53 protein-coding genes (2 of these 53 running past the window's edge) are annotated in these 56,452 nt (G+C 62.2%); 36 read left to right on the top strand and 17 right to left on the bottom strand.

What is annotated here, in order from left to right; all coding sequences use genetic code 11:
• The 6 genes from ACEN8U_RS10655 to ACEN8U_RS10630 all read left to right on the top strand — a co-directional run.
• Positions 1–336: the 3' portion of a DUF4142 domain-containing protein gene (locus ACEN8U_RS10655; protein ID WP_310109055.1), read on the top strand. It extends 207 nt beyond the left edge of the window; 336 of the gene's 543 nt are visible here — the last part of the coding sequence; its start codon lies beyond the left edge, outside the window; it ends in the stop codon at positions 334–336.
• 170 nt (positions 337–506) lie between these two features.
• Positions 507–659, top strand: coding sequence for a DUF6496 domain-containing protein (locus ACEN8U_RS10650; protein ID WP_013591863.1), 153 nt, complete (start codon positions 507–509; stop codon positions 657–659).
• A gap of 51 nt (positions 660–710) precedes the next feature.
• Positions 711–1,139, top strand: a complete 429-nt coding sequence (locus ACEN8U_RS10645; RefSeq protein WP_310109052.1) for a GFA family protein — start codon at positions 711–713, stop codon at positions 1,137–1,139.
• 58 nt (positions 1,140–1,197) lie between these two features.
• Positions 1,198–1,323, top strand: coding sequence for a hypothetical protein (locus tag ACEN8U_RS10640; RefSeq protein WP_013591865.1), 126 nt, complete (start codon positions 1,198–1,200; stop codon positions 1,321–1,323).
• A 168-nt stretch (positions 1,324–1,491) separates the two neighbouring features.
• Positions 1,492–1,785, top strand: a complete 294-nt coding sequence (locus ACEN8U_RS10635) for a DUF6723 family protein (RefSeq protein ID WP_013591866.1) — start codon at positions 1,492–1,494, stop codon at positions 1,783–1,785.
• Positions 1,786–1,846: 61 nt separating this feature from the next.
• Positions 1,847–2,470 (top strand): ParB/Srx family N-terminal domain-containing protein, encoded by a 624-nt coding sequence (locus tag ACEN8U_RS10630; RefSeq protein ID WP_310109049.1) that lies wholly within the window; start codon positions 1,847–1,849, stop codon positions 2,468–2,470.
• A 35-nt stretch (positions 2,471–2,505) separates the two neighbouring features.
• On the opposite strand, the gene ACEN8U_RS10625 is transcribed toward ACEN8U_RS10630, so the two are convergent.
• The 3 genes from ACEN8U_RS10625 to ACEN8U_RS10615 form a co-directional block, all read right to left on the bottom strand.
• Positions 2,506–3,045 (bottom strand): low affinity iron permease family protein, encoded by a 540-nt coding sequence (locus tag ACEN8U_RS10625; protein ID WP_310109048.1) that lies wholly within the window; start codon positions 3,043–3,045, stop codon positions 2,506–2,508.
• 89 nt (positions 3,046–3,134) lie between these two features.
• Entirely contained in the window at positions 3,135–3,350 is a 216-nt protein-coding gene (locus ACEN8U_RS10620) for an FmdB family zinc ribbon protein (protein ID WP_013591869.1), read from the bottom strand.
• A gap of 58 nt (positions 3,351–3,408) precedes the next feature.
• Positions 3,409–5,574: an ATP-binding protein gene (locus ACEN8U_RS10615; protein ID WP_310109046.1), complete on the bottom strand. Its 2,166-nt coding sequence runs from the start codon at positions 5,572–5,574 to the stop codon at positions 3,409–3,411.
• A 203-nt stretch (positions 5,575–5,777) separates the two neighbouring features.
• Here ACEN8U_RS10615 and ACEN8U_RS10610 point away from each other — a divergent pair, with 203 nt between their 5' ends.
• Entirely contained in the window at positions 5,778–5,996 is a 219-nt protein-coding gene (locus ACEN8U_RS10610) for a DUF2795 domain-containing protein (RefSeq protein WP_013341490.1), read from the top strand.
• A gap of 151 nt (positions 5,997–6,147) precedes the next feature.
• On the opposite strand, the gene ACEN8U_RS10605 is transcribed toward ACEN8U_RS10610, so the two are convergent.
• Entirely contained in the window at positions 6,148–6,576 is a 429-nt protein-coding gene (locus tag ACEN8U_RS10605) for a hypothetical protein (RefSeq protein WP_310109044.1), read from the bottom strand.
• Between the two features lie 168 nt (positions 6,577–6,744).
• Here ACEN8U_RS10605 and ACEN8U_RS10600 point away from each other — a divergent pair, with 168 nt between their 5' ends.
• A complete protein-coding gene (locus ACEN8U_RS10600) occupies positions 6,745–7,005 on the top strand; it encodes a hypothetical protein (RefSeq protein WP_310109041.1) in 261 nt (86 codons plus the stop codon).
• A 49-nt stretch (positions 7,006–7,054) separates the two neighbouring features.
• The gene (locus ACEN8U_RS10595) at positions 7,055–7,582 is read left to right on the top strand and encodes a GNAT family N-acetyltransferase (RefSeq protein ID WP_310109037.1); all 528 of its coding nucleotides are present in this window, start codon (positions 7,055–7,057) and stop codon (positions 7,580–7,582) included.
• Positions 7,583–7,697: 115 nt separating this feature from the next.
• On the opposite strand, the gene ACEN8U_RS10590 is transcribed toward ACEN8U_RS10595, so the two are convergent.
• Both ACEN8U_RS10590 and ACEN8U_RS10585 read right to left on the bottom strand, forming a co-directional pair.
• Complete coding sequence (locus tag ACEN8U_RS10590; RefSeq protein WP_013591874.1) at positions 7,698–8,759, bottom strand: alkene reductase; 1,062 nt, start codon at positions 8,757–8,759, stop codon at positions 7,698–7,700.
• 91 nt (positions 8,760–8,850) lie between these two features.
• On the bottom strand, positions 8,851–9,168 hold the full coding sequence (locus ACEN8U_RS10585) for an ArsR/SmtB family transcription factor (RefSeq protein WP_013591875.1): 318 nt from the start codon (positions 9,166–9,168) through the stop codon (positions 8,851–8,853).
• 312 nt (positions 9,169–9,480) lie between these two features.
• Between ACEN8U_RS10585 and ACEN8U_RS10580 the strand changes: the two genes are divergently transcribed.
• Positions 9,481–10,767 carry an MFS transporter gene (locus ACEN8U_RS10580; protein ID WP_310109035.1) on the top strand — a complete coding sequence of 429 codons (1,287 nt, stop codon included), beginning with the start codon at positions 9,481–9,483 and terminating at the stop codon, positions 10,765–10,767.
• A gap of 3 nt (positions 10,768–10,770) precedes the next feature.
• Here ACEN8U_RS10580 and ACEN8U_RS10575 read toward each other — a convergent pair whose 3' ends face one another.
• Both ACEN8U_RS10575 and ald read right to left on the bottom strand, forming a co-directional pair.
• On the bottom strand, positions 10,771–11,187 hold the full coding sequence (locus tag ACEN8U_RS10575) for a PAS domain S-box protein (protein WP_013591877.1): 417 nt from the start codon (positions 11,185–11,187) through the stop codon (positions 10,771–10,773).
• A 144-nt stretch (positions 11,188–11,331) separates the two neighbouring features.
• Complete coding sequence (gene ald, locus ACEN8U_RS10570) at positions 11,332–12,450, bottom strand: alanine dehydrogenase (protein ID WP_310109033.1); 1,119 nt, start codon at positions 12,448–12,450, stop codon at positions 11,332–11,334.
• Between the two features lie 336 nt (positions 12,451–12,786).
• On the opposite strand from ald, the gene ACEN8U_RS10565 reads away from it, so the two are divergent.
• From ACEN8U_RS10565 to ACEN8U_RS10530, 8 genes are all read left to right on the top strand, one after another.
• On the top strand, positions 12,787–13,107 hold the full coding sequence (locus tag ACEN8U_RS10565) for a hypothetical protein (RefSeq protein ID WP_310109031.1): 321 nt from the start codon (positions 12,787–12,789) through the stop codon (positions 13,105–13,107).
• Positions 13,108–13,352: 245 nt separating this feature from the next.
• Positions 13,353–13,913 (top strand): RNA polymerase sigma factor, encoded by a 561-nt coding sequence (locus ACEN8U_RS10560; RefSeq protein WP_413657022.1) that lies wholly within the window; start codon positions 13,353–13,355, stop codon positions 13,911–13,913.
• Entirely contained in the window at positions 13,910–14,326 is a 417-nt protein-coding gene (locus ACEN8U_RS10555) for a hypothetical protein (protein ID WP_310109027.1), read from the top strand. The genes ACEN8U_RS10560 and ACEN8U_RS10555 overlap by 4 nt, the downstream gene beginning before the upstream one ends.
• Complete coding sequence (locus ACEN8U_RS10550; protein ID WP_013591883.1) at positions 14,323–14,844, top strand: periplasmic heavy metal sensor; 522 nt, start codon at positions 14,323–14,325, stop codon at positions 14,842–14,844. Before ACEN8U_RS10555 ends, ACEN8U_RS10550 begins: the two co-directional genes overlap by 4 nt.
• 75 nt (positions 14,845–14,919) lie before the next feature.
• Positions 14,920–16,482: a DUF1800 domain-containing protein gene (locus ACEN8U_RS10545; RefSeq protein ID WP_310109023.1), complete on the top strand. Its 1,563-nt coding sequence runs from the start codon at positions 14,920–14,922 to the stop codon at positions 16,480–16,482.
• A gap of 5 nt (positions 16,483–16,487) precedes the next feature.
• Positions 16,488–17,636: a DUF1501 domain-containing protein gene (locus ACEN8U_RS10540; protein ID WP_310109022.1), complete on the top strand. Its 1,149-nt coding sequence runs from the start codon at positions 16,488–16,490 to the stop codon at positions 17,634–17,636.
• Positions 17,637–18,008: 372 nt separating this feature from the next.
• A complete protein-coding gene (locus ACEN8U_RS10535; RefSeq protein WP_310109020.1) occupies positions 18,009–19,706 on the top strand; it encodes a hypothetical protein in 1,698 nt (565 codons plus the stop codon).
• Positions 19,707–19,846: 140 nt separating this feature from the next.
• Positions 19,847–20,875: a MerR family transcriptional regulator gene (locus ACEN8U_RS10530; RefSeq protein WP_310109018.1), complete on the top strand. Its 1,029-nt coding sequence runs from the start codon at positions 19,847–19,849 to the stop codon at positions 20,873–20,875.
• 39 nt (positions 20,876–20,914) lie between these two features.
• On the opposite strand, the gene ACEN8U_RS10525 is transcribed toward ACEN8U_RS10530, so the two are convergent.
• The 5 genes from ACEN8U_RS10525 to ACEN8U_RS10505 all read right to left on the bottom strand — a co-directional run bounded on the left by ACEN8U_RS10525 (position 20,915) and on the right by ACEN8U_RS10505 (position 27,427).
• On the bottom strand, positions 20,915–22,096 hold the full coding sequence (locus ACEN8U_RS10525) for a porin (protein WP_310109015.1): 1,182 nt from the start codon (positions 22,094–22,096) through the stop codon (positions 20,915–20,917).
• Positions 22,097–22,225: 129 nt separating this feature from the next.
• Complete coding sequence (locus ACEN8U_RS10520) at positions 22,226–23,350, bottom strand: cupin domain-containing protein (RefSeq protein WP_310109012.1); 1,125 nt, start codon at positions 23,348–23,350, stop codon at positions 22,226–22,228.
• A 123-nt stretch (positions 23,351–23,473) separates the two neighbouring features.
• Complete coding sequence (locus ACEN8U_RS10515; RefSeq protein WP_310109010.1) at positions 23,474–24,643, bottom strand: aminotransferase class V-fold PLP-dependent enzyme; 1,170 nt, start codon at positions 24,641–24,643, stop codon at positions 23,474–23,476.
• Positions 24,644–24,652: 9 nt separating this feature from the next.
• Positions 24,653–25,945, bottom strand: a complete 1,293-nt coding sequence (locus tag ACEN8U_RS10510) for an MFS transporter (protein WP_310109007.1) — start codon at positions 25,943–25,945, stop codon at positions 24,653–24,655.
• A 93-nt stretch (positions 25,946–26,038) separates the two neighbouring features.
• Positions 26,039–27,427 (bottom strand): M20 family metallopeptidase, encoded by a 1,389-nt coding sequence (locus ACEN8U_RS10505; protein ID WP_310109005.1) that lies wholly within the window; start codon positions 27,425–27,427, stop codon positions 26,039–26,041.
• A gap of 82 nt (positions 27,428–27,509) precedes the next feature.
• Between ACEN8U_RS10505 and ACEN8U_RS10500 the strand changes: the two genes are divergently transcribed.
• From ACEN8U_RS10500 to ACEN8U_RS10455, 10 genes are all read left to right on the top strand, one after another.
• The gene (locus ACEN8U_RS10500) at positions 27,510–28,490 is read left to right on the top strand and encodes a LysR family transcriptional regulator (protein ID WP_310109003.1); all 981 of its coding nucleotides are present in this window, start codon (positions 27,510–27,512) and stop codon (positions 28,488–28,490) included.
• 208 nt (positions 28,491–28,698) lie between these two features.
• Positions 28,699–30,477, top strand: coding sequence for an L-arabinonate dehydratase (gene araD, locus ACEN8U_RS10495; protein ID WP_310109001.1), 1,779 nt, complete (start codon positions 28,699–28,701; stop codon positions 30,475–30,477).
• 16 nt (positions 30,478–30,493) lie between these two features.
• Positions 30,494–31,228, top strand: coding sequence for a ribonuclease activity regulator RraA (locus ACEN8U_RS10490; RefSeq protein ID WP_310108998.1), 735 nt, complete (start codon positions 30,494–30,496; stop codon positions 31,226–31,228).
• A gap of 90 nt (positions 31,229–31,318) precedes the next feature.
• The gene (locus ACEN8U_RS10485) at positions 31,319–32,647 is read left to right on the top strand and encodes an MFS transporter (protein WP_310108996.1); all 1,329 of its coding nucleotides are present in this window, start codon (positions 31,319–31,321) and stop codon (positions 32,645–32,647) included.
• A gap of 119 nt (positions 32,648–32,766) precedes the next feature.
• Entirely contained in the window at positions 32,767–33,834 is a 1,068-nt protein-coding gene (locus tag ACEN8U_RS10480) for a LacI family DNA-binding transcriptional regulator (RefSeq protein WP_310108994.1), read from the top strand.
• A gap of 287 nt (positions 33,835–34,121) precedes the next feature.
• Entirely contained in the window at positions 34,122–35,012 is an 891-nt protein-coding gene (gene cyoA, locus ACEN8U_RS10475; protein ID WP_310108992.1) for a ubiquinol oxidase subunit II, read from the top strand.
• 3 nt (positions 35,013–35,015) lie between these two features.
• Positions 35,016–37,022: a cytochrome o ubiquinol oxidase subunit I gene (cyoB, locus tag ACEN8U_RS10470; protein ID WP_310108988.1), complete on the top strand. Its 2,007-nt coding sequence runs from the start codon at positions 35,016–35,018 to the stop codon at positions 37,020–37,022.
• 3 nt (positions 37,023–37,025) lie between these two features.
• Positions 37,026–37,634 (top strand): cytochrome o ubiquinol oxidase subunit III, encoded by a 609-nt coding sequence (gene cyoC / locus ACEN8U_RS10465; protein WP_310108985.1) that lies wholly within the window; start codon positions 37,026–37,028, stop codon positions 37,632–37,634.
• Positions 37,634–37,966, top strand: a complete 333-nt coding sequence (gene cyoD / locus ACEN8U_RS10460) for a cytochrome o ubiquinol oxidase subunit IV (RefSeq protein WP_310108983.1) — start codon at positions 37,634–37,636, stop codon at positions 37,964–37,966. The genes cyoC and cyoD overlap by 1 nt, the downstream gene beginning before the upstream one ends.
• 1,180 nt (positions 37,967–39,146) lie before the next feature.
• Positions 39,147–40,475: a hypothetical protein gene (locus ACEN8U_RS10455; protein ID WP_013591902.1), complete on the top strand. Its 1,329-nt coding sequence runs from the start codon at positions 39,147–39,149 to the stop codon at positions 40,473–40,475.
• Between the two features lie 116 nt (positions 40,476–40,591).
• Here the strand turns inward: ACEN8U_RS10455 and ACEN8U_RS10450 are convergent, their stop codons facing one another.
• Positions 40,592–41,554, bottom strand: a complete 963-nt coding sequence (locus tag ACEN8U_RS10450) for an ATP-grasp fold amidoligase family protein (RefSeq protein WP_310108981.1) — start codon at positions 41,552–41,554, stop codon at positions 40,592–40,594.
• A gap of 110 nt (positions 41,555–41,664) precedes the next feature.
• Positions 41,665–42,546 (bottom strand): GlxA family transcriptional regulator, encoded by an 882-nt coding sequence (locus ACEN8U_RS10445; RefSeq protein ID WP_013591904.1) that lies wholly within the window; start codon positions 42,544–42,546, stop codon positions 41,665–41,667.
• 1,190 nt (positions 42,547–43,736) lie between these two features.
• On the opposite strand from ACEN8U_RS10445, the gene ACEN8U_RS10440 reads away from it, so the two are divergent.
• The 6 genes from ACEN8U_RS10440 to ACEN8U_RS10415 all read left to right on the top strand — a co-directional run bounded on the left by ACEN8U_RS10440 (position 43,737) and on the right by ACEN8U_RS10415 (position 52,268).
• Positions 43,737–45,983 carry a polysaccharide biosynthesis tyrosine autokinase gene (locus ACEN8U_RS10440; RefSeq protein WP_368608401.1) on the top strand — a complete coding sequence of 749 codons (2,247 nt, stop codon included), beginning with the start codon at positions 43,737–43,739 and terminating at the stop codon, positions 45,981–45,983.
• A gap of 46 nt (positions 45,984–46,029) precedes the next feature.
• Positions 46,030–47,145 (top strand): glycosyltransferase family 1 protein, encoded by a 1,116-nt coding sequence (locus ACEN8U_RS10435; RefSeq protein WP_310108977.1) that lies wholly within the window; start codon positions 46,030–46,032, stop codon positions 47,143–47,145.
• 21 nt (positions 47,146–47,166) lie between these two features.
• Positions 47,167–48,609: a hypothetical protein gene (locus ACEN8U_RS10430; RefSeq protein ID WP_310108975.1), complete on the top strand. Its 1,443-nt coding sequence runs from the start codon at positions 47,167–47,169 to the stop codon at positions 48,607–48,609.
• A gap of 41 nt (positions 48,610–48,650) precedes the next feature.
• Entirely contained in the window at positions 48,651–49,661 is a 1,011-nt protein-coding gene (locus ACEN8U_RS10425) for a glycosyltransferase family 2 protein (RefSeq protein WP_014973158.1), read from the top strand.
• A 28-nt stretch (positions 49,662–49,689) separates the two neighbouring features.
• Positions 49,690–51,006 (top strand): lipopolysaccharide biosynthesis protein, encoded by a 1,317-nt coding sequence (locus ACEN8U_RS10420; protein ID WP_310108974.1) that lies wholly within the window; start codon positions 49,690–49,692, stop codon positions 51,004–51,006.
• Between the two features lie 71 nt (positions 51,007–51,077).
• Complete coding sequence (locus tag ACEN8U_RS10415; protein ID WP_310108971.1) at positions 51,078–52,268, top strand: glycosyltransferase family 4 protein; 1,191 nt, start codon at positions 51,078–51,080, stop codon at positions 52,266–52,268.
• Here ACEN8U_RS10415 and ACEN8U_RS10410 read toward each other — a convergent pair.
• Positions 52,244–52,879 carry a phosphatase PAP2 family protein gene (locus ACEN8U_RS10410; RefSeq protein ID WP_310108970.1) on the bottom strand — a complete coding sequence of 212 codons (636 nt, stop codon included), beginning with the start codon at positions 52,877–52,879 and terminating at the stop codon, positions 52,244–52,246. The genes ACEN8U_RS10415 and ACEN8U_RS10410 overlap by 25 nt on opposite strands.
• Positions 52,880–52,953: 74 nt before the next feature.
• On the bottom strand, positions 52,954–54,201 hold the full coding sequence (locus tag ACEN8U_RS10405) for an O-antigen ligase family protein (RefSeq protein ID WP_310108968.1): 1,248 nt from the start codon (positions 54,199–54,201) through the stop codon (positions 52,954–52,956).
• A gap of 600 nt (positions 54,202–54,801) precedes the next feature.
• On the opposite strand from ACEN8U_RS10405, the gene ACEN8U_RS10400 reads away from it, so the two are divergent.
• Together ACEN8U_RS10400 and ACEN8U_RS10395 are read left to right on the top strand one after the other, a co-directional pair.
• On the top strand, positions 54,802–56,316 hold the full coding sequence (locus tag ACEN8U_RS10400; RefSeq protein WP_310108965.1) for a mannose-1-phosphate guanylyltransferase/mannose-6-phosphate isomerase: 1,515 nt from the start codon (positions 54,802–54,804) through the stop codon (positions 56,314–56,316).
• Between the two features lie 39 nt (positions 56,317–56,355).
• Positions 56,356–56,452, top strand: partial view of an undecaprenyl-phosphate glucose phosphotransferase gene (locus tag ACEN8U_RS10395; protein WP_013591914.1) — the beginning only. 1,280 nt of this gene lie beyond the right edge of the window; the window shows 97 of its 1,377 coding nt (coding positions 1–97); the start codon lies at positions 56,356–56,358; its stop codon lies off the right edge, out of view.

Here is a 56,452-nt window from a genome sequence, read left to right as displayed (position 1 = left end):
GTGAAGTCGTTCGCGCATCACATGATGATCGATCACACGAAGCTGACGCTCGAACTGAAGATGGCCGCGCCGCATGGCGTGGAAGTGCCGAAGGACAATTCGGATACGAGCGTGCTCGACGCGCTAAAGCCGTTAAAAGGCAAGGAATTCGATCAGGCCTATATCCAGAAGGTCGCCCTCGAGGGGCACAAGAAGACGATTGCCGCCTTCGAAAAGGAAATCGCCGACGGGCAGAACGCGAAACTCAAGGAAGCCGCGCAGAAGGGGCTGCCTACCATCAAGGAGCACTATCAGCGCGCGCAGCAACTCGCGTCGAAGAAGGGCGTGTCGGAATAGTCACAGGCAACGGCTGCACTCGCGCGACGGCTTGATGCGGCGGCGCCCCGGCGTGTCCGACGCCCCGGTGCGCAGCACGCCGTGTGGCACGTGGCGTGCTGCGTTTTCAATAGCAGCCGTGGCTTGCCGCGGTTGCGTCCCGATTAACGCGTCGACTGAAGGAGAGGATCATGCCGCTGAAAAGAGGAACATCCAGAGAAACCGTGTCGCGCAACATCAAGACCGAAACGAAACATGGCAAGCCGCATAAACAGGCGGTCGCCATCGCGCTGAATCAGGCCCGCAAATCGGGGGCAAAGATTCCGAAAAAGAGTGACAAGTAGCGCGCGAACCACGCTCCATTGACATCGCAACGCCGGACCGGAGGCTGCAGCATGAGCACTGAAGGCGCTCAACACAATCAGGGTGGAAAAACCGAGCAGACAGGCGGATGCGCGTGCGGCGCCGTGCGGTTTCGCGTGAGCGCCAGGCCGCGGCGCGTATCGCTGTGTCATTGCATGACGTGCCGGCGCATACATGGCAGCGCATTCGGCGCTTATGCGATGTTTGCGCGCGATGCTGTCGAGTTCTCCGGTCTGATCCATGTATGGCAAAGCTCGCCTGAAGGACGGAGGTATTTCTGTCCGACGTGCGGATCGGTGGCCTTCATGGAATATGTGGGAAGCGATGAACTCGACGTCCCGCTCGGCGCTTTCGATAACGTCGGCGTATACGAGCCGGGTTACGAACTGTGGTGCTGCCACAGGGAGCCGTGGTTGCCGAAAGGCGTACGTACGGAATATGCGGAAGACAGTCCCCGATAGTCTCGCCATGCGGCAGGGGACGCGCCGCAACAGGTACTTTTGATCAAAAGGAGTCGAGATGAGCGATCCGAAGCAGTCCAATGCACAACCTGGCAATCCGAAGAATGCCGGCAAGCAGAACGGCCAGCAACAGCAGAACCAGCAGAAGACGCCGCAGCACCAGGGCGGACAACGTCAGCCCTGACTTTTTGTTGCAAGCGGTAGCGGCGTCGCATTGCGGACGCTGATGTCCCGGCTGACGGGAAAGAGCGCGGCGCGCATTCGATGTGCGCCGCGCCCGCGTATGCGCGAGCGCCATGCGCCTTTTTTCAAGGCCCCTAACCAGTCGACGATAGCAATTGCAGGCATTGAGATGGTGAGAAGGAAGCTGCACTTTCACAATAGTTCGCTGCGGGCCCTCGCATCGCCGGACGGTATCGCCACCAGCGCAAGCGACTACAGGATCTACCCGACGTATCGCCGCACCGCGACCGGCACGTTTACCGGGGATCTGAAGGTCGTGCGGACGACGGACGACCGCCTGATCTTCCCCTACGACGGTGCGCCGATGATCGGTCCGTTCGACACCGCGCTCGAAGCGCGCGAGGCGGCGGCGCGCAAGGGCGCTGAAGTGGTCGCCGCGGATTTGCTGAACCCGGAACCGTGAGGTGCGCAAAGCGCGCAGCCACGCCCCGCACGAATAACAGGCTGCAGGCAGGGAGACAACAATGAAGACGCTGGAAATCGAGCGTATACGGCCAACTCAGGTGACGCACGGCATGCGCGAGGTGCGCGAGAAGACGCGTTCCTACCAATCGCTGAGCGGTCGCGATCTGAAGATGGCGATCGCCGAAAAGCCGGTTCCGATCGTTCTCGGGCCAGGCGGCGAAGCGTTTGCGACCGATCATCACCACGTGGCCGCGGCGCTGTGGCACGCGGACATCAAGTCGGTACCGGTCGTGCTGGTGAAAGACTTGTCCGCCTCCTCGCCGGCCGAATTCTGGCTCGCGCTCGAGGACAATCGCTGGGCGTATCCCTACGATGAGCGCGCCCAGCGAGTGCCCTTCGCGCAAATGCCATTGCATGTATGGGAACTGGTCGACGACGAGTTCCGCAGTCTGGCCGCGTCGGTGCGCGAGGCCGGCGGTTATAGGAAAACGAGCGTGCCGTTGGCGGAATTCCGTTGGGCGGATCTGTTCCGCAAGCTGCTGCCGCTTCCGGCAAACGACGAGGAGTACGAAGCACTAGTGAAGCGAGCGCTGGACCTGGCGAAGAGCGAGGCGGCGCTCGGGCTGCCGGGTTATAGCGGGCCGGACAGCGGGCCGGACGGCAACGGCCCCGACGGCACCTAGCCCACTCGCGGCGCCGGTCCTGCGGGACGCCTTGATCAGGCGCTCTCGTTTTCCTCCTTGCCGCTCTTCACCTTGTCCACGGCGGTTTTTTCCACGCACGCGTCGACGTCCACGCTTTCCCTGCCGTGCGCGCCCACGCGGCTGGCGAGCCGCAGATAGGCGGCCGCGAGGCGCCGTAGATCGTCCTCGGAAGCGTCTTCGATACCGATCAGCTGATTGTTCGCCGCGCGATGCGATGCGAGCAATTCGTTCAGCTTGAGATGCATCGCGACGCTGTCCTTGTTCTGGCTTTGCTGGATCAGAAACACCATCAGAAACGTGATGATCGTGGTGCCGGTGTTGATCACCAGTTGCCACGCGTCGGAGTAGTGAAAGAGCGGGCCGGTGATGCCCCATACGATCACGATGATGATCGCAAGGCCGAAGGCGATCGGCGATCCGGCAATGCGCGTGACGGAACTCGCGAACGTGTCGAAGGCGCGCGTGACGGGATTGCTTGCTGCATAAGCGGGGCTGGAGGTCGGCGGAATGGTCTCCATGCTGTCCGCGCTGGAGCGCACCTTTGCTGGTTCCATCTTTACTTCTCCCGGAGTGGTTCTGCTCGATGGATAGCACGCTTCGTGCCGACTGCGGGAGCCGTTGCCGGTAATCTTGACGCGGCTGGTCAGCAGCAGGAGCACCCGCCCCGGTGCCGCATGCCATAACTGCCGGTTTCCTCGCTTGCTTGCGCCGAACCGCCGCCCAGCGACGGTGCGCCGATCACCACGCGTGCGGCGGCATTTCCGCATTGCGGGCAGGGCGCGGGCTCGTCGCGCTCGGCAATGCGGCGGACTGTTTCAAAGTTGCCGCACTCGGCGCACGCGTAGTCGTAAACTGGCATGGGTGTCGATCGGTGAGAAGAATGATGAAGGGCCGTTAGCCGTCGTGAGAGCCTTAGTTTAGTCGACGTCGGTCTGCGGTTGCTCCAGCTTCGCACGCACGCGCTCCGCGAGTACTTCCGGAGAGAACGGCTTTCTGATCACGTCCATGTCGACGAGCGCGTCGCCCGGCGCGTAGCCGGTGACGAGAATGACGGGCATCCACGCATAACGCTGCCTCACGGACTCTGCGATCTGGCGTCCGTTGAGCGCGCCGGGCAGGGCCACGTCGCTGATCAGCAGATCGAAACGGGCGCCCGCATGCAGGAGCCGCAACGCCGCGGCGCCGCTGTCCGCTTCCAGCACGCGATAGCCCTGTTCCCGCAGTTGTTCGGCTGTGACTTCGCGGACAATCTCTTCGTCCTCGACCAGCATGATGGTTTTCGCCGGGTCTTGGTGGTCCTCTTCCGCATCTTCCCGTTGCACGGAGGCCGGCATGCACAGGCGCACGGTGGTCCCTTTGCCGAGCGCCGTTTCGATCTGCACGATGCCGCCGGACTGCCTCACAAAACCGTAAATCTGACTCAGGCCGAGGCCGACGCCCTGGCCTGACGGCTTCGTCGTAAAGAACGGTTCGAACGCGTGCTCCATGATTTTCGGCGACATGCCCGTGCCGGTGTCGGACACCGCGATGCAGCAGTAACGGCCGGGTTGCGCGTCTTCGAAGTCGGCGACCTCGGCTTCGCTCAGGATCACCTCGCTCGTGCTGATGGTGAGCCACCCGCCGTCCGGCATCGCATCGCGCGCGTTGACGCACAGATTGACGAGCGCGCTTTCCAGCTGGGTCGGGTCGCATTGCACGAGCCATGTGCCGTCGCCGAGTTTCAGTTCGACGTTGATGCCGGCACCGACCACCCGGCGAATCATGTCCTCCATGTCGTGCGCGATGGCATCGAGGCTGACGAGCCGCGGCTCCAGCGTCTGCTGACGGCCGAACGCAAGCAGACGGTGCGTGAGCGTCGCCGCGCGCACCGCGCCTTTTTCGGCGCGCTCCACCAGAGTGACGACGTCGGTAGGGCGGCCCTGTTGCATGCGCACGCGAATCAGGCTCAGGCAACTCATGATCGCCTGCAGCATGTTGTTGAAATCGTGCGCGATGCCGCCGGTCAGCTGGCCGATCGCCTTCAGTTTTTCGCTGTGACGCAGGCGCTCTTCCGCGCGCGACCGTTCGCGCGTTTCCTCATGAAGCGTGTCCAATGCCCGCTGCAATTCGGCGGTGCGCTCGGAGACGCGCCGCTCGAGTTCCTCGCCGCTGCGTTCGAGCGCTTCGCGTATGCGAGCCTGGTCCTCGATGTCCGTCGATGTGCCGAGCCACGTCACCGTGCGTCCTTCGGGGCGCACCGGTCTCGCGCGAGTCTGGAACCAGCGGTAAGCGCCGTCCGCGCGGCGGATGCGGTGCGCGACCGCATATTCGCCCTTCACCTCGCACGTGCTCCACGCGATCATCGTCGCGTCGCGGTCGTCGGGATGAATCGCGGCGAGCCATCCGAGCCCCCGGCTGATCTTCTCCGGCAGGCCGCTGTATTCGATCCATTGCGGACTGTCCCAGGTGCGCTCACCGGTGCTCGTGCAGGTGAACACCAGTTGCGGAATCTGCGTGGCCAGCATGCGGTAGCGTTCTTCGCTTTCGCGCAGCCACGTCGCGTGCTTGCGGGTTTCTGCGGCGATTCTGAGCCGTTCGACGGCCGCGGCGAGCAGGTTCGCATAGGAGCGCAGGAATTCGGTGTCGGCGTCGTCGAAGTTGCGCGGATGGCGGCTGTCCACCTGCAGCACGCCATACGCGGGCCGGTCCTTGCCCCCGAGAATCACCACGTTGATGAGCGCCTTCACCCCCGCATCGACGATGAACTGCGAATAGCGAAAGCGCGTTTCATTCGCGATGTCGGGCGAAATGGCGGGCTTGCCGGTTTGCAGCGCATAACCTTCGGACGAGCCGCGCTCGGCGCGCGCCTTCGCCACGCCCACGACGCCAGGCGGCCAGCCGACGCCCGCGCGCACGAGCAGCGTGATACGGTCCTTCTGCAATTCCATCACCTTCGCCATGTCCGTTTGCAACGCTTCGGCCACAAGACGACACGCTTCGGTGAGGATTTCGTCGAGGTCGTCAGAGCGCAGCGCGAGCTCGCCGAATCGCGCGAGAATCGCCTGCTGGTTCACCAGAATTGCTTCGCGGTCCGCAGTACTCACGGCAAGTTCCTTTGCTTGCTGATGGAGACGAAAGTGGGCCGCCCCGAGTGCGGCGGCCCGCTTCCGTACTACGAGCCAGATTCATTCCCGCTACCGCCATCTAACGTTTCACACTCGTGCTGCCACGCGAGGCGCGCATGCCCGCGAGGAACGCGCCATGCTGCACGTCTGCCACCCGATTAGCGAACCCCAAGGAGATGCATATGGCGTCCAATTCGAATTCGAACGGCGGCCCGATTCGCAAATTCATCGATGTCCAGAAAGCGCTCAAGGGCGCCTCGTATCCCGCCGACAAGGCGAGTCTGCTGGATACGGCGAAGGGCAACGGCGCGGACGACGAGGTGCTCGACGCGCTCGAACGCTTGCCGGAGCAGGAGTACGGCAGTCCCGCGGAAGTTTCGAAGGGCGTGGGCAACGAGTAACGTGGCGTGGACCGGCGCCGGCAACGATGTACGAGGCGCCGCGTCCGCTGTCAAATCTGCAAGCGACGGAAGTAACTACAAGTTGAAGTAAATCGCGGCAATCGCGCGTGCAACAGGGGCCGTGGCCGCGCGTTGCACAGGCGTGTGAGCATCACGTCTGCGAAAGTTCGGCGAGCATGACCGAGAGCGTGCCGGCTTCGTTCTGCACACCGGCGTCGAGATTGATCGCGCCAGGCGTTTCCGATTCGATTGCCCGCAGCAGACGCGGCGTGAACGACGCGCCGAAGCTCGCAATCATCGCTTCGCGCTTGCTGTCGTCGGCTTGCGCAAGCTGGCGCAATTCGCCGAGCGGCACGCCGACGAACAGATTGAGCGGGTAGGGCGGTGTGTCGGCATCGCGTGGGTCCGGGCGACCAGCGTCGGAAGCCGGTGCGCGAATGCGCAAGCCCGGTTGCAGATGCGCCTCGAATTCAGCCGTCACTTCGTAGTGGGGTGCGAAGTTGAGCGACGTCTTCGCTTCGCTCTCGAGAAAGGGTGCAACGCCGTCGAGGCGCGCGAGTTCTTCGTCGCTGAGCAGCATGATCGGTTTTCCTCCTGCGTGTCGAACCAAGACGAGATTAGCTTCGAAGCAAGCCGCTTGCCGGGGCGAGCGCCATGCCGCGCGCCCACGCGCGGGCACGGCCGATGCTGCGGATATCGACTAACAGAGGCCGCGCGCCGGGCGACGGCGAACCAAACGGGTGCTACCATGCATTGGAATGTGAAAAGCGCGTTGCTGGCTGTCTGGATCGCCGCACTAGCTGTGAGCGGCTCGGGCTGCAAGAAAGTGGACGACACCAGTAAGGACACCCTGAGTTCCGGGAGCAGCGGCGTAATGAGCAATTCCGCCGGTGCAAAAGGAACCAGCGGTGAGAGCGACGCCGCGAAGCGCGCGAGCGATGCCGCGGCGGCGTCCGGCCAATCCGGCAGCGCGGCGCCGGCAGCTTCGGCTGCTTCGTCGAGTCAGTAACGCGTTAAAGCACGGCGAGTTCACGATCAACCCATCAATTGCGATCTGCATGCAGCCATCCAGCGACATCGCTTTCCGTTTCGCCGCGCCTGACGATGCCGAAACCGTTCGCACCATCGAATTCGACGCGGGCCTGCGCTTTGCGAGTGTCGGCATGGCGGGCATTGCGGATGCGCCGCCCATGAGCCTTGCGCTTGTCGAGCGCAAGATTGCGGCGCGCGAGATCCTCGTCGCGGTGGATCGCGATGGGACGTGTGCCGGATTCGTGATGTTCGAACCGCAGCCCGCGCGTATCTATGTTCAGGAGCTGGACGTTCTCACTTCGCATGCAGGGCGGCGCATTGGCGCGGCGCTGATCGACGAGGTCGCGCAGCTTGCGCGTTCGCGTAGGCTCATGCAACTGATTCTGTCGACGTATCGCGAGGTGCCATGGAATGCGCCGTATTACCGGCGTCTTGGCTTTAGCGATATCGAAGAAGCCGACCTCGACGCCGCATTGATTGCGCGACGCGAAGCGCATATCGCGCGCGGTCTCGACGAATCGAAACGCGTGTTCATGCGCCGCGATCTTGCCTGACACGCCACGCCGCGCGATGCAGACGCGAGGCGTGGCGGGACGGCACAAGAAAACGCGGCGGACGCCGCCGGAGTTTTGCTCCGGCCACGCCCGCCGCTTGTTGCTTCAGTCTTGCTTACTCCACCGTTTCCAGCGCCGGATAATCGACGTAGCCGGTTTCGCCGCGTGCATAGTAAGTGGACGGATCGGGCTTGTTCAGCGGCGCGTTGGTCGCAAAGCGGCGCACCAGATCCGGGTTCGCGATGAACAACTGACCCCACGCCACCGCATCTGCCTCGCCGGCGTCGAGCACTTGCTGCGCGGTTTCCTTCGTGAACTTTTCGTTCGCGATGTACGGGCCGCCGAACGCTTTCTTCAATTGCGGACCCAGGCGGTCTTCGCCCAACGCTTCGCGCGCGGCAATGAACGCGATCTTGCGCTTGCCGAGTTCGCGCGCCACATAACCGAAGGTGGCTGCCGGGTTCGAGTCGCCCATGTCGTGCGCGTCGCGACGCGGCGCGAGATGCACCCCGACGCGGTTTGCGCCCCAGACGTCGATGCACGCGTCGGTGATTTCGAGCAGCAGACGCGCGCGGTTTTCGATCGGGCCGCCGTATGCGTCGGTACGCTGGTTGGTGCTGTCCTGCAGGAACTGGTCGAGCAGATAGCCGTTCGCGCCGTGCACTTCCACACCGTCGAAGCCTGCTGCTTTTGCGTTCTCCGCGCCCTTGCGGAATGCCTCGACAATGCCGGCGATTTCATCGAGTTCCAGCGCGCGCGGCGTCACATATGGACGCTCGGGGCGCACGAGGCTCACGTGGCCTTTCGCGGCGATGGCGCTCGGCGCGACCGGCAGTTCGCCGTTCAGGAACAGCGGATCGGAAATACGGCCCACGTGCCACAGTTGCAGGAAGATCTTGCCGCCTGCAGCGTGCACGGCCTTCGTCACGAGCTTCCAGCCTTCCACCTGTTGCTGCGACCAGATGCCCGGCGTTTCGGCATAGCCCACGCCTTGCGGCGTGACGGAGGTCGCTTCGCTGATGATGAGCCCCGCCGTGGCGCGCTCGGCGTAGTACTTTGCCATTAGCGCGTTCGGCACGCGGATTTCCTCGGCGCGCTGGCGCGTAAGCGGCGCCATGATGATGCGGTTGGACAACGTGAGGTCGCCAATTTGCAGCGGATCGAAAAGAGTCGGCATAAATGTTCACCTTTGGCGAAGGCGCGGACGCCTTGCCGAAAAATAGTTGCACGGCAACGAGAAGTGAAGGAAAGCGGCGATGCGAGACGGCTCAGAGCTTCGAGTTCATATGCTCGAGAAACGCCTGAATAACGGGCTCGTTGCGTTTGAAGAACACCCATTGCCCCACACGTTTCGACGTGACGAGTCCGGCGCGCTGCAACGCCGCGAGGTGAGCCGACACGGTGGACTGCGAGAGCCCGCAGCGCGCGTCGATCTTGCCCGCGCAAACGCCATGGTCGAGCGGGAGTTCCTGATCGGCGAAATGCGCATACGGCTCGCGCAGCCAGCCAAGAATCTCGCGACGCACCGGATTGGCGAGCGCCTTGTGGATCGCGTCGATGTCCGGCGCGATGGGGGTTCGTTTCATTCGTCAACTACCGTCATGCTGTTCAACAGTCAGGCGCGCGGCGGCGGCCTCCGCACGTCTCTATCGCTACGGAACGAAGTATATATCGGAACTTTACGATATGCACGGAGGCACTACTCGCGGTGGGGGAATGGCCTTGTCGACCCACTCCCCGCAGCCATAAGCCGCGCGCGCATCCGCCGCCAATCCGATACGCGGTGGCTTATCCCCGGTATCCGCAATTCCCGATCTCCGATGCGGAGCGCTTTTGCCGCATACAATGCGAGACGAACAAGGGTCGCCTTCGCCGATCCTTAAAAACGCACGCCATCGATGACCACCCCCGAAACGCCTCGCAACCTTCAGCAAGCACAGTCCGGCGCGCCCGCGCGCGCTGCCGCGGACACGCCGGCGCCGCACGATTCGCGCGCCCGTACGATCGCGCTGGCGGCGAGCCTTGCCTTGATCGCCTTCTCGTTACGCACGCCGATCACGAGCGTGGGTCCCATACTGCTCGAAGCGGTGCGGGCGACTCATCTGTCGCGCACCGGCGCGAGCGTGCTGACCACCTTGCCGTCGCTGTGCTTCGGCCTGTTCGGACCGCTTGCGCCGTTGCTCGCACGGCGCCTCGGCAGTGAGCGCGCATTGCTCGCGCTGCTGATACTGCTGACGCTCGGCACCGCGTTGCGGGTCGTTCCAGCATGGCAGGTGCTGTATGTCGGTCAGATCGTGGCCTGTTTTGCCATCGGCCTGATGAACGTGCTGCTGCCGGGCGTGGTGAAGCGCGACTTCCCGCATCATGTCGCGTTGATGACGGGGATCTACAGCGCCGCCATGTGCGCGGGCGCCGCCGCGGCCGCGGCGGCCACCGTGCCCGCCGCCAACGCGATCGGGCATCTGTTCGGCGGCGCGGGCGGCAACGCGTGGGCGTGGGCATTGGCACTGTGGGCCTTGCCGGTTGCGCTCGCGACGCTCGTGTGGGGCGTGCGTCTGCCCGCCAGGGCCTCGCATACCGCAAGACGCGTCCATGTGGTGAGCGGACTGTGGCGAGACCCGCTGGCGTGGAAGGTCACGCTGTTCATGGGGTCGCAATCGTCGCTGGCTTATATCGTGTTCGGCTGGCTGCCGACGGTGCTTCGCACGCGCGGCATGAGCGCTGTCGACGCCGGATTCATGCTGTCGCTGAGCGTCGTCACGCAGGCGGTCGCGTCGCTCTTGCTGCCGTTCCTGCTCGCTCGTCTGCGCGATCAGCGCGTGGTGAATGTGAGTGCGCTGTTGTTGACGGGCGTGGGTTTGATGGGCTGCTTCTTCGCACCTCTATCCACCATATGGATAGCCGCACTGCTGCTCGGCATGGCGCAGGGCGCGTCGTTCACGCTGGCGCTCACCGTCATCGGACTGCGTTCGTACGACTCGCACGTGGCCGCGCAGCTATCGAGCATGGCTCAAGGCATCGGCTATCTGATCGCGTCATGTGGACCGTTCATTGCCGGATCGCTGCTCCATGCAACCGGTTCGCTGAACAGCCTGGCCGCGCTATGTGCAGGCGTGTGCGTGGTGTCGGCCTGGTTCGGTTACGCGGCGGGGCGGCCGGAGCATGTCAAGGCGCACGTCGAGTAGGCGCTAGACAGGGCCGCCGTGCCGGGCAACGGCCCGTTCCTGTTCGACGCGAGCCGTGACGTCGCGCGCCACGGCCACGGAGCCGCACGCGCTGCCGTCTGCATCGACGACGAGCGCGAAGGTCATTTCTACATAGAGTTTGCGGCCTTCCTTGTGGATCGCGCTCGTCAGCGTCGCGCGGCCGTGCGTCCTTGTCACGCCGCTTGCCATGGCCGCCTCGAAGCCGCGCCAGTGCGCCGCGCGCAAACGTTCGGGGATGATCAGGTCCAGGTTCTGGCCGAGCGCCTCGGCGGCGCTGTGGCCGAACAGTGCGGCGGCGGCGCGGTTCCAGCGCACGATGGTGCCGGAGCGGTCCGCGTAGATGGCGGCATCGGCCATCTGATCGAATATCCATTCCGCTAGTGCTGGCGCTTCTGTCATACGCTCACTCCTGAATGGCAGAGAATCATGCAGACTTCGGCTGGCGAACGGTTTTCCGTCGACGGGGCGGGCAACAACCACGTCCCGCGCTGAACCAAATAAAGAAGCGGCGTGCCAAGAAGCTGCTGGACAACGCCTGACCCATCACATCGCCATGGCGGATTCCGGCGACTCCCACGTATAGTCGAGCGCCTCCGCCACTTCGCGGCAGGTCACCTTGCCGAACGCGACATTCAGGCCGTTGCGAAGATGCGCGTCGTCCTGCAATGCCTTGCGCCAGCCTTTGTCCGCGATTTGCAGCGCGAACGGCAGCGTTGCGTTGTTCAGCGCATACGTCGAGGTGCGCGGCACGCCGCCCGGCATGTTCGCGACGCAGTAGTGCACCACGTCGCCCACCCTGTAGGTCGGCTCAGCATGCGTCGTGGGCCTCGCCGTCTCGCAGCAGCCGCCTTGATCGATAGCCACGTCGACGATCACGGCGCCCGGCTGCATGGCTTCGACCATCGCGCGCGTCACGAGTTTCGGCGCGGCCGCGCCGGGAATCAGCACGCCGCCGATGACGAGATCGGCTTCGAGCACATGTTTTTCGACATTGTCCTGATTCGAAAACACGGTCATCACGCGGGCGCCGAGCAGACGGTCCATGCGCCGCAATGCGTCGAGATTGCGATCGATCACCACGACCTGCGCGCCGGTGCCCACGGCAATCTGCGCGGCGTTCGAGCCGACCACGCCCGCGCCGAGAATCACGATTTTCGCCGATGGCACGCCCGCAACGCCGCCAAGCAGAATGCCCTTGCCGCCATGCGCGCGCTCCAGACAAAACGCGCCTGCCTGAATGGACATGCGGCCCGCAACCTCGGACATGGGGGCGAGCAACGGCAAGCCGCCGGCTGCTTGCGTGACGGTCTCATAGGCAATGCAGACGGCGTTGCTCTTCACGAGATCGGCGCATTGGGCCGGGTCCGGCGCGAGATGCAGATAGGTGAAGAGAATCTGGCCTTCGCGCAGCATGGCGCGCTCGCCCGCCTGCGGCTCTTTCACCTTGATGATCAACTCCGCCGTTGCGAACACCTCTTCGGCGCGCGGCACGATCTTCGCGCCGGCCTTTTCATACACTGCGTCCGATGCGCCGATGCCGTTGCCGGCGCCTGTTTCGACAGTGACCGTATGCCCGTGCGCCACCATTTCGCGGACCGACGACGGTGTCAGTCCCACACGGTATTCGTGGTTCTTGATTTCCTTTGGAACGCCAACGTGCATGTCATCCTCCAGTTGCGGATAAACCGCTCTGTGATTTTTTTGTGCGCTGCGGCAGTGCGGCGAGCGCCGCCGGCGCCCGCTCGCCATGACACCTTGCGCAGAGGTGGCGCAGGCAGCGCGCGGCAGCGTCGTGAACCAGCATACGCCCGATTGCCGCGTACCGCTGGCCTTGCCGCGTCAAGGCAATTAGAGCGGCTGGCCCGGCGGCGATCAGTTCGTCAGCGATCATAGCGGGGCGCTGGTCCGTGAAAATCCAGCGACGGATTTTCGAAGCCGCTCCGTTCAAGAAGAAACGAAGCCGCATCGTGCTTCGATATTCAAACGGGAGAAACCAGCATGACATCGACAAAACCGCTTCGGCTCGCGAGCCTCGCGCTTGCCGTCGCATTAGCCTCTGGCGCCGCGCTCACCTCGGCGCCCGCACTCGCGCAGGCCGTGATCGTCGCGCCGGTGGCGCCGCCGCCGCCGCGCGTCGAGGTCGTGCCGGCGCCGCGCGCGGGCTACGTGTGGGATCAGGGCCGCTGGCGTTGGTATCGCGGCCGCTATGTGTGGGTGCCCGGCCATTGGCAGACGGTGCGCCCCGGCTATCACTGGGTGCCCGGCCATTGGGTGCAGCGCGGTCCGCACTGGCGCTGGGTCGAAGGTCATTGGGCGTGAACGGCTTTGCGCCACCTGTCAGGCAACTGTCATGAAAACACTTGTGATATTCCTGCTTGCGGCGATGTTGGCGGGCTGTGTGGTGTATCCAGCGCGGCCGGTCTACTATCGTCCGGCAGTCGTCGTGTATTGATGGCGGCGGTTCCGACTGCCGCGCGCATCGGGCCACCGTTGCGCGCGCAACCAATCTGCGAGGTTGAAGCCGACGTGAATTGCACCGCACGTGCGCCCGGGAGCGCCACGCCTTGAGCGAACGCGACCCGGACGCGGAGTTGCTCGAACAGGTCGGCCGCCATGACGCGGCCGCCGTGCGCACGCTCGTCGCGCGCAAACTGCCGCGTCTGCTCGCGTTCGCCACGCGCATGCTGGGCGATCGCATGGAAGCGGAAGACGTCGCGCAGGAAGTGTTCGTGCGGATCTGGAAACACGCGGCGCGCTGGCGCGAAGGCGAGGCGAAGTTCGACACGTGGGTTCATCGCGTCGCGCTGAATCTTTGTTACGACCGTTTGCGCGGCCGTCGCGAAGAGGTGCGCGACGAGCTGCCCGAAGAAGTCGATCCCGCCGCATTGCCTGATGTGCGGCTCGAAGCACGGGCTCGCGACGAGCGCATCCGTGCAGCGCTCGCCGCATTGCCCGCGCGGCAACGTGAGGCGCTGGTGCTGTGCTACTACCAGGAGATGTCGAACATCGACGCCGCCGCGCTGATGGGCATCACTGTCGAGGCGCTGGAAAGCCTGCTCGCCCGCGCGCGCCGCAACCTTCGCGCTCAACTGGCCGGCAGCGGCCTTAGCAAGGACAAGTCATGACGCCCGAAAGATTTCATCAGATTGTGGAAGCCTATGGCGCCGATCCGCGCCGCTGGCCGTCAGCCGAGCGGGCGGCGGGGCAGGCGTGGGCGCAGAGGCATCGTCAGCAAGCCGACGCGTGGCTCGCACAAGCGGCCGCCCTCGACGCGTGGCTCGCAGCCGACGCGGTGGCGCCGCCCGACGCGGCATTGCAGCAGCGCATCGTCGCCAGTGCGCCCGCGCGTCGGCCGGCTTCACAGCGGCGCACGTGGTGGTGGTCGGGCGCGGCCGTCGCCGGCGTGGGACTGCTGGGCGGCGTGGCCGGAGCGTTGGCCGTGTCGTTTTTTGTTTTGACGGAAGCGGTGCCGTCCGTGCATGAGTCTTATCTGACATCGAGTTTCGGTGGGTCGTCCGCCGATTGGAGCGGCGAATGAACAGCCGGTCGTGGAAAGTCGTGCTGGTGGTGTCGCTCGTCCTCAATGTGTTTTTGTTGGGCGCGATCGCCGGCGGCGTGTATCGATGGTATGCGGCGCGCGAAGCCGCGGCGCCGCTCGCCGCACAGCAGCGGGCCTTGCGCTTTGCCGCAGAGACGCTCTCGCCTGCGCGCCAGAAGGCCTTCGCCGACAGCCTGAAGAATGGACGCCGCGAAGGGCGCCAGTATGGGCGCGAGGCGCGCGAAGCGCGCCGCGAGGTGTTGCGTCTGCTCGCCGCGCCGCAGCTCGACCGCGCCGCGCTCGACGCAGCGCTGGCACGCACCCGTGCGGCCGACAGCAACCTGCGCGCGACAGTGGAAAGCAGCGTGGCGGACTTCGCCGCCACACTGTCGCCGCAGGAACGCGTGGAATTCGCCGACAGCCTGCGCTTGCGCGGACAGTGGCGCGAACCGCAAGCGAATGCCAAGGGCGCCGGGCCGGCCAGTTCCGCATCCGCGAATCAAGCTGCGAGCGAGTGAAAAAATGGCTGATCGTGGCGACGGATCGTCTGTCGCGCGAACGTTCAAGCCGTATCCGATGCCGAAGAGGGTTGTATGACTGTCTCACCTGATCTGACCGCTGCCGCGATTGCGCTGAACCGCTTCGGCCTTGGCGCGCGTGCTGACGACACACCGCCCGCCGAGCCCAAAGCGTGGTTGCTCGCACAGTTCGAGCAATATGAGCCGAGGCCCGCTGCATGGGCCGCTCAGCCGGACTCGGCTGTGCTGTCGAGCGAACTGGAGCAGGAGCGGCTTCGGTTGCGTCAGCAACGACAAGCCAATCCCGGCGCGGCGAGCGCGCCGGCGCAGAACAATGTGCAAAGCAACGCACAAAGCAACGCAGAAGCCAGCGCGCCAGGCAAGCAGCCGGCGGCCTCGCAAAGCGCTGCTCAAGACAATAAGGATGCCGAACGTAAAGCAATGCGTGTGGAAATACGCGATACGTACCGCGCTTCGGTGAATGCTCGGGTCGTGAGCGCCCTGACCACGAAGACGCCTTTCGTCGAGCGGCTGGTTCATTTCTGGGCGAACCACTTCGCGGTATCGACGGAAAAGCCCGCTGTGGCTGCGCTCGCCGGCTCGTTCGAAGCCGAGGCGATCCGCCCGCACGTGCTGGGCCGTTTCGAGGACATGCTGGTGGCTGTCGAGCGTCATCCGGCGATGCAACTGTTCCTCGATCAGACGCGCTCGGTGGGGCCGGACAGCATGGCGGCGATGCGCGCGGCGGCGCGTAATCCGGAGCGCAAGCCCGGTCTGAATGAAAACCTCGCACGCGAAATCATGGAGCTGCACACGCTCGGCGTGCGCAGCGGCTACAGCCAGGACGACGTCACGGAATTCGCCCGTGCACTGACCGGCTGGAGTGTCGTGGCCGATCCCATGAATGCGCGCCCTTCCGGCATGCAAGGTATCCCCGGCAAGCCGCCGGTGCCAGCGGCGCAGGTGGCCGCGGCGCCGGGCACCTTTGTGTTTCGCGAGGCGCTGCACGAGCCCGGTGTTCGCACGGTGATGGGCCGCCGCTACGATCAGCGCGGCGAAGAGCAGGCGCTCGCGATTCTGCATGACCTCGCCAGTGCGCCCGCGACCGCGCAGCATATCGGCACGAAGTTGGCGCGTCATTTCATCGCCGACACGCCGCCCGCGGGCGCGAGCGAAAAGCTGGCGAGCGCGTTCCAGATGAGCGGCGGCGACCTGCCCACCGTCTACCGCGCCTTGCTCGACCTGCGCGAAGCCTGGGCACCCACGCCCGTCAAGTTCAAGACGCCGTGGGAGTGGGCGATTTCGTCGATGCGCGGTCTTGGCTGGCAAGAACTCGGCAATGTGCAGGCCGCGCCGCTTCTCGCCCAACTCGGCCAGCCGGTCTGGCGTCCGGGCTCGCCCGCGGGCTACGACGATATTGCCGCAAGCTGGGCGGCGCCCGATGCATTGGTGCGCCGGGTCGAACTGGCGCAGCGCCTCGCGGCGCGCGTCGGCGACCGGCTCGACGCGCGCTCGCTCGGCCAGGTGTTGCTGCCCGGTTCGCTGGGCGCGCCCACCGCATTAGCCATTGCGCGGGCCGAAAGTGCCTCCACGGCGATTGCACTTTTGCTGGTCTCGCCCGACTTTCAACGGAGATGAACACTATGTCCTCACGCCGTCAATTCCTGCGGGTCGCCGCGGCCGGAGCAGGCGCGATGCTCGTCGCGCCGCGCATCGCTTTCGCGCGCGTCGTCACCGAGCGCCGTTTTGTTTTCATCATCCAGCGCGGCGCGGCCGACGGCCTGAACATCGTCGTGCCCTACGCGGAGCCGGCGTATGCGACGTTGCGCGGCGCGCTCGCCATCGATCCGGCCAGCGCTCACCGGCTCGACGGCAGTTTTGCGCTGCATCCCGCGCTCACGCAAATGGCCGCGATGTACGCTAATCGCGAGGCGCTGTTCGTGCACGCGGTGGCGTCGCCGTATCGCGATCGTTCGCATTTCGACGGACAGAACGTGCTCGAAACCGGCGGCGCGTCGCCGTATCAGGTGAAGGACGGCTGGTTGAACCGGCTCGCCGGACTGCTGCCTGCCGCGCGCGAAACCGCCATCGCGTTCGCGCCTACGGTGCCGATGGCGCTGCGCGGCGCGGCGGCCGTCGCTTCGTACGCGCCGTCCGGGCTGCCGCAGCCTCCAGACGATCTGCTGATGCGCGTTTCGCAACTCTATGACGACGACGCGCAGTTGCGCCCGTTATGGGAATCGGCGATGACGGCACGCGGGCTCGCGAGCAACGCGGGCGCGCGCCAGGACCCGGCGAGCGTCGGCAAGCTGGCCGCAGGCTTTCTCGCACGCGACGACGGCCCGCGCATCGCGATGATCGAAACCGGCGGCTGGGATACGCACAGTGCGCAGAACGCGCGCCTCGCCAATCAGTTGAAAGCGCTCGACACCCTGCTGGCGGCCTTGCGCGACGGCATGGGCGCAGCGTGGAGCAACACCACCGTGCTGGTGGCAACCGAATTCGGCAGGACCGCGGCGGCGAATGGTACCGAGGGCACCGACCACGGCACGGCATCGGTGGCGATGGTGTTGGGCGGCGCGGTCGCGGGCGGGCGGCTCGTCGCCGATTGGCCGGGGCTCGCGTCTCGCGACCTGTATGAAGGCCGTGACCTCAAGCCGACTGCTTCACTCGATGCGCTGATTGCGGGCGCGGCGGGCGAAGCCCTCGGTCTCGACCCGCAACGCACGGCGCGCGTGCTGTTCGGGCGGACGGGCGGTGTGAAACCGCTCACCGGCATCGTGCGCAGCTAGCCCATTCGCCCGGCTGCCCGGCAGCCGCGGCACCCCTTCTTTCCTCTTTCTCCTCACGTCTGCCGCAAAGCAGATCGTTCCGGCGTATCCGTCGCTCGCGGAAGATTCGTTTTTTTTCGCGCGAGCCCTACACAAGCGGTCCTTCCCTGCCGACATCCAGGCATCAGTTGCAATGCTTGAAGAGCGTTTCAAGCTGCCGGCGGGAAAATTGACCGGGCCCCATTATTCGCGACGATCCAGTTGTCGGCGTTCATCGCCGATTAATAAGGATGCCGAACGAACAAGAAAACGCCTGATTCCTCACGGACGCGCAACCCACCTTGTATTTCGCGGATTTTTGTCCGGGCGTCCCCGGCGTTGGATTGTCTTGCCATGGTTAAACGACGTGAGTTTCTCGGCTTGCTGACGGCTGTCGGCGGCAGTTATGTGCTGAGCGCATGCGGCGGCGGTGGTGGTAGCGCTGGAGATGGCAAGGCGACGAGCGCGGGGGTCACGACGAGCGCAACCTCCGGCTCGACCAGCAGCGCGACAACGGGCACCGCCGGCACGGGCAACAGGGGCACCACGGCGGGGACCGGAAACACAGGCAGCACGCAGACCAATGGGACCTCGGCAGGATCGAACGGCAAGAACGGCGCGTCGAACAGCGGCACGCCGGCTTCGGCGGACGGCACATCCATTCCGCCTGCGGCATCGATCGTCGACAATCAGGCGGCGGTCTGGACCGTGGTCAGCGGATCGGTGTACCGCAACAGCGTCAAGGCGGGCAACACGTACAACGTCTCGCTGCTGCTGTGGTACGGCGGCGTTGTCTATCATCAGGGCACGGGCGGGCAGTTCTACGGCTGGAGCGGTTCGGCCTGGTACGCGTGCGGCGACCCGCGGCTCGGCGTTACGTCTGCCGACGGCACGACGATCCCCAACGCGTCGTACATCATCGACAAAGCCGGCGCAATCTGGACCGTCGCGAGCGGCGTCGTGCTTCGCAACAACATGGCCGTCGGTGCGACCTCGAACGTATCGTTGCTGTTGTGGTACGGCGGCAAGGTCTGGTATCGCGCGGCGGGCGGGCAGTTCTACGTGTGCAACGATGTGGACCAATGGCTGCCGTGCGCCGATCCCCGCGTCCCGGTGGCGGCCGCGAGCGGCACGTTCCATGGCATCAACGGGCACTACGATTACCGCTACACGCCGGCACAGGTCGTGTCGATCATGCAGAACATGGGCTGCTCGACATATCGCGTCGGCGTCACCGACGATTCGACCCAGCTCGCCGCGGTCGTCGCACTCGCGCAGGCGTTCCAGTCGGCGGGACTCACGCTCTTCGTGCTCATCCAGATCGGCATGCGCGACGCGAACGGCGCGCTGCTCGCAACCGAATCCGCGGCGTATAGCCGGGGGCATTCATGCGGCGTGACGGTTGCAGGCGCACTCGCGCCGTACGGCGTGGTCATGTACGAGTGCGGCAACGAACTGACTCGCGACCCCGCGATCATTCTCGACTCCACCAATGCGGGCACCAAGGCGGTCGACTTCAGCAACGCAAACTGGCCGATCATGCGCGGTCTGATGCGCGGCATGATGGACGGCGTGAAGGCCGCGCAGCCGGCGGCGAAATGCGGAATCAACTTCTGCGTGGCGGATATCGGCGCCGCCGATGCCTTGTGGGACGGCACGCAACCGGACGGCACGAGCGGTTACCCGACAGTGCGCTGGGACATGACGACATGGCACAACTATGAAGTCTACGGCGACATTTTCGACATCGGTTCCGACGGCTCGGGCCCGGGCTTCGATCTGCCTACCTACTGTAAAGCGCGCTACGGTATGCCGTTTCTGCTCACCGAGTGGAATACGGGACCGGAAAAGACGCTGGCCTATCGCGCGGATTACATCAGCTCGCGCTATGCCAGCTACTACCAGGCACGAAAAACGAAGAACATCCAGTCGACGATGTACTACGAACTCGACAGCGGCAATACCACGTATGGCCTCATGATCGACGGCGTCACGGTCAACCTCACGTACAACGCATTTGTCAGCGCCGTCGCGAGCCATCCCGACAATTGACCGCGAGGCCGAACGCACCGCCTTCAGCAGCCCGCGCGCTCATACCGCCTTGCCTTCTCGCGCGCTGTCACTAGACATAGCCCTTGACCCTGACGTAGCGTGAGGCCTTAGTCTCTAACGCGTGTAAGGAGGGAGCTCGAATGCTGTTGAAGGTAGGGGAACTGGCGCGGCGCAGCGGGCTTACGGTGCGCACGCTTCATCATTACGACGCGATCGGCCTGCTCAAGCCTTCTGCGCGCGCCGACAACGGCTACCGTCTGTACGACCGCAACGATATCGCGCGCCTGCATCGCGTTCAGGCGCTGCGCCGTTTCGGTCTTGCATTGGCGGACATCGGCGCCTACCTGGCCGACCCCGATACGCCGCTCGCCACGATCGTCGCGCGGCAGGTCGCCATGCTGGATCAGCAGATCGTCCAGGCGACGAAGCTGCGTGTGCGGCTGCAAACGCTGCAGGACACGCTGCGCGCGGGCAACGAGCCCGACCTCTCCGACTGGCTTTCCACGCTGGAGTTGATGACCATGTACGACAAATACTTTACCGAAGACGAACTCGCGCGTATGCCGATGTATCGCAAGACGCAGGCGCCGGATCCCGAGTGGGCCGACCTCGTTGCCGAAGTCCGCGCGCAGATGGATGCGGGTGTGCCGCCCGAAAGCGAAACGCCACGCGCGTTGTCGGTTCGCTGGATGACCTTGCTGGTGCGCGACACCAGCGGCGATCCGCGGCTCCTCGCAAAGCTGAATGTGATGCATGACAACGAGCCTTCGATGCAGGAGACGCTCGGCATATCTACGGCATTGCGCGACTATGTACTGCGCGCGTTCTCCGAAACGAAGATGCGGATTTACGAGCGCTATCTGACTGCGGAGGAAAGCCGTTTCATGCGCGCGCATTACGGCTCGCGCGCAATGGAATGGCCGCAATTGATGGCGGATGTCCGGGATGCGATCGACGCCGGCATCGCGCCGGATTCACCGCAGGGCCGCGAACTCGCCTTGCGCTGGCTCGAGCTGTTTCGCAGCTACGCGGGCGACAACCCCGCGACGCATATGAAATTCCGTGAAGCGCTGCAAAACGAGCCCGAACTGATGGCCGGCACGTGGACGAGCGAGCCGCTGCTTGCTTTTGTCCGCGCGGCCGTATCCGCGGTTACGCCGCTCAGGTAGGACAAGGCGGTGCGGGTCCGCGGCACGGTCCCGACCCTGTCAGAACTTGTGACGGATCCCTAACTGAACGAAAGTTTGCCGGTTCGTGGACGACGCGCTCAGCGCATTGAGCGTCGCGCGCGCCGCCTTGCCGGTGGAGTCCGTCCCGCCGGCACACTCCGTGCTGCCGATCACGTAGATGTCCGTGCGTTTGGACAGGTAATAGTCGAGCGAGAGCGACACATTGTTGTATCGCGAACTGCCGATCGTGCCGACACCTGAACCGCGCGTGTAGCTATACACGAACTCGCTCAGCAGAAGCGGCGTCCAGTAATAGGTGAGGTTGAACTCGGCGGTGTCGAACTTCGCCGTGCCGGACAGACGCAGCGGATTCGCGCCCGACGAGGTATCGCCGAGATTCTTGAACTGCACATTGCTATACACGATCCCGAAGGTCGCCGGGCCGAGCGTATAGCGGCCGGCCGCCGCAAGGGCCTGATAGGTGTGCGCCGACGCATAGCCGCTGTACACCGGACTCGCGCTCAGGTTGTTCAGATTGGTGCCGGCTACATTGGTCGGCGTGCTGGTGAAGTACGACTGGTTGGGATTGCGCACGTTCATGAACGCGGCGCCAGCAGAAAAGCTGCCGTATTCATAGCCGACACCTGCCGACCATATCTGGTTGCGCGAAAAGTCGCCTGCCTGTCCGCCGAAGCCGTAGACGCCGCCTACTGTAAAGCCCCTCATGCTGGGGCTCGTGTACTTGATGGAGTTGTTGACGCGCTTGCTGTTGTTGAGGTTGTCCAGATCGCCCGGATGCGCGGTCGTGCCGCCGCCGAAGTTGGCCGAGTTCATTCGCGCCTCGACGAAGGTGACGAGCGAGTCGTATTGGCGCCCAAGCGTGAGCGTGCCGTAAGTCTCGCTCGACAAGCCGACGAACGCCTGCCGCCCGAACAGATTTCCACCCTGCAATGACGAGCCTTTGCCGAGGTCGAAGCCGTTCTCCAGGGTGAATATCGCCGAAAGGCCGCCGCCGAGATCCTCGACGCCCTTGAAGCCCCAGCGCGAGCCTTGCATGATGCCGCTCGACCCGCCGATCACGCGACCGCCGCCGCTGTTGCTCTGATAGTTCACGCCGTAATCGATAAGTCCGTAAAGCGTGACGGAACTGGCATGGGCTTGCGAGATGTTGCAGGCGGAAAGAATGACGGCGCAGGGAAGTAGTTTTCTGTTAATTAGCATGGCGAAATAATGTAAGTTTGAGTTCCACGGCGGACGGGCGAGGAACAGCATGGACCCCTGGTGCAACGCGACACGACAAAGGTGCGGCGTCTCGAATGAGCGCCGCGTCTTTCTTCTTCCTTGCTGAAATCAGGTCAACGAGAAATCTGCAGGCAGCGTGACTTCAAGCAGTTCGAGATCCGCGCTGCACTGCGCGAGTGTGTAGGAGAGCTCGCCTGGAATCGCGATGCTGTCATCGGCCTTGAGATGCCAGCGCTGCTCGCCTTGAGCGACCTCAAGGCTGCCTGCCAGCACGAAGAAGAAACAGAATTCGGTGCTATGCCGGCGTGTCGCCGGTTCGCTGCTGTGGGCCATGCGCACGACGCGCACGCCCGCGAGCCCGTTCGTCGCCGAGCCGATGCCCGTGTCCGCAACGACGAAACCCGGCGACGTCCACGGTTTCCAGCTCGCGTCCTTCGCAATGTGGCGCACGAAGCGCTGCCCGTTGAAGTCGCGCTCGGGCCTGAAAAAGCGCGTCGGCAGCGTCATTTCGTGATCGACCATGGTGATGTGCTCGGCGGGACTGCCGAGTTCCACCACTTCGGCGCCGGCTGAACTTTCGAGCACGCGGTGCCGGATTTCAGGCGGCTGAAGCACGCAGTCGCCCGCTTCCAGGATGAAGGGCTCGCCCTGGTCTTCATAGACGAGCCGCACCCAGCCTTTGCGGCAAAAAATGGTCTGGAAGCGGACTTTGTGAAAGTGCACGTAATCCGGCACCGGCCCGCCTTCGAGAATGCGGATGTGCGACGCGATGAATGCACCGCCATGGCGCTCGGGCAGAAGATCGCGATATCGCATACCGGCCCGCCCGACGCTCCAGTGCGCATTGCCGTCCGCATGCGCGAGCACGAGTTGCTGGCGCGTGGGCGGCAGCGTCATCGGCGGATTCGCGTGGACGAGGCGCACAGTCACGCCGTTCGGCGCAATCAGATCGCGTGCATCGCCCGGCAGTTGCGCGGGGTCGTCGCATAGAACCTGCAATGTGCGCACGCCGTCGGCGATGTCGAGGCCCAGTTTGATCCTGAAGCCGTCACGCGAAAGAAGTGCGGTGCGCGGGCCGTCGGCGGGAAAGATCGCGTCGAGGCGAAAGCCGAGCCGCGCGATGAAAAAGTGCATCGTGGCCGGCAGGTCCGTGCAGTTCATGGGCACGAGAAAGCCCTGCACGCCGGCGATAGCGGCTTCAACGTCGCCGCAAACCTGAGAAGATGAGTTCATGGGAATTCGCATTCGGTTTGAAAGGGCAGAAGTGGCGCATGATGCATGCGCACACCGGCGGCCCCGTCAGCACGCAGGCGATGCCAATGCGGCGCGGCGCTCGCGAAAGAGCGCGCGCGAATCTCATCGCGGCAAGCATTGCGCAAGCCGTTCGAGTCCCGCGGACGTCGTGCAAACGCCCGGCGAGAAGCGCAGCGTGCGGCTGCGCGAATCGACGAACACGCCCGCGTGCTTGAGTTGCACGACCAGTTGCGCCGCATTCAGGTGCGCGGGCGCTTCGGCCATGATGCTGCCGCCGCGCTCGTCGTCGTTGCGCGGGGACAGCAGGCGGTAGCCTTTCTGGTCGAGCATCGCAATCAGTTGATGGCTTAGCGCGAGGTTGTGCTCGCGCACGCTGCCCCGCGGCTGGGAACGCATCCACGTCATGCCGGGTTGCGATGCGACGAACGGCAGGACTGACGGCGTGCCGGTGTCGAAGCGGCGCGCGTCAGGTGCATAGGCGAATGCGTCGATGTTCCAGTTGAACGGGTCTTCCTGGCTGAACCAGCCGCGCACGGCAGGCGCGGCGCCTTGCGTGAGCGCATGCGGTGCGATGTAGCCGAGCCCTGTGCCCGGCGCGCCGCACAGCCACTTGAGCGTGGAGCCGCAGACGAAGTCGAAGGGCGTCGCGTTCAGATCGAAGGGCAAAATGCCGATGCCTTGTGTTACGTCGAGCGCCGCGAGACTCCCGCGGCGTCGGGCCTGGTCGCACATTGCCGCCAGGTTTGCGCGCTTCGACGTGAGCGACGACACCCATGTCACGAGCGCGAGCGCGACATCTGCTGTCCATGCTTCGATGAAATCTTCGTCGCGCACATACGCTTCGTCTTGACGCACGGCAACGGTGCGCAGCGTAAAGCCACGCCTTGCAGCGAGGCCCGACAGCAGAAAATGCAGGCTCGGGAAACAGTCCGCTGCGATGAGCACGGTGCGACCGCGCAGCGTTTCATCCGCGAGACCGTCGAGATAGCGTGCAAATGTATCGGTGACGTTTTGCGCGCCGAACACGTGGGCCGGCTGTACGCCGATCAGGGCGGCCCAATCGGTCAGCAGTGCCCCGCGGGCCGCGAGCGCGGCGTCCCAGCGGCTGTCGTCGGGCGCGCACCAGCTTGCGGCGAACTCGCCGAGCGCCCGAGTCATCGCTTCGCGGTGGCCCGGATACACGCCAACCGAGTGATACATGAGCCAGCCGCTAAAATCATCCGCGGATGAAGCGTGGTGCATGACGAGCTTTTCCATGGTTTCGGTGAGCATGTTCGCGACTCAGATGTGCTTGACGAGCCTGAAGTGGTAAAGCGCAACGCAGGCGAGGCTCAGTACGGCGCACGCCATCAGATAGAAGGCGGGCGACAACGGGTCGTGCGTCGCGCCGATCATCGCGGTGACGAGCCACGGCGTGAATCCGCCGAACACCATCACGCCGAGGTTGTAGCTGAAGCCGAGTCCCGTGCTGCGAACGTGGGTGGGAAAGAGCGACGAGAGCACGGCGGCGAGCGGACCGAAATAGATTGCCTTCAGGATGCCGGCCAGCGCCATGATTGCAATCAGCACTGCGAATGAAGGGCTTTTGACGAGCCACACGAAGCACGGATAGATGGTCGCCAGCGTGGCGATCGCGGAGATCACCATCATGCGGCTGCGCCCATAGCGATCCGACAGGTGGCCCATGAGAGGCGTGAACACCATCAGAATGGTGCCAGTCACCACCGTGGCCGCGAATCCCGTCGATGCCGGCAGATGAAGCTGTTTTACCGCATAGGTCGGCATATAGAGAATCATCAGATAGCTTGCGGCCGTGGAGACGGCCATGATGCCCGCGGCGATCAGAATGCGGGCCTTGCTGTGCGCAAGCAGTTCTCGCACCGGCGCATCGTGCGTGGCGGCGTGGCCCGCGGCGGGCAGCGTATCGTCGATATGCTTGCGAATATACAGGCCGACCGGCGCCACCAGCAGCCCGAAGATGAAGGGCGCGCGCCAGCCCCACGATTCGATTTGCGCGGGCGAAAGCTGCGTGCTGAGCGCGAGCCCCGCGCAGGAGGCCAGCACTGTGCTCATGCCCTGACTGGAAAACTGCCAGCTGCCGAGAAACGATTTGCGGTTGCTTTTCTGCTCGATCATGAGGGCGGTGCCGCTGCCGAATTCGCCCCCGGTCGAGAACGAGATCAGAATGCGTGCCGTCATGAGACCGATGGGTGCCGCGATGCCGATCGATGCATACGTCGGAATCACCGCGCAGATCAGCGTGCCGATCGTGGTGAGTGCAAGCGCTGCGAGCAGCGCTGCCTTGCGCCCGCGCCGGTCCGCGTAACGGCCGAGCAACAGCGCACCCAGCGGCCGGAACACATAGGAAAGACCGAAGGTGCCGAAGGTCAGCAGCAGCGAGACGGTTTCGTCATGGGCGGGGAAGAAGAGCTTCGAGAGCGTGACAGCGAAGAAGCCATACGCGGCGAAGTCGAACCACTCTAGCGCATTGCCGATGCTCGTTGCGACGATCAAACGCCGCATGGGCGTCGTGCTTGTCGGTTGCACGCGATCCTCGATAACAGTCGAATTCATGATGTGTGTTCCGTGCGAGAGGCCCAGGGTGTCGGAAATAGCGGAAATCGTGCAAACCGTGGCCAGGCGGTGCCAGGTCGCAGCCAGGCTGCGTCAACCGGCGTGCGGCACATCGGGCTCGCCAAGATCCCAGAACACGCCCGTCATCAGTTGCAACGCTTCCTGCATGACGGGTGCGAGCACGTGTTCGTCGGGCGCGTGCTGACGGCAGCCGGGATACGAATGCGGAATCCAGATCGTCGCGAGGCCCAGCGTGTCGGCGAAACATTCGTTCGGAATCGTGCCGCCCAGGTTGGGCAGCAACGTCACCGGCTTGCCGGTCGACGCCTCGATCGAGCGCTCGGTGAATGCCACCCACGGGTCGTTCGGGTCGAGCCGCGTCGCGTTGCCTGACGCTTCGATCGTTACTTCGATATCCTTATAACCTTCGCGTGCGAGGTGCGCCTCGATCAGCTCCTTCGCGCGCCGCCAGTCGGTGCCGACCACAAAGCGCAATTGGCAAACGGCTTCTGCCGCGCGCGGAATCGCACTCACCGGGTTGGTCACATTGCCGGCCTGCATCGCGAGCACTTCGAGGGTGTTCCATGCGAAGACGCGTTCGGCGGGCGTGAGGCCCGGCTCGCCCCAATTCGCCGACAGCGGCGGATCGCCTTCGTCGCTGCCGACCTGCAGATGCGCGACGCGCTCGCGCACTTGCGGCGGAATCGGCGGCGGCAGTAGTCCGTTCACGCGAATTCTGCCGTGACCGTCGACGAGACTCGCGAGCGCATTGGCGAGCACGGTTGCCGGATTCGCCAGCACGCCGCCCCAGTTGCCGGAATGCCGCGCGCCGAATGCATTGGCCACGCGCAATCTGAAATGCAATGCGCCGCGTGAGCCGAGGAAAACCGTGGGCGAGGCGGCGCGCTGGCGCGGTCCGTCGGAGGCGATCAGCAAATCGGCGGACAAGCGCTCGCGCAAGTTTGCGCAGATTGCGCCGAGCCCCGGCGATCCCACTTCTTCGCCCATTTCGAACACGATCTTCGCGTTAAAGCCGAGCTCGCCGCGTTCGGCGAAAACGGCCGACAGCGCGGCGAGATTGATGGAATGCTGCGCCTTGTTGTCCGCGATGCCGCGGCCATACCAGCGTTCGCCTTCCACGCGCACTTGCCACGGCGAGCGTTCGTTGGTCCAGTTGGCGGCGTCGCCGTCGATCACGTCGCCGTGGCCATACAGCAGCACGGTAGGGCGCGCCGGAGATTCAATGCGTTCGCCGATCAGAAAAGGCGGCATGCCGGGCACAGGGTTTTCCATGATCTCGCAGGTAAACCCTAGTGCGGCGAGTGCGCCTGCAATTTCGTCGGAGAGATAGCGGCGCAACAGCGGCGCGGCGTCGGCGCGCTGGCTTTCCGTTGCAATGGCGACGCGCCGGCTTAAAGTCGAGAGGAAGTCGCCGCTGTCGAAATGCGAACGGGCGAGGGCGAGAGCGCTTTGTCGTGACATGGTCGTGAGGCTGATTTAAATCCGGTGTCCCCAGATTAGCGGGGCGCAAGTATTTTTGTATTCGCAATCAAACAAGGTACATTTGCGTTCAACGCAAACCTCGGCCTGCGGCGCGTCTCTGCCGGCCGCCTCGCTCATCGACGCCATGCGCAAACTGCTGGAGCCTTCGCTTTATTATTTTTCGGTCGTCGCTCAAACCGGCTCCCTGACTTCGGCGACCGAGAAGCTCGGCCTCACCGTGTCCGCGTTGAGCCGGCATATCGCGAAGCTCGAAGGCGATATCGGCGTGCCTCTGTTCGAGCGTCATGCGCGCGGCATGGTGCTTTCGCACGCGGGGCGACTGCTCTTTCGTCACGCGCAGCGCACGCTCACCGACGCGCAGGCGGTGTTCGATGAAATCCAGGGCGACGAGCGGCGGCGCGCACGCATGCTGACCATTGCGTGCACCGAAGGTTTTGCTTTCGACTTCTTGCCTGTCTCGCTAGGCGCGTTCTGCGACAAGCATCACAACGTGACCATCAAGCTGGAAGTCGTGCCTTCCGAGCGGGCGAGCCAGATGCTGTTATCCGGTGAGGCGTCGATGTCGCTCGCCTTCACATTCAAGCCCGAGCCCGGTGTGGTCGTGCAGTTCACGCAGCGCGCGCCGGTGATGGCGCTGATGCATGACGATCATCCGCTCGCGAGCAGGACGACGGTCGCGCTGAAAGATCTCGCCGCGTATCCGGTGCTGCTGCAGGACAAAGGCACGACCAACCGGCAGCTGTTCGACATTGCATGCAGTGTCGAGGGCATCGAAATCGAGCCGATGATGACGAGCCGCTACGTCGCCGCGCTCTACCGTTTCGCGCAGGTGGTGCCGAACGCGGTCATGCCGTCGGGCTATGTGTCGGTGGCGAAACGCCTCGCCGTAGACCATCTCACTGCCATTGCCTTCGACAACCCGTTGCTCGCGCAACGAAGGCTCCAGGTCATCACGCTCGCGGGACGTCAGCTCGACGACCTGGCGCAGGCGTGCCTCGAGTGGATCATCGAGGATTTGAAGCGGACTTCGGAGCGGGCCTGAACGGCACCGCTTCGAGCCGCGTGGCTCCCGGCATCGCGCAGTCGATGTAATGCAGCCCCCGTTGCTTCAACGGCGCGTGCATGTTGTCGACCGGCGGCGGGCTCAGTGATATCCCTGAGCGACAGCCGACGATGGTATCGCTACCATCGCACTCATTCCGAAAGCTACCGTCCTGCCGCGCCGTGTGCGACAGGATGGTAGCGATACCATGGAGACGGCAGTGGCGAACCGCAAAACATTCGAAGAGTTGCGCAGTTATCGCTGGTATGGCGTGAACGACCTTCGTTCGTTCGGTCATCGGTCGCGCACCGCGCAAATGGGCTATCACGCGTCCGATTACATGGGCAAGCCGGTGATCGCCGTGGTCAACACGTGGAGCGAGATCAATTCGTGCCACACGCATTTCAAGCAGCGCGTGGAGGAAGTCAAGCGCGGCATCTGGCAGGCCGGCGGTTTCCCGGTCGAGATGCCGGTCATGACGCTCGCCGAGCCGTTCCAGAAGCCCACGACGATGCTTTACCGCAATTTCCTCGCCATGGAGACCGAGGAAATTTTGAAGTCCTATCCATTCGACGGCTGCGTGCTGATGGGCGGTTGCGACAAGACGACGCCCGGCCTTATGATGGGTGCGATCAGCATGAACCTGCCGGCCATCTTTTTGCCCGCGGGTCCGATGCTGCGCGGCAACTGGAACGGCCGCACGCTCGGCAGCGGTTCCGACACGTGGAAATACTGGGCCGAGTTGCGCGCGGGCAAGATCACCGAAGACGAGTGGAAGGGTATAGAGAGCGGCATTGCGCGCTCGCCTGGTCATTGCATGACGATGGGCACGGCTTCGACGATGACGAGCGCGGCGGAAGCGCTCGGCCTCACGCTGCCGGGCTTTTCGTCGATTCCTGCCGTCGATTCGCGCCATGCGCAGTTCGCGTCGCTGACCGGGCAGCGCATTGTCGAGATGGTGTGGACCGACGTGAAGCCGTCGGACATTCTCACGGCGAAATCGTTCGATAACGCGGTGACCACCGTGCTCGCCATGTCGGGCTCGACCAACGCGATCGTGCATCTGGTGGCTGTCGCACGCCGCGCCGGTATCGACCTGACGACCGCGCGCTTCGACGAACTCTCGCGCATTACGCCGGTGATCGGCAATCTGCGTCCATCGGGCCAATACCTGATGGAAGACTTCTTTTATGCCGGCGGCCTGCGCGCGCTGCTGGTGGAGCTGGGCGATCTGATCGACGGTTCGCAAATGACGGTCAACGGCTCGACGCTCGGCGAAAACATTGAGGGTGCCGAAATCTTCAACGACGACGTGATCCGCCGGCGCAGCAACCCGGTGGTGGCAAGCGACGGCCTCGCGGTGCTGACCGGCAACCTGGCACCCGACGGCGCGGTGATCAAGCCCGCCGCGATGGAAGCGCATCTGCTCAGGCATCGCGGTCGCGCCGTGGTGTTCAAGGACTACGCAGACATGGCGGCGCGCATCGACATGGAAGAACTGGACGTCACCGCCGATTCGGTGATCGTGCTGCAGCACGCGGGCCCGGTCGGCGCGCCGGGCATGCCCGAATGGGGGCAACTGCCGATTCCGCAAAAGCTCCTGAAACAAGGGGTGCGCGACATGGTGCGCATTTCCGACGCGCGTATGAGCGGCACGAGTTACGGCGCCTGCGTCCTGCATGTGGCGCCGGAGTCGTTTGTCGGTGGACCGCTCGCGCTCGTGAAGGACGGCGACATCATCGAACTGGACGTGGCCGCGCGGCGCTTGCATCTGGAAGTGAGCGACGAAGAACTCGCCGCGCGCAAAGCGGCGTGGCAACCGCCGAAGCTTCCTTTCGAGCGCGGCTTCGGCGTGATGCATCAGTTGCACGTACTGCAGGCGGACAAGGGCTGCGACTTCGATTTTTTGGAAGAGCCGGTGAAGCCGGCCGCAGCGGCGGTGCATGACACACCCGATGCGAAGCGCGGCGAGCCCGAGATCCACTAATTCAAACGGAGTCCTTATGACTGAATCTGAAATAGCCGTAAGCGATGCGACGCTCGAACAACTGAGACACGTCAGCACGGCTACGTTGACCACACAGCTCTTCAAGCGCGGTTTGCGCAACGTGTTTCTGCAAGGCGTCGCGCCGCTCGCGAAGCCCGCGCCGGGCGCGCCGAATCTCGTCGGGCCGGCGTTCACGCTGCGCAATATTCCGGCGCGTGAAGATCTGGATCACGTCGGCGTGTTTCAGGACCCGGACCATCCGCAGCGCAAGGCCGTCGAGACCGCGCCCGCCGGCAGCGTGCTCGTGCAGGATTGCCGCGGCGAGCGTTCGGTGGCCTCCGTCGGCTCGATTCTCGCGTTGCGCCTCGCGAAGCGCGGTGTCGCGGGCATGGTGTCGGACGGCCCCGTGCGAGACAGCGGGACGATCGCGGCGCTGGGCTTGCCGATCTGGTGCGCGGGCGCGAGCGCGCCGCTCAATCTCGCGAAACATCATGCCGTTGACATGAATGTGCCGATCGCGTGCGGCGGCGTGCCGGTGTATCCGGGCGACGTCGTGGTGGCGGATGTGGACGGCGTGGTCATCGTGCCGCGCGAGATGGCCGCTGATGTCGCGCGCGACGCCGCCGAGCAGGAACAGCTCGAAGTGTTCATCGCAAAGCGTATCGAAGAAGGGCGCCCGTTGCGCGGCACCTATCCGCCCAACGAGGAAACCATGGCCGCTTACGCGCAATGGCGCGCACAACAGTCGTAAGCAGCGCGGCGCTTTCGCTCGCCAGCGGCATTCACGCCTCAATCATCGCAAAACACAGCTCGCGCGAAGTACGCGGCCGTAGGAGACACTGTGAGCACCACGACACCGGCAATTGCCGAATCGCGTCTGATCAACCGCCTCGCCCTCCGCTTGATGCCGCTATTGGGGTTGCTCTATCTGGTCGCCTATATCGACCGCTCCAATATCAGCTTCGCGAAGCTGCAGATGCTCGGCAGCCTCGGGCTTTCCGAAGTCGCGTACGGGCTCGGTGCGTCGCTGTTCTTTATCGGCTACCTGATTTTCGAAGTGCCCAGCAACGTGATGCTGCACAAGTACGGCGCGCCGCGCTGGATGGCGCGCATCATGTTCACGTGGGGCGTGGTGACGATACTGCTCGCCTTCACGACGAACGCCACCATGTTCTACGTGCTGCGTTTTCTGCTCGGCGCGTCGGAAGCTGGGTTATATCCTGGTGTGATCTACTATCTGACGTTGTGGTTTCCGGCGCGGCACCGCGTGCGCATGCTCGGCTATTTCACGGTGGGCAGCAGTCTCGGCAATATGCTCGGCGCGCCGATCTGCGGCTGGCTGCTGGACAAGGGCGGCCTCGCGGGTCTCGAAGGCTGGCAGCTCGTCTTCATCGTGACTGGGCTGCCCTCCGTGCTGTTGACGGTGGTCGTGCTGTTCCTGCTGCCCGCGTCGCCGAAAGAAGCGAAGTTTCTTTCCGCCGACGAAAAAAACTGGCTCACCAGCACGCTCGACGCCGAGCGCGCGCAGATCAAGGCGAGCGTCCCAACGCGCGATTCGCTGCTGAGCGTGCTCACCGAGCCGCGCGTGATCGGCATGGCGCTCTATTACATGATGTTGTCCATTTCCGTCTACGGCGTGAGCTACTGGCTGCCGACCCTCGTGAAGGGCTTCGGCGTGAGCAACACGACCAACGGTTTGCTCAACATCATTCCGTGGTTGATGGCGACGATCGTCCTGGCATGGCTGCCTTCCAGGCTGCGTAGCATCGGTAATCGCGCGTTGATTGCAATGCTGGTTTCGGCGCTGCTTGGTGTCATGTGTTTTGCGAGCGCCGTGTTTCTGCCCACCAACACGCTGCGCTTCATCGCGCTGTGTTTCGGCGCACCCTGCATGTATCTGCTGATTCCGTGCTTCTGGACCTTGCCGCCGAAATTCCTGTTCGGGGCGCGTGCCGCGGCGGGCATCGCCGCGATCAACTCGCTCGGCAATATTGGCGGCTTTATCGCACAGAACCTCGTGCCGTGGGTTCGGCAGACTACGGGCAGCGTCAAGGCGCCTATGTTGATTCCGGCGACCTGTCTGCTTGTTTTCGCCGTTGTTACCGTCTTTATTCTGCGTCGCGATAAGAGTGCCCGCGTGACGCAAAGCGCAGTGGCGGTGACCGAGTGAGCGAGGTGAGCCGCTTTGCCCTGCCGCGCGCTGAGCTGAACCGTCCGCGACGTGGCGGGCTTTAGCGCGGCTCGGCACAGTTTAGAATACGCGCGATCCATTTTCCTCTGTCAGCAACCATGCCGAACAAAGAACCGTCCGCAACTGTCGGCGCCGATCTGCCCGACGCGGCAGCGCCCGCGAGGCGCGTGCGCGGCGGTCCGAAAGGCTTGCGCATCACCGATGTGGCCGCGCAGGCGGGCGTTGCGCCGATCACCGTGTCGCGTGTGTTCAACAGTCCGGAAACGGTGGCGCCCGAAACGCTCGAGCGCGTGCGGCAGGTCGTGCAAAAACTGGGCTATGTACCCAACCGGCTGGCGGGCGGTCTGTCGTCGTCGCGCTCGCGGCTGATTGCCGCGATTGTGCCGACCATTGCACATTCGCTCTTTTCCGACACGATTCAGGTATTCAGCGAGGCGATGTCGCGTGCGGGTTACCAGGTGCTGCTCGCGTTGAGCGGCTACGACGGTTCGAGCGAAGAGGCTTTACTCGACGCAGTGCTGAGCCGGCGCCCGGAAGGCGTGCTGCTCACAGGCGTCGCGCACACGGATTCGCTGCGCGCGCGGCTTGCGAACGTCGGTATTCCGATTGTCGAGACCTGGGACATGACGGAACAGCCTATCGACATGCTGGTCGGCTTTTCGCATTACCAGACCGGCGTCGCGGTGGCGGAGCATTTTCTGCAAACGAACAGGCGCAAGCCTGCCCTCGTGTCGGCCAACGACGAGCGTGCACTTGCGCGCCGCCGTGGCTTTCGCGAGCGGCTCGCACGGGCGGGCATCGACGATATTCCCGAAGTTCTCGTCGCGCCGCCGAGTTCGGTGGCGATTGGCAAAGCGGCGCTGCCGCGTTTGATCGAAGAGGCGCGCCATATTGACGCAGTGTTTTGCGGGTCGGACCTCCTTGCGATAGGCGCATTGAGCGCGGCCCGGCAATTGGGGCTGAGCGTTCCGTCGCAACTCGCGATCTGCGGCTTCGGCGACCTGGAGTTCGCGACCGAGACGACGCCGCAACTCACTTCCGTGCACGTCGACGGAACACGCATCGGGCTCACGGCCGCGCGATGCCTGCTGGACCGGCTCGCCGGTTCTGCGCAAAACAAGGTGACCGACGTAGGCTTCGGGATCATTCGGCGCGCCACCACGTAAGCGCGCTTCGGCTATTTTTCCCGCGACACCGCCGGGATTCGCGACGCGTGTCCAGAGGCGTCGCAACTCTTCTCTCCCTCTCGTCTTTTTCTCCGCATGCACTGCAAACGGTGTGTCGCACCTCGCGCACAGCGCCCGGCGTGCCGCGATTGCACTTAGCTTGTCCGAGATCATGTCTCCGATTCAGCGGCGCTTTTAGAATGCGACGGCGCATGAAGTAGTGGTCTGGTCTTCATGGCAAGAACCTTGTGTAGCGTTTCAGACCGGTCCATGGAAATCAGGCAGATATGGTGAATAAGACCTTTGAACGGGTGTCGATACCCTTGGGGGCTGGGCTCGTTGCGTGTCTTTCGGGATGCAGCAAACTGGACGTGCTCGATCCGAAGGGCAGCGTCGGCATGGCGGAAAAGTCGCTGATCAGTACCGCGACAATGGCCATGCTGATAGTCGTCGTGCCGGTGATCGTCATGATCCTCGTGTTCGCGTGGCGTTATCGCGCAAGCAATCGCAACGCGACCTATGCGCCCAGATGGGCGCATTCCACCGCGATCGAAACGGTGGTGTGGACCGTACCCACGCTCATCATTCTGTTCCTCGGCATCCTGACCTGGAATACCACGCACGAACTGGACCCCTACCGGCCGATCGAATCGGCGGTCAAGCCAATTAAAGTCGAGGTGGTGGCGCTCGATTGGAAGTGGCTTTTCATTTATCCGGAACTTGGTGTCGCTTCGGTTAATCAGTTGGCGTTCCCGGTGGGTACGCCAGTCGACTTCAAGATCACCTCCGATTCCGTCATGAACTCGTTCTTCATTCCGCAACTGGGCAGCCAGATATATGCGATGGCCGGCATGCAGACGCAACTGCATCTGATCGCCGACCATGCGGGCGATTACGCCGGTATCTCCGCGAACTATAGCGGCAAGGGCTTTTCGGACATGAAGTTCCGCGCGCTTGCCGTCACGCCTGCGCAGTTCGACGCGTGGGTCGAAAAAGTAAAAGCCTCGCCGCGCAGGCTGGATATGAATGCGTACAACTCGGTCGCGCAACCGAGCGAGAAGGAGCCTGTGAGGTACTTCGCGTCGGTCGATTCCAAGCTCTTCAACAACATCATTGCCAAATACAACAACGGTAATGTCCTTGATCTGCAGAACAGCAATTGCCGTACAAAGGGTTAGCACATGTTCGGAAATCTGACACTCTCCGCGATCCCGTTCGACCAGCCCATCATCATGGGGGCGGGCGCACTGATGCTGGTCATGGTGCTTGCAGTGGTCGCGACACTGACCCGGCTCCATAAATGGAAATGGCTGTGGCACGAGTGGCTCACAAGCGTGGACCACAAGAAGATCGGCGTGATGTATATCGTCGTCGCGGTGTTGATGCTGGTGCGCGGTTTTATCGACGCGGTCATGATGCGTCTGCAACTGGCACTCGCCTATCACTCGCCGGGCTATCTGCCGCCGCATCATTACGACCAGATCTTTACCGCACACGGCGTCATCATGATTTTTTTCATGGCAATGGCGTTGATGGTCGGTCTGTTCAATCTGGTCGTGCCGTTGCAGATCGGCGCGCGTGATGTCGCGTTCCCGTTTCTCAATTCGCTCAGTTTCTGGATGACGGCAATCAGCGCGATCCTGATGAATCTGTCGCTCGTGATCGGCGAGTTTGCTCAGGTCGGCTGGCTCGCGTATCCGCCGTTGTCGGAGTTGCAATTCAGTCCGGGCGTAGGGGTCGATTACTACATATGGAGCCTGCAGTTGTCCGGCGTCGGCACGCTGATCACGGCAATCAACTTCTTCGTGACGATTGTGCGGATGCGCGCGCCCGGCATGACGCTGATGAAAATGCCCGTGTTCACGTGGACCGCGCTGTGTTCGAACGTGCTGATCATGGCGACCTTTCCGATTCTCACGGTGGCGTTGGCGCTGCTCGGCCTCGACCGCTACATGGGCATGCATTTCTTCACGAATGAAGCCGGCGGCAATGCAATGCTGTACCTGAACCTGATCTGGGCATGGGGACATCCGGAGGTCTATATCCTCGTGCTGCCGGCGTTCGGCATCTATTCGGAAGTGATTGCGACGTTCTCGAAGAAGCCGCTGTTCGGTTACCGGACCATGGTCTATGCAACCTGCGCAATCATGGTGCTGGCATTCCTTGTCTGGCTGCATCACTTCTTCACGATGGGCTCGGGGGCGGACGTCAATGTGTTCTTCGGCATCATGACAATGGTCATTGCCATTCCCACCGGCGTGAAGATATTCAACTGGCTGTTCACGATCTATCGGGGACGCCTTGAATTTTCCGCGCCTGTATTGTGGACGATCGGCTTCATGATCACGTTCACGATTGGCGGCATGACCGGCGTGATGATGGCAATTCCCGGCGCGGACTTCGTGCTGCACAACAGTCTCTTTCTGATCGCGCATTTCCATAACGCGATCATCGGTGGGGTCGTTTTTGGCTACCTGGCCGGGTTCCATTACTGGTTCCCGAAAGCATTCGGTTTCAAGCTCAATGAGAAACTCGGCAAGTGCGCTTTCTGGTGCTGGTTCGTGGGCTTCTATGCTTCGTTCATGCCGCTCTACGTGCTGGGCTTCATGGGTATGACGCGGCGTCTGAACCACTATGACAATCCGGCGTGGCATCCGTGGCTGATTGCGGCCGCTTGCGGTGTCGCCTTGATCGCGGTGGGTGTGGTCTTCCAGGTCGCGCAGGTGTGGGTCAGCGTGGTCAACCGCAAGAAGCCCGAGTACCGCGACACGACGGGCGATCCGTGGGACGGCCGCACGCTCGAATGGGCGACCGCGTCGCCGCCGCCGGTGTACAACTTCGCGGTCATCCCGACCGTGCATGAACTCGACGCCTATGCGCACATGAAGGAGGCCGGCAGCCATCACGCAAAAGCGCCGGTGTATCGCGACATTCACATGCCGTCGAATACGAGTGCCGGTTTGTTCATTGGCGCGTTCAGTCTCGCGCTCGGGTTTGCCGGCGTCTGGCACATCACGTGGCTGGCCGTCGCTGCACTCCTCGCGATTGTGGCCACATTGATTGTGCGCAGCTTCGGCGACAACGACGGTTATTACATCTCCGCGGATACAGTGCGGGAAATCGAAGGGAAGCGCGGCCCTGCCGCCGCTGCGGTAGAAAGCCGCGAACTGGAAGCCGTGGAGGCCTGATCGATGTCGCACAAAACACTTTCGCTTTCGCTCGACGACGCGCACGGCGACCACGGTTCGTCGGACACGGTGTTCGGTTTCTGGCTGTATCTGATGACCGACTGTGTGCTGTTCGCCTCGCTCTTCGCAGTGTTTGCGGTCATGTCGAATCAGTTCGCAGGCGGCCCCTCGGGTAAGGACCTATTCGACATCGGCGGCGTCGCCGTCGAGACTGCCGCGCTGCTGTTGAGCAGCATCACATACGGTTTTGCCATGCTGGCAGCACGGCGTCGCAAGTCTGCTGCCGTACTCGGCTGGCTCGCTGTCACGTTTGCGCTGGGACTTGCGTTTCTCGTTCTGGAGATGCGCGAGTTCTCCCATCTCATTGGAGAGGGCGCCGGCCCCGGCCGCAGCGCGTTCCTGTCATCGTTTTTTACGTTAGTCGCGACGCACGGGCTGCATGTCACGGTCGGACTTGTGTGGATGGTCGTACTGGCCGCGCAGGTGGTACGCGCGCCGGAATTGTCGGAGCGCCAAATCACGCGTCTCACGTGTCTCAGTCTTTTCTGGCATTTCCTCGACATTGTGTGGATCTGCGTTTTCTCGTTTGTCTATTTGGGGAGCGTGCTGTAATGGCTCACATGCAATCACTTTCGGCGGATTCGAGCCATGGCAGCGTGCGAGGCTACGTCTGCGGCTTCGTGCTCTCAGTTGCGCTGACCACGGCGGCGTTCTGGCTAGTCATGCGCGGTGCTTTTCCCGCGCAAACGGCGATGATCGCGCTGTCGGTTCTCGCCTTCGTGCAAATAGTCGTGCACCTCGCGTTTTTTCTGCATGTCGACATGGCGGCCGGGCAGCGCTGGAACGTCATGGCGCTCGCCTATACGGCGTTGGCCGCGCTGTTCCTGATCGGCGGCACCGTGTGGGTTATGCACAATGTCAGCATGAACATGATGTCCCGCTAGACGGGGCAGACGAGTTGTATCAGCCGTTGCTGTGGGGAGTGCGGTCGACCGGACTCCCCGCAGCCTTGGTTTCCATGACGCGCACCGCCGCGGTCTCTCTTGCGCGTCAGTCTGCGCAACAGTCGTGAAAGCGCCGAATAAAAAACCGACAGCAGCGCAACGCGACGTTTGCGATATCCATTCGCACCGCGAGCTAATATCCCTGCATATCAACTATCGCCCCTGATTCTTGTCTGTCTGGGAGCTTCTCGGCGTTTATCGAGCGCCAGCATTATTAACGCTTCCGATTTTAAGGGGCTTCTCGCGAGTTGATGGTGAGCACGGGCCGACTATATCAATCGCCTGTCGTGTTTGACGCTTTGCGGCGCACCGGCGCCCGAGGTGCGCACCGCGTTGAGCGTGCTTTACAACGGCGTTCTTCGTGGTCCCTTCGCGCAGTGAGACCCGAAGATAGCGTTAACCACGAGAAAGGAAATTTCGTACTATGTTTCGGTGCGGAAAATTCCATCCGGCACTTGCTGGGCAGTTATTGCGTTCCGCCCGTATTTCATCTGATGATGGCATTTATTTCTCATCGATGAGGCGGGGTCACAGCGCCAAAGAAAGAATTACTGTCGAAATGAACGCTTTGGAAAGATGTTGCTAGGGTCGGATTCTTAGACCTTAAGTCCATCTAATCTTCCGATCATCATCGGAAAGCAGGAATTTTCGCGCGATGCGAAGTTCTCAGAAAGATTCCTGCTTTTTGGCCGAAAAGCACTACTTTCCATGTGACCGGCCCTGCATTAGCGGGTACGATTTACCCCGGTCGCAACGCAGAAGCGAACAACTTTCCGAGCGAGCGGCGTTCCGGCTCAGCTGGTAAGAGGTTGGCACGGCAGCGGTTCGGCTTGGCAGCAGTTAGGCCGCAAGCGGTTTTTCCAGAAGATTATCAATATATCGCGGCGTTAAGCGCATCGCGGCGGGCGGAGCTTTTCCGCGCGAACCAGGTTATTCCACGTTGTCTGCGGCAATGTGATGGCGCTTTTGAAAGTGCTAATGGCGCACCGTACGATTGTGCATTGATAAGCACAACGAACTAATAATAGATTGGGCCAAAGAAACGTAGTTCTCATCGAACTTCGAACATTTAACTTTTGATTTTTTATCGAGAATTTTCTCGACAGTGGGAAAAATAAACATGGTTAAACGACGACAATTCATCGGAGGCCTAACGGCCCTTGCCGGCAGCTATCTTCTTAGTGCCTGTGGCGGCGGTGGCTCCGCAGACGGTAACGCAAGCTCAACGGCCAAAGTGTCCGCGAATCCCGTGGCGAAAGCCCGCTCCGTTTCGGCGTCGGCCAGCGGCACGGCCATGCCGCCAGCGGCTTCGATCACCGACAGTGCCGGCGACGTCTGGACGCTCGCCAATGGTGTCATCTACCGCAACGGTTCGACCGTCGGCAACACATACGACGTGTCGCTCGTGCTTTGGTATGGCGGCAAGATCTGGCATTGCGGCACGGGTGGGCAGTTCTATGTGAATGCGGACGTCGCGGAGGAATGGCTGCCTTGCAACGATCCGCGCATCGACGTGGCACCTGCGCCGGGAAGCTTCTACGGCATGAACGGTCACGCCGATTACAACTACACGCCCGATGAGATCGTGTCGATTCTCAAAGGCATGAATTGCACGAGCTATCGTGTGGGTGTCACGGACGATCCCAAGGACCTGAACGCGGTCATCAAGCTTGCCAAGGCGTTCCAGTCGGCCGGACTCACGCTGCTCGTGCTGATCGACCAGGGCGTATATGAGTCGGGCGGGGTGATGGCGAGCGAATCCGTCGCCTACGATCGCGGCTACTCGATCGCCGCCACAGTAGCCAAGGCACTGCAGCCGTATGGCGTGACGATTTATGAATGCGGCAACGAGTTGACTCGACAAGACGCGACCGTGATGGACTTCACGTACGCGGGCTCCAAGGCGAGCGACTTCAACAATCGGAACTGGCCCATCATGCGCGGTGTCATGCGCGGCATGATCGACGGCGTCAAGTCGGTGCAGCCGTCCGCGAAGTGCGGCATCAATTTTTGCGTGGCAGACGTGGGTGCGTCAGACGCACTGTGGGACGGCCGGCAGCCTGACGGTAGCGGCGGCTATCCGCAGGTGCGTTGGGACATCACGACCTGGCACAATTACGAAGTGTACGGCGACCTGTTCGACATCGGCACCGACGGCGCCGGTCCGGGATTCGATCTGGCGACGTATTGCAAGGCCCGTTACGGCGTGCCGCTCATCGTCACCGAGTGGAACACGGGTCCGGAGAAGTCGGCGAGCTACCGCGGCACCTACATCTCGGACAGACTCGCGGCGTTCTACGACGCCCGCAAGAGCCATAACATCCAGTCGGTCATGTACTACGTTCTGGATAGCGGCAACAGCACGTACGGCATCATGATCAACGGCAAGCCGATCGACGCGCCTTACAACGCGTTCACGAGCTTCACGTCCGCGCACGCCGACACCTGAGCGAACTTCGCTGCACGGTCAATCAACCTGGTTCTCGTCCTGCCTGCAGGGCGAGGCCAGGTTGATTTGCGTCGTCATTTTCCCTGCACGCGCGGGCGATTGCCTGCTGCGAGCTTTCAGCGACAGAAGGTGTCCGGCACCAATTTTCCCCACTCGTAGTCGATCCTGTCCGGCGTGAAAGGCAGAACGCCCGCGCCCGGTGTAAACGTTAGCTCACCGAAGTAAACACGGTTATCCGGCGCGTAGAGATCCACGCGAACGTAGTCAAAATCCTCACACAGCTTCGTGGCGGCTTGCAGAATGGCATCGAGGTTCTGTGGGCGCGGCGCCGGCATCGGACTGCGCTTGTAGTAGCCGATGGCAATGTCCAGATGATTCCAGTCGACGTCGTAGACATCGCCCCGAGTATTCCCACCAAACCTGTCCGAGATCACCAGGATGTAGATGGTGGGCTGTCCGGTTCGCCCGCCGAAGCAGTGCAGCTTGTAGTCCGCGGGAATCTGGCCGCTCTCGTCCAGCAACAGCTTTTCAAAGAAGATGCGCGGCTTGATCTGGCGGTAATGGCTTTCACGGGCGATCTTGTAGAAGTCGAGCGTCAGCCAGTAGTTCGACAGGTCTCGCAGTCGCTCGAATGAAGTGGCGGATTTGCTTCTGACCACCTCCACATAGCTGCTGCCGTGATTGGCTTTCATGACAAACGCGTCTGGAAGGGCATCGAATACTTCTTCCGTGAAGGCGTCCGGTGCGGCAAGCAGCGGTATGACGTGCTGTTCGCCGATCTTTCTCGCCACGTAATCACGGACCGTCAGTTTGTCGGTCAATTCGACGAACCATGGGTCCGGCCGCAGATTCTTCTGCAGGATCTTTTCGTTGAACGTGGTGGGGCGAAACAGGTTGGGATAGCGGCCAATTTCCTTATGGTGTAGCAGGCTGAGAAACACGGGTGCGGGCAACATCGATTTGGCCGCTTCTTTCAGCCTTCTTGCGAGAGACTCTTTACGCTCCCCACTGTGATGGCTTGCGACCTCTGGTGGCGCAGCGGCGTCGCTGGGGAAGTGCACTGACTTGGTTGTTGTCATTGTTCGGTCCCTGGTGAATAGCGGGTCGGTATCCGACCCGCGTGCGCAGCCGGAGCACGCAACGTAACAGTTGCGCGTCGCCCGTCTGCGTCGGCCTCAGCCGTCAATCGTCAATCGTCAATCGCCACACATCGCTCGGCCACTTCGAGGCGCTGCTGCGCGCGGAATTGCGTGGGTGACATTCCATAGCGTTCCTTGAAGAGCCGGCCCAGTCGATTGCCGTCACCCATGCCACAGCGTCTCGCGATCTTGTCGACGGGCAGATCGGTATTGCGGAGCATGGCGCGGACGACTTCGAAGCGCGTACGCAACAGGTACTCGAGCGGCGTCATGCCGAACTCGAATTTGAAGCGGCGCTGGTAGTTGCGCTTGCTCATCGCCGCACACTCGGCGGCCTTCGCGACGGAAATGGGATTACTGTAGTTCTCCTTGATCCAACGCGCCGATTCGCGGATCTTCTCCGTGGTCGTGGTGATGCTCGCATCGTCCAGTTCGAATTTGTCGGACTCGACGTAATTCGTCTGCAGCATGTCGGCAATCTTGCGGGCCACTTCGGTGCTCAGATCTCGCTCGATCTGCGCGAGCGCGAGATCCGTCGGCGTCGCGCTATTGGCTCGCGCGGTAGTGGGCGCATCGTCAAAGAGGAAGATCGGCACGGTGGAATGCATCGGGTCCTTGCAAATGACCATCAGGTTCGCGCCTTGCTGGATGTCGAACGACGCGATCGAGCCTTGACGCGCTATCCATGAGAGCAGTCGGTCATTGGACTCGAGCGCGCGTGCAGCGTCGCGGCACGCCACGAACAATGCATGGAAATCGCCGAGGCGATTGCGCTCGATACTTTGGGTCCAGATCGAAATGCCGGACGAGCTCGTCACCAGTCCGCCGCTTTCGGACAGTACTGAAAGACGATAGGGCGAGTCGTCGGCGGCACCATCTGACAATTCGTTTGCAAGCCGGAACGCGTCGCCGATTGCTCCGGCAGTGGCCATCGAGCATTCCTGCGAAACCAGAAGCCCGATGTGCTTTGCAGGCTTCCGCGTCGCCACTCTTGGACCGCGTCGGTGCGTATCGAGGTACGACGAAAGAAAATCGGTGGAAGTCGTCACGCTTAGTTCTCCAAACAGGGTGAATCACTGTCTACGTGACGAGATTAGCGTACTCGAATCAGGCTGGCGAACCTGGCCGGTAATCGATGGTGTTTTGGCGCAATAGTGATGATTGGGGAAATTGTTACCTCGATTGCCTAAATAAATCCATACAAAAAGGACCTTGAGTCAGCAAGATTTGCTTCGCATCATTTTCAAGCGGTTATTGAGGGTCGCAAGACGCTTCCGCGCGAAAGCCCCGTCCGATAAGGCCTAACGAGCGAGTCGCCGCCATTCGCGCTGTCCGATAAGCACTGAAGTGTCACTAAATGTATGTGACAGGAAATGGCGTTGCTGGTATCACTCTGTTACATCCATTGCACATAGCTACAAGAGTTTGCAGATTGCGTGTTGCTCAGAAACCGCTTCGGCGGAATCGGCCAATAGCACCCGAATTTATGCCTCTGTGCATACGCTTATTCGCACGGGCGCTATGCTTCACTGCAGCAACTGTAGCAATAGCGGTTTGCCCTTGTAGGCGCTATCGAATGCCAGTAATGCGCAATTTCTTCGCCTTTTCGCTTGTGTGAGTCGATTGAGGTGTAGTTATTGCCGTGTCCTGAAGTGCTTTGCACTGACGACGTACGAAGAGGCACCGCTCAAGCGAGTCCGGGGCCGCGCTGCGTATGGCGAAGCAAGTCATACGGGCTGTCGGTGTATTGAACACGTTAACCATTTGTAGTACGAAATAAAAGCGAGGCGCGGCGTCAGCTGTCGTTCCGCTATCTGGGGGATTCGAGAGTCTGGAGACGGGGCGAGCCGTGCTGCTTGCGGCGCAGCCTTTGATCGTTCAAGCAGGTGGACAGCCACTTGGCTTGGCAAAACCATGACGTAGCTCCGACCAGGCGTCGCGCTACGCCATACGCATTCCTGCCGGATACGGCTCTGGACTGCGGACCGTTGGTGCAGCCAGGCGGTGTCGACTCATTACTGTGCCCATCAAACATGGAAGGATCAAACCGGTGGACTACTATCCTCTGAATTCGCTCCCTGCGACTGGTAGTACAGAGCGTGGCCAGCTCAGCGCGAGTGCCATGCTTCGTCTCATGCGCGACCATATCTGGGAGATCGTACTTACCACGGTGGTCGTTTTTAGCCTGGCTGCCGCCTATCTGCTGATTGCGTCGCCGATTTATTCCGCAGACGTACTGATTCGTGTCGATCCTCCGGAACCGAATGCGCTCGGCCTTGCACTCCAGAATCAGGAAAACCTGCCGCCGCCTGCGCCCTCGCCGGTGACGGAAATAGGCGTGATACGAAGCCGCTCGGTGCTCGAACCGGTCATTCAACGCTTTCGCTTCGACGTCTCGGTGACGCCGCGCAAACTGCCGGTGCTCGGCGACATCGCGGAGAAGTTCGCGACGCCGGGCGAGCCCTCGCGGCCATGGTTGGGACTCAAGTCCTACGCATGGGGAGGCGAGCAGGTCAAGATCGGTACGCTTGACGTGCCCAAGGATCTCGAAGAAGAAAAAATGACGCTGGTCGCGGGTGAGGACAATACATACGAATTGCGCGGCCCGCAGGATCAGGTCTTCCTTCACGGCACCGTCGGCAAGCCGATCACAAGCAATGGCATTTCCATGCGCGTGGACGAACTCGCCGCACGACCCGGCACTGAATTCACGGTCGTACGGTGGAATGAGGTGGACGCCATTAAGCGTTTCGACAGCCTCATCAAAGTCGGCGACAAGGTGAAAGATTCGGGCCTCATTCAGATCGAGTACACGGACAAAAGCGCGCCGAAGGCAGCCGAAGTCGCGAATGCATTGGGTCAGCAATATCTCGCGACGGCGATTGCGAGTCGCCAACTCAACGATACGACGACGCTTGCGTTCATCAACGGAGAACTTCCGCGTCTTCTTGGCGACTTGAGAAAGGCCGAGGAAGCGCTCAAGGCTTTCCGCGCCAATTCGCAATCGATGCAGCCGACTGCCGAGGCGCAAGCGTACTTGCAGGGCGGCCTCGACATCGATAGGCAAATCGCGACACTGCAATTGCAGCGCACGCAACTGCTCGAGCGCTATACGCCGCAAAGCCGCTGGGTGCAGAGCGTCGATACGCAACTCGCACAGCTCAACAGCGCGAAAGCGAATTTCAACGGCCACTTCAACGGTATGCCGGCGTCCGAGCGCGAAAGCGTCGATCTTCTGCGCGCGCAGAAGGTGGCCGAAACGATCTACCTTGGCATGGTGCAAAAGGCGGAGCAATTGCAGGTGCGTCGTGCGAGTACGACTGGCGGCGCTCATATCGTCGACCAGGCCATTACGCCGCATCGGCCCGTCAAACCGCAACCGCTGATCGTGCTGCCCGGCGGCCTCGCGCTGGGTCTCGTGTCGGGCATCGTGCTGGTGTTCATGCGCCGTCATGTGCTGACGGGCGTGACCGATCCGCGTTATGTCGAACGCAGAATGAGCATGCCGGTATTCGGCGAGATCCTCTTTAGCCAGCAGCAGTCGTTGCTCGACAGGACCAATCCGGGAGCCAAGTCGCTGCCCGGTGCGGCTGCACGCGCCGGCTTGCCGCAGCCGGCAGCCGGCGGCGCATCCGAGATCCAGATCGCGGGCGGCGGCACGAAAGTGCTGGCGGAACGTTTCCCGAACGATACGTCGGTGGAGGCGCTGCGCGCGGTGCGCACTTCTCTCGCGCGTGACCTCGCTCATTCGCGCAACAACATTCTGATGGTGATTGGGCCCACGCCTTCCGCGGGCAAGAGCTTTGTCGCGGCCAATATCGCCACGTTGCAAGCCGAGATCGGCGCTCGAGTTCTTCTGATCGATGCGGATATGCGGCGCGGTCATCTGGCATCGCTCTTCAATCAGAGCAACCGCGGTGGACTTTCCGAAGTTCTCTCGGACCGCATGCCACTGCGCAATGCACTCCGGCATACGGGGATTGAAGGTCTGTCGTTCCTCTCGTGCGGATCGCGTCCTGACAATCCGGCCGCCCTGCTGGCGAGACCGCGCTTCAAGGAAGTGCTGGAACGCCTTAGCTCGCAATTCGATCTGGTGATCTTCGATACGCCGCCGTTCCTCGCGGTCACCGACGCCTCGATCATTGCCAGCGAGGCCGGCGCGTCGCTGCTCGTGCTGCGCTCGGGCATGCAAAGCGAAGAGGAGATTGAAGACACCATCAAGAAGATGGAGCGCGCGGAAGGCCGCATCGCCGGCGCCGTGTTCAACGGTATTCCGCTGCGGCGCAGTACGCGCACCTATGGCTATGCGACGAACTACGCGAGCGACTACGGCGATGCCGAACCCGCCAGCGGATCTGCCGGAGCGTGAGTGCGTTGTCACCGTGGTTCGATGAATTCGCAAAACGGAGAAGCTGATGGCGTTTGCAATCAACGGGAAATTCACTTCGCAGCCGGTCACGGGTGTGCAGCGAGTCGCGTATGAATTGACGAGAGCAATGCAAATGCGGGTTCCCGCAGGGGAGCACCTGGAAATATATGTCCCGCGCAATGCGCGGGAGCCAGGCGCGGGGCTGAAATGGCAACGGCGTTTTCCATGGTTGCGCGGCACGCTGTGGGAACAGATCACGCTGCCCATTGCCGCGAGAGGCGTGAGGCTTCTCAATCTGTGCAACACGAATCCGCTTGTGAAACGCCGTCAGGTGGTGATGGTTCATGACATGGCGGTATACGACGTGCCCGGCGGATTCTCGAAGAAATTCGTGCTGTGGTATCGCCTGTGTTTTTTCGTGCTGCCGCGAATGGAGCCGCTGATTCTTACCGTGTCGAAGTTCTCGAGATCCCGCATCTGCCATCACCTGAAGATCGACGAGTCGCGCGTGGCGGTGGTGCATCCCGCTGCAGATCATCTTGATCGGGTCACCTCGGAGCCGGCGGTATTGGAACGGTTGAATCTCGTCAAGGACGCTTATTGCGTAGTGGTCGGCAGCCTCGATCCGCGCAAGAACCTGCAACGCGTGCTCGAAGCTATAGAAAAGCTCGGCCATCTCGACCATGTGAAGTTCGTCGTGGTGGGCGGCAAGAACACGCGCATTTTCAATAGCGAACTCGCTGAAGAAAAGCCGCAGTCGGAAAGAGTGGTATGGGCCGGCTTCGTGACTGACGGCGAATTGAAAGCACTCTATGAAAACGCCGGATGCCTGGTGTTTCCGTCGCTCTACGAAGGATTTGGATTGCCGCCGCTCGAGGCCATGTACTGCGGCTGTCCGGTGGTTGCTTCGTCGCGGACTTCGATACCCGAGGTGTGTGGGGAAGCCGCCCTGTATTGCGATGCGACATCGGCAGACGACATCGCAGCAAAGATCTCGCTCATGATGACGGACGATGCGCTCCGGCAACGCTACAAGGCACTGGGATACGCGCGTGCCCGCGAATTCCGCTGGGACATGACGGCGCAAGCGGTGCTGGAGATTCTCAAGGGGCAGGCGGGCGTCCGGCTCTCGGGCGTGCCGGCCAGCGCGTCGGCGGGCTAGCGCATGTCGGTGGGCAGGCCTATGTATCGCATTCGGAAGAGTGCCGGCAGGCGTCGGGCGTTGCAAACCCTTGCGGCTCTCGTGGGCGCCGCAGTACCGCTTGTGTACGGCAAAACTTCGCCGTCGGTGAGCGCAGCGCCGCAAGGGCGCAGCACCGACGATCGCAGGATAACGGACCTGATCGGCGCAAACGGTTGGGCGGGAGCCAGCCGCGATGTCGAAATGTGGCGACAAATGGGCATTAGCTGGGGCCGCGATTCGGTAGGCCCGGGCCAGCCGGACTCGCCGAAAGAAATCATTCGTGTCGACAAGACGGGGTCGCAGTTCGACAACGATCTTCCGTCAGCACTGCTTCTGAATAACCGCAATGGCATCAAGTCGCTGTTGATCCTGGGTTATACGGCGCCGTGGAATGCCATGGTGCCGGGCGACAGCAATTCCGCGCCGGTGGATGTGCGCGCGTGGACCCGCTACGTGGAGGCAGCCGTGCGCAAGTACTCTGCGCCGCCGTTCAATCTGCGCTACTTCCAGATCTGGAATGAGGCGGCCGGGAAATTGTCGGGCGGCGCACAGCAGGCAACCTTCTGGCACGGTCCGAATTTCAGTAAGGACGACAGATACGCGAGACCGTACGAGCGTGCGATGCAGGACTATGTGGAGCGGATCCACCTGCCTGCCGCCCGCATCATTCGCAAGTACAACGCCTATGTGGTCTACGGGGGCTGGCCGGATCAGGGCGGCCTGTCGAATTACTGCAAGTGGCTCGAGTATAGAAGTCCGGCTTCCAACGAACGGATGCTGGACTGGGTCGACTATCTCGACACGCACTACCTCGGTGTCAGCGACCTCAACGAGCTGTATGAGCGGTACGTGAAGAACGGGCCGGCGAGAGGCATCTGGCAAACCGAAATCGGCGATGCGTACATGAAGGATCCGCATTACCTGCCGGAGTACTTTTTCGATTTCGCGGTATGGGCGCTCGATCACAAGTGGGACGATCCGAACAAATACGTTTCGATGATCTATCACTGGGACGGCTACGAGCCTTTTCGTCTGACTCATCGCGGCCCGCCGGTACGGACCTATAACGTGTCGGGCAGAAGCCTCGTTGTGCTTCATCAGACTGTTTCGGGCCCGCTGGCAAGTTTGGCGAATCCGTTGAAATTTGGTCCAGGTGCGGCGGGCAGCGGATTGCGCTCTGGCGGCGACATAGTGCTTCAGGTGAACGCGTCGCCGGGCTGGCGAATGGTGACTGTGGCGGGCCTGAAGCGTCCCGCGTCGCGCGAAGTAAAGATTGAGTTCATAGACGCGTTGACAGGCACGGTAAGTGCAGCTGACGCGATGACGACCACCTGGAGTAACGACGGTCTGCAATTGGGCTTCAAGGTGCCTGAGCGGGTCAATGGCGCAGGAAACGATCCACCGACTCACCTCGCTTATATCGCAGTCCGTTCGTTTGCGTAGCAACTCCGATTCACCGAATACCTCAGATAGCGTCGAATGCCATGAACCAGGTCACAGTTGTCATTTGCAACTACAACTACGAGCGCTATCTAGCGGCCGCGATCGATTCCGCGCTCGACCAGGACTATCCGGGCACGCAGGTCGTCGTGCTCGACGACGGTTCGACGGACGGCTCGCGAGCCATCATCGAGCAGTACGGCAGCCGTGTGACAGCGATCTTCCAGGAAAACGGCGGACAGGTGTCCGCCTACAACCGTGCGATCAGCGCGCTTCAAACTGAGTACGCCATTCTCCTCGATTCGGACGACATTCTGTATCCGAGCGCCGTATCGGAAGTCATGCAGGTCTTCTCGAGCGGTGCATGGGCAAAAGTGCAGTTCCGGCTCGACGTGATGGACGCCAGTGGACAACCGACAGGTGCCTACGTGCCGAATACCGAACCGCCCGCCAACTGCGGAGAACTATTGCAGGCAGGCTGGCTGTATCCATCGCCGCCCGCATCGGGCAATGCTTACCGGGTGAGCGCGCTCAAGCAGGTTTTTCCCGTGCCTGCGCCGGGAATCAATCGTTACGGCGCCGACTTCTTCGCGATCTACGGTGCCGCATTGGTTGGTCCAGTGGCCACGCTGCGTAAATCGCTGGGGGGCTATCGCGTGCATAACGCGGATGGCGGCACCGTGTCCTTTGCGAACTCCGAGCAGATATCCAAAGCGCCCAAGGCGCTCGGTATGCGCTGGGCGATCCTGCGCAACATCGCGAAGTCGCGTCTGGGCATCGAGCTATCGCCGACATTCCATGATTTCGGCCATGAAAAGGCGATCTTCTGCTCGAGCGTCTATCGAGCCACGCTCGCTCATCGGTGGCGCTGGATGATGCGCGACTCGCGCGGCTATTTTCACGCGATCCTGGCCAATCCGTTCTGGAGCGTGAAGAAGAAATTCGGGACCCTGGTACTTTCCGGCTTGTGCCTCGTGCCGTACTCGCCGCTTTCTGACTTCGTGGTTCGCTATATATCGAACCCGCTTGCTCGCCGCCGCGTGGCACAGCGCTAAGGTCGGGAGGACGCTTTTGGAGAACGGAATGGAAAGACGAGACAGCGCAAGCGTCATTGCGTTTGTTTACGGCGGATATCTGATGAGGTACGTGTACCTCATCATCGTGGTGCCGTTTTACGGAAGAATTCTCGGTGTTGCCGAGTACGGGCGCGTGCTCGCGTCGATGTCGCTCATGAACGTCATCTGGATGCTCGTGAGTTACGGCTTCGTGTTCGTCGGCATGCGCGAAGTCGCCAAGGCGCATTCGGCGAAGGAGTGCAATGCCATTTATTCATTGCATGTGAGTGCGCGGCTCGTACTCGCTGTTCTCGGCGGATCGATCGGTCTGATTGCGACCTTCTGCTCGCCGACATTGTCGGAGCGACCGCTTATCGGTGTACTGGCCACACTGCTCGGCATTGTCTCCGCGATGAACCTCGGCTGGCTGTTTCAGGGCCGGCAGCATTTTCGCACGCCGATCATGATCGAGGTATTCGGCTTTGCCGTAAGCCTCGTTCTGGTACTCAGTCTCGTGAGAGTGCCGGCCGACTCAGTGTGGGTGCTCGCGAGCCTGCTGATTGCAGGTGTCGCGTCGTCGATCATTTCGTATGGCATCACCACATCGCAACTGGGATTGCCGCGACTCAAATTCGATGGCGTGTTGCCGCTCATTCGCAACTCCACGATGCTCTTTTGCTACTCGTCGGGGTCGGTCGTCCTGACGGCATCGTCCACCTACTTGCTCACGCTGTTGTCGACGCCCGCGCAGGTCGGCTATTTCGGCGCGGCGGAGCGTTTTGCCACGATCGCGCTGAGCCTGATGGGACCGGCGTCGCAAGTGTTCGTGCCGACTATTTCGCGGCAACTCGCCCACGGCGACAAGGAGGGTGCGCATGCCACCACCCGGCGCGGCGCAGCGCTTCTGCTCGGCTACGGATTGCTCGTATTTTGCGGCGCTCTGACGTTGTCGCCTTTCGTTCTGCCGCTCATTCTCGGCGCGGAATTCGAGCCGGCCGCCCGCATCCTTCAATGCTTCGCCTGGATGTTCCCATTCGTCGCGTTCAATGAGTTCGTGGCGTTTTATGTAATCGTTCCGCGCAAGAAAGACCGCCTGCTGGCGTTCGCCGGACTCGCTTCCGGGGTCTTCAATCTCGCCGCGGCACTGATTCTTGCACCGCGCTTTGGAGCGATGGGCATGGCAATGGCCCGCGTAGCCGGCGAGGCGGCGCTCGCGGTGATCCTGATGGTCATCATGGTCCGGCTTGAACTGGTCGGACTCGTGCCGGGCGCGCGACGTGCCGCCGGCATGCTGGGCTTTGCGTGGGGCGCGAGAGCTCAGGCAGGCGCGAGCAAGGACGAATGAAACCAGAACGAGTGAACCGGATTGCAGGCAAAGAAGGAGCGTCCGGTGCGTAATCTCAGAGGGAGGTAGAAGTGAAAGTCGCTATTGTTCACGATTGGCTGGTAGTTTCGGGCGGCGCGGAAAAGGTATTGAAGAGCATCATCGAGTGCTTTCCGAAAGCGGACATCTTTTCGATTGTCGACTTTCTCGAAGACCGCGATTGCGTGAAAGGCAAGCCCGTCAACACATCGTTCATTCAGAAGATGCCGTTTGCGCGCAAGCGCTACCGCGCCTATCTTCCGCTGATGCCGATTGCGATCGAGCAGCTGGATCTGTCTGCCTACGACCTCGTCATTTCGAGCTCGCACGCGGTGGCCAAAGGCGTGCTGACCGGGCCCAACCAGATCCATATCAGCTATGTGCATTCGCCTATCCGCTATGCGTGGGATCTGCAACACCAGTACTTGCGCGAATCGCACCTGAACAAGGGCCTCAAATCGATCATGGCGCGCGCGCTGTTGCACTACATCCGCGGCTGGGATTCGCGCTCGGCGAACGGCGTCGATCATCTGCTGGCGAACTCGCATTTCATCGCGCGGCGAATCAAGAAGGCCTATCAGCGTGATGCCACGGTCATCTATCCGCCTGTCGACCTCGACAACATGGTCATGTGCACGCAGAAAGAGAACTTCTACGTGACGGCCTCGCGAATGGTGCCCTATAAGCGCATCGATCTGATCGTGCGTGCCTTCTCGCAGACGCCTGAGCGCAGGCTCGTGGTGATCGGCGACGGCCCGGAAATGAAGCGCGTAAAAGCGCTTGCGGGGCCGAATGTGACCATACTCGGCCACCAGCCTCTGGACGTGCTCGTCGACCACTTGCGCCGCGCCCGCGCATTCGTTTTTGCGGCGGAAGAGGACTTCGGGATTTCCGTCGTCGAGGCGCAGGCGTGCGGCACGCCGGTGATTGCATTCGGCAGGGGAGGCGCACTCGAGTCCGTTATCGGCCTGCCTCTCGAGCAGCCTACGGGCGTCTTCTTCGGCGAGCAGACAGCGGAGTCGCTGCTGGAGGCCGTGACGCGCTTCGAGCGCAATGCGCCATTATTCGATCCGGTGAATTGCCGCCAGAACGCCGAACGATTCTCGACCGAGAACTTCAAGACGGCATTGACGGACTTCATCGACGCGCGGCTTTTGCGCAGCTCGATCGAACAGCTTCGTCCGTATCTCGTACGGGAACGCACCGCGGAGGAGAAACGTCACCTCGCGAGCGTGCCCTCGTAAGACTGAATGCGGTATTTAACGCGTCCTGCAAAGGCCATGATCGAATGAGCATGGCTATGCAGTTGCGGTGAACGCGTTTCAATGAGCCGCTGAAGCGGCGCCTGGTGCCCATACGCGAGCACGCACACGCACAGAAAACTGGCGGCCGACCATGCGGGCCGCGCACCTTCGAATTCCGCTGCAAGCGCTTTTCGCAGAAACAGCAAGGCGACGAGCGCGCCGAGGATCCAGCCCGTGACCACTTCCGGCACGGAATGCGAAAGGTCCATCACACGCGACACACCGGTCAGTGCGCCGATGCCAAGGCCCGCCACGATGCCCGGAAACGCCGGCAGTCGCCACCATTTCAGTTGCAATGCGAGGGCCACCATCCAGACGGAGGTGGACAGCATGGCGTGACCGCTGATCATGCGGAAATCGGACACTGGAAACGATATGCCCCAGCCGGCGTAGAAGACCTTGCTCGCGCCGACAAGGGCGATGCCGGCCGCGAGCATTGCGGCCCAGCGGCAGGCCAGTCTGACGTCCAATAGTGCAAGCCAGCAGGCGCAGACAGCTGCCACCGGTAGGGTGACGGCCGCATCGCCTATGTTGGTGAATAAAGTCCACATAGCTTTCTCGTTCTTGTTGGTTCGTTACACCGGGACACTTGCGTGCCGGCGTAACGAAGTGGGCGTGCTGTCGGTCAGACGCGCGAGCGGATCAACGAGTTCCGTCGATGGAATTCCGCGAAGATCGCATTGGCCGATTGCGAGGCGAGCAGCAGCGAGATGACGAGCGAGAGAATCAGAACGTTGGAAGGCGACACGAGGCGATGCTCCGTTGCCGCCATGACCAGCAGGCAGATGGAAGAGATTTCGACGAAGCGGAATGCCGCGAAGTTCTGACCGCCTCCCACCAGCGCGCCAGCGGCCGCGCCGAGTTTGCTCCATTCCACAAGCTTCCAGAAGAAGCTCAGCACGAGGAAGAGGCCAATCACGCCTGTTTCGGCGAGGAAGTTCAGATATGAGTTGTGAGCGTGCGAATCGCTATGGTCGACCAGAATCTCCGACGGCGCACCGAACAGGTGGAAGTAAGAGGTGACACGGCCGATATGGTCGTCGAACGAACCGAAGCCGAGGCCCACAATCGGGCTTTGCTCGAAGTAGGTTAGCGCGCGCGGCCACAGCCATTCGTAGCGAATGTTGAGATTGGCGACCTTGGCATCCTGATTGTGGATACTGAATGGGTAGCCCATGTAGTCGACGGTTGGGTCGGTATGGTAGACCGCCATCGCAAGAGAGCCCACTATCAGGAGGCCCATCAGGGCGGCGAGGAACCAGCGCTTGCGGCCGAAATAGAGGTACGGCAATACGACGGCCGCGCCCAGCAGCGAGCCCCGGCTGTACGTGGAAAACAGCATGAGCGCGTTCATGGCCAGCAGTGCGAGCACCAGTCTGCTGCGCTTTTGCAGATAGCACCCCACGCCCAGGCAGAACAGCATGGCAAAGAAGCCACCAGCGGCATTACGGGCGATAAAGTAACTGCCGAAGCTGTTGTCCGGATTGGTGAAGATGCCGAGCAGCCCCGTGCTGACGATATACGTGGCGTAGGGCGGAATGTTGATGCCGACCGCAAAGATGAAGAACGCGCGAAGTACTTTGTTCAGATCGAGGCGATGGACGTACAGGCAACCGGCAAAAATGGGAGCATACGAAATGAAGAAGTTACCGTCACGCCGATAGAAATCAAATTCGGTGAACGATTTCGGGTCGTAGAGCAGCGTGGAGACGACGATAAGGACGGTCAACGCCGTCAACGGCGTAATAAACGCCGGATAACGCCGACCAAAGAAACGCCACGAGTACACGAAGATCGGCACGAAGCCGACCGCGCTGACAGGCACGAAATTCGTGACTGTGAGAAACAGCGCAAGTAGCGAAATGTAAGCCATTGCGACTCCCGAAAAACAAATGGCGCATAGCTTGCAATGACAGTGCCATTACGTGCGAACACAACCTGGTTGGAGAGGCGGCGCGCCGACCGGCAGCACGCCTGAACAGGATCGGGGTCCTACGTTTGGACGAAGGAAGTTCGCACTGCCATGAAGGTGCTGCGCGAAGCGACTATACGAAGGTACCACGTATAGGCACTGATTTCCACGCGGTAGCGCACACGCGAGGCCACTAAGAACGGCCATCTGCGCGGCTGCGCACGCTAATGCCACGAGGCTGGCCAAAACCTCAACTGAACGCGCCACCATTGCTGTGGTGCAGCGTGAGGTGACTATGATTGATCACATCGAGTAATGCTTCAGTGGCATCTGCATTCTGGCGCCACGCCGATATGTGTGCCGTTTTTCCCTCGCGAGCGGCGGGAGAGAACCGGGACACATTCCTAGCTTTGCGCGGACAGAACGGCTCGCCGAGCCCGTTGATGCCCACATCCCGTCATTGATCACATGTGAGACCGGAGCAGTGCCGACGTTGAGCCTATTTCGTCGGCGCTTATGCGATTAATTGCTGTCCGGCTTGCATGCTCAGGAGCTATAAGAATGGATAAAGTATTTGCACCCGCTAACGAGCAGCACGTCGACGCTCGAAACGAAGCGTCGCAGGAATGCCGCACGCTCGCCCAGGTCATTCTCGCAGGCGGCTCCGGCACGCGTCTATGGCCCGTTTCGCGCGAGCAGTTTCCCAAGCAGCTGATCGATGTGATCGGCGACAGGACGCTGCTGCAAGCCACCATGGGGCGCATGGACAACTTCAGTCCGCTGTGGAAGGTAGCGCCCGAGCCGGTGATCGTATGCGGCGCGGAACACTACTTCGCGACTTACGAACAGGCCCGCGAGAGCGGCGTGAACGCGCGCATCGTCGTGGAGCCGGGGCGCCGCGATACGGCTCCCGCGCTGACCCTGGCTGCGCTCACCGCGGCCTCCGAAGGCGAGGACGTCATTCTGGTGGCCATGCCTGCCGACCACGCAATCGCAAACCTCAAGGCCCTTCACAAGGCGATAGAAATTGCGGCAGCGTATGCGGACGCGGGTGCGATCGCCACCCTCGGCGTTCCGCCTACCGGTGCGGACACGGGTTTCGGCTACATCCGCCTCGGCGCTGCGTTGAACGATGGTGCACATCGTATCGAACGCTTCGTCGAAAAGCCGGCGCCCGAACTCGCGGCGCAATATGTCGAATCCGGCAATTACTGGTGGAATAGCGGCATGTTCGTCGTGCGGGCCTCCGTGTGGCTCTCGGTCATCAAGCAATTCCAGCCGCAAATCCACGATGCGTGCGTGCGAGCGTACGAAGGGGCGAAGCTCACGGACGGTTGTGTCGTTCCGGACGCCGAAGCATTCCTGCAATCGCCGTCGGACTCCATCGATTACGCCGTGATGGAGCATATCGGCAAGCCTGAGTCGCAATTCGCGGGCATTGTCGTGCCGCTGCAGGCGGGATGGTCCGACCTGGGCTCCTGGGACGCCGTGTGGCAGGCAATGGAAAAGGACGAATGCGGCAACGCATCGAGCGGACGCGTGCTGTTCGAAGGTGCGACGGCGACCTATGCGCGCTCGCAAGGTGGCCGCCTCGTCGCCTGTGTCGGGACCCAGGATCTCATCGTCGTCGAAACAGACGATGCGGTGCTGGTGGTTGACCGCTCGCATGTGCAGGACATCAAGGGTCTTGTCTCGCGCATCAAGGCCGAAAAATCGCCGGAAGCGGAGGCTCACCGAAAAGTGCGTCGTCCGTGGGGCTTTTACGATTCGATCGATCACGGCGACCGCTTCCAGGTGAAGCGAATTGTCGTGATGCCGGGCGCACGCCTGTCTCTGCAGATGCATCACCACCGCGCGGAGCATTGGGTGGTCGTGAGCGGCACCGCACTCGTCACGCGCGGCGAAGAAAAATTCCTGCTTGGCGAAAACGAGTCGACGTATATCCCTCTCGGTGTTCGCCATCGTCTCGAGAACCCCGGGTGCGTTCCGCTTCAGATTATCGAAGTGCAGTCCGGTGCCTATCTGGGAGAGGACGACATCGTCCGGTTCGACGACAAGTATGGCCGTGCGGGTTGATCGACCGTGGCGAACCACAGCGTGTTTGAGGGGGCGGCTATGCGATTGATTACCGGTCTGTTGGCGAGAGTGTTCGACGTCGCGATGATCCTGGGCGGTGCGGTGGTCGCTTCTCACATCCGTTTCGACGACGTCG

This window comes from Paraburkholderia phenoliruptrix, from assembly GCF_047325075.1.
In the GTDB taxonomy this organism is placed as follows: Bacteria; Pseudomonadota; Gammaproteobacteria; order Burkholderiales; family Burkholderiaceae; genus Paraburkholderia; species Paraburkholderia phenoliruptrix.
This window is presented reverse-complemented; position numbering and strand designations above follow the sequence as displayed.

Bases quoted from the DNA above. Each gene is read 5' to 3' on its own strand.
- ACEN8U_RS10650 (WP_013591863.1), top strand. From the start codon at position 507: ATGCCGCTGAAAAGAGGAACATCCAGAGAAACCGTGTCGCGCAACATC.
- ACEN8U_RS10645 (WP_310109052.1), top strand. From the start codon at position 711: ATGAGCACTGAAGGCGCTCAACACAATCAGGGTGGAAAAACCGAGCAG.
- ACEN8U_RS10640 (WP_013591865.1), top strand. From the start codon at position 1,198: ATGAGCGATCCGAAGCAGTCCAATGCACAACCTGGCAATCCGAAGAAT.
- ACEN8U_RS10635 (WP_013591866.1), top strand. From the start codon at position 1,492: ATGGTGAGAAGGAAGCTGCACTTTCACAATAGTTCGCTGCGGGCCCTC.
- ACEN8U_RS10630 (WP_310109049.1), top strand. From the start codon at position 1,847: ATGAAGACGCTGGAAATCGAGCGTATACGGCCAACTCAGGTGACGCAC.
- ACEN8U_RS10625 (WP_310109048.1), bottom strand. From the start codon at position 3,045: ATGGAACCAGCAAAGGTGCGCTCCAGCGCGGACAGCATGGAGACCATT.
- ACEN8U_RS10620 (WP_013591869.1), bottom strand. From the start codon at position 3,350: ATGCCAGTTTACGACTACGCGTGCGCCGAGTGCGGCAACTTTGAAACA.
- ACEN8U_RS10610 (WP_013341490.1), top strand. From the start codon at position 5,778: ATGGCGTCCAATTCGAATTCGAACGGCGGCCCGATTCGCAAATTCATC.
- ACEN8U_RS10605 (WP_310109044.1), bottom strand. From the start codon at position 6,576: ATGCTGCTCAGCGACGAAGAACTCGCGCGCCTCGACGGCGTTGCACCC.
- ACEN8U_RS10600 (WP_310109041.1), top strand. From the start codon at position 6,745: ATGCATTGGAATGTGAAAAGCGCGTTGCTGGCTGTCTGGATCGCCGCA.
- ACEN8U_RS10595 (WP_310109037.1), top strand. From the start codon at position 7,055: ATGCAGCCATCCAGCGACATCGCTTTCCGTTTCGCCGCGCCTGACGAT.
- ACEN8U_RS10590 (WP_013591874.1), bottom strand. From the start codon at position 8,759: ATGCCGACTCTTTTCGATCCGCTGCAAATTGGCGACCTCACGTTGTCC.
- ACEN8U_RS10585 (WP_013591875.1), bottom strand. From the start codon at position 9,168: ATGAAACGAACCCCCATCGCGCCGGACATCGACGCGATCCACAAGGCG.
- ACEN8U_RS10580 (WP_310109035.1), top strand. From the start codon at position 9,481: ATGACCACCCCCGAAACGCCTCGCAACCTTCAGCAAGCACAGTCCGGC.
- ACEN8U_RS10575 (WP_013591877.1), bottom strand. From the start codon at position 11,187: ATGACAGAAGCGCCAGCACTAGCGGAATGGATATTCGATCAGATGGCC.
- ald (WP_310109033.1), bottom strand. From the start codon at position 12,450: ATGCACGTTGGCGTTCCAAAGGAAATCAAGAACCACGAATACCGTGTG.
- ACEN8U_RS10565 (WP_310109031.1), top strand. From the start codon at position 12,787: ATGACATCGACAAAACCGCTTCGGCTCGCGAGCCTCGCGCTTGCCGTC.
- ACEN8U_RS10555 (WP_310109027.1), top strand. From the start codon at position 13,910: ATGACGCCCGAAAGATTTCATCAGATTGTGGAAGCCTATGGCGCCGAT.
- ACEN8U_RS10550 (WP_013591883.1), top strand. From the start codon at position 14,323: ATGAACAGCCGGTCGTGGAAAGTCGTGCTGGTGGTGTCGCTCGTCCTC.
- ACEN8U_RS10545 (WP_310109023.1), top strand. From the start codon at position 14,920: ATGACTGTCTCACCTGATCTGACCGCTGCCGCGATTGCGCTGAACCGC.
- ACEN8U_RS10540 (WP_310109022.1), top strand. From the start codon at position 16,488: ATGTCCTCACGCCGTCAATTCCTGCGGGTCGCCGCGGCCGGAGCAGGC.
- ACEN8U_RS10535 (WP_310109020.1), top strand. From the start codon at position 18,009: ATGGTTAAACGACGTGAGTTTCTCGGCTTGCTGACGGCTGTCGGCGGC.
- ACEN8U_RS10530 (WP_310109018.1), top strand. From the start codon at position 19,847: ATGCTGTTGAAGGTAGGGGAACTGGCGCGGCGCAGCGGGCTTACGGTG.
- ACEN8U_RS10525 (WP_310109015.1), bottom strand. From the start codon at position 22,096: ATGCTAATTAACAGAAAACTACTTCCCTGCGCCGTCATTCTTTCCGCC.
- ACEN8U_RS10520 (WP_310109012.1), bottom strand. From the start codon at position 23,350: ATGAACTCATCTTCTCAGGTTTGCGGCGACGTTGAAGCCGCTATCGCC.
- ACEN8U_RS10515 (WP_310109010.1), bottom strand. From the start codon at position 24,643: ATGCTCACCGAAACCATGGAAAAGCTCGTCATGCACCACGCTTCATCC.
- ACEN8U_RS10510 (WP_310109007.1), bottom strand. From the start codon at position 25,945: ATGAATTCGACTGTTATCGAGGATCGCGTGCAACCGACAAGCACGACG.
- ACEN8U_RS10505 (WP_310109005.1), bottom strand. From the start codon at position 27,427: ATGTCACGACAAAGCGCTCTCGCCCTCGCCCGTTCGCATTTCGACAGC.
- araD (WP_310109001.1), top strand. From the start codon at position 28,699: ATGGAGACGGCAGTGGCGAACCGCAAAACATTCGAAGAGTTGCGCAGT.
- ACEN8U_RS10490 (WP_310108998.1), top strand. From the start codon at position 30,494: ATGACTGAATCTGAAATAGCCGTAAGCGATGCGACGCTCGAACAACTG.
- ACEN8U_RS10480 (WP_310108994.1), top strand. From the start codon at position 32,767: ATGCCGAACAAAGAACCGTCCGCAACTGTCGGCGCCGATCTGCCCGAC.
- cyoA (WP_310108992.1), top strand. From the start codon at position 34,122: ATGGTGAATAAGACCTTTGAACGGGTGTCGATACCCTTGGGGGCTGGG.
- cyoB (WP_310108988.1), top strand. From the start codon at position 35,016: ATGTTCGGAAATCTGACACTCTCCGCGATCCCGTTCGACCAGCCCATC.
- cyoC (WP_310108985.1), top strand. From the start codon at position 37,026: ATGTCGCACAAAACACTTTCGCTTTCGCTCGACGACGCGCACGGCGAC.
- cyoD (WP_310108983.1), top strand. From the start codon at position 37,634: ATGGCTCACATGCAATCACTTTCGGCGGATTCGAGCCATGGCAGCGTG.
- ACEN8U_RS10455 (WP_013591902.1), top strand. From the start codon at position 39,147: ATGGTTAAACGACGACAATTCATCGGAGGCCTAACGGCCCTTGCCGGC.
- ACEN8U_RS10450 (WP_310108981.1), bottom strand. From the start codon at position 41,554: ATGACAACAACCAAGTCAGTGCACTTCCCCAGCGACGCCGCTGCGCCA.
- ACEN8U_RS10445 (WP_013591904.1), bottom strand. From the start codon at position 42,546: ATGGCCACTGCCGGAGCAATCGGCGACGCGTTCCGGCTTGCAAACGAA.
- ACEN8U_RS10440 (WP_368608401.1), top strand. From the start codon at position 43,737: ATGCTTCGTCTCATGCGCGACCATATCTGGGAGATCGTACTTACCACG.
- ACEN8U_RS10435 (WP_310108977.1), top strand. From the start codon at position 46,030: ATGGCGTTTGCAATCAACGGGAAATTCACTTCGCAGCCGGTCACGGGT.
- ACEN8U_RS10430 (WP_310108975.1), top strand. From the start codon at position 47,167: ATGTATCGCATTCGGAAGAGTGCCGGCAGGCGTCGGGCGTTGCAAACC.
- ACEN8U_RS10425 (WP_014973158.1), top strand. From the start codon at position 48,651: ATGAACCAGGTCACAGTTGTCATTTGCAACTACAACTACGAGCGCTAT.
- ACEN8U_RS10420 (WP_310108974.1), top strand. From the start codon at position 49,690: ATGGAAAGACGAGACAGCGCAAGCGTCATTGCGTTTGTTTACGGCGGA.
- ACEN8U_RS10410 (WP_310108970.1), bottom strand. From the start codon at position 52,879: ATGTGGACTTTATTCACCAACATAGGCGATGCGGCCGTCACCCTACCG.
- ACEN8U_RS10405 (WP_310108968.1), bottom strand. From the start codon at position 54,201: ATGGCTTACATTTCGCTACTTGCGCTGTTTCTCACAGTCACGAATTTC.
- ACEN8U_RS10400 (WP_310108965.1), top strand. From the start codon at position 54,802: ATGGATAAAGTATTTGCACCCGCTAACGAGCAGCACGTCGACGCTCGA.